Here is a 56,931-nt window from a genome sequence, read left to right as displayed (position 1 = left end):
TTCCATCATAACTTTGGTGTTAGCAAGAATCCACTAAATTTCATTATGGCTTACCCACTGCAGATCTTAGTTGTTGGTCCGTTCTGCCGCTTCATATTCCGTCATCTGTTCGCCTCCACCAACCAAGGAAATGAATCTAAAGTCGAATACGAAATGGAACAGCAGGGATTTGCAGAATAATCTATTGATAATACCGTATACTATAGTGCCTCCTGTGAGTTATCTATTTGCACACAGGAGGTCTTATCATTTATTTTTCCATATTTCTATTTTCAAATGTAACTATCTTTTTCACACATCAGTCTTTCATAGATTATTTCCATACGCTCTATCTCACATTTCATATTAAATTTTTGAATTCTACAAACTGGAATTTGGAGTGTGCTTTATAAATTTTTTCCGATTCCCTCAAGTTCGTTCATGGAATTCTTATTTTTTTCAAGTTCATCTCTGGCTGTTGCATAATATGATTTATTGAAAAGCATGTCCCATGAAAGATATTTTGCCATACAGTCAAACTGCTTATCAATCAGCTCATACTGGATACTGTCTACGGGAGAACCACCTACAACAATCGTGCCCACTTTTTTATTTTTTAACTGCAATCCACGGCAGTAGCACTTATCAATGACTAATTTCAATTGTGCTGACATTCCCCACCAATAAACTGGCGTAGCAAAAAGAATCATATCTGCGGCAGCAATTTTATCAATTGTAGGATTTGTATCATCCTTATCGACGCATCCCTTAGAGCATTGACAGACACCACATCCCCTGCATGGTGCAATGTTGAGTTTGTCGGGTTCAATGATTTCAATTTCATTCTTTTCTGACGCTCCTTTTATAAATGCATTGATTGCTGTCAGCGTGTTTCCTTTTCTGGCACTTCCATTAATGATTACAATTTTCATGCGTGTATCCTCCAACTTTTTCAATTCAAATAACTTTAGGTTGCCTGTCATAAAATATTCGAGAAGAACTCTTCTAGTAAACTATTGATCATCTCCGGTTTATCTGTATTAGAATTATGACCGGCCCCTTCAATCCACTTTAAAGGAATTTTCGTTTTTCGATGCCATTCTCTGTTATACCTTATGCATGAACCGGCATGATCCTTTGTACCACATATCAACAGGGAAGGACATTTGATTTCATAAGGCAGATCCTTTTCCATTGCCTCTGCCAGAATACGAAATCCATGCCCGGCAATTTGTGCATAACGATGCTGATCACCATCATAGACCAGCATCATTTCCTTCATCAGGTTTCTGCCATAATTAGAAGTTGCAACTCCCTTTGTTCCGGATTTCAAAAGCAACTTCCATGGGTAATGTGCATATACTGGTTCCATTCTTTTCAGAAGCCAGATCTCCACTGCTGTCACATAGTTTCTCTGGAGCGGTGCTGAATCAATGGAAATAAAACCTGCCAGCCGGTCAGGATACAATTGTGCATAAGCCTGGCCTACATATCCTCCCATTGATTGACCGATTATAATTGGTTTTATGATTTCTTCTTTTTCAAGAATCCCATTCAGCCATTTTGCCTTATCAAACAAGTCAAAATCAAACCGGAACGGCCAGGAAAAGGCATGAGCCGGTGCATCCCATACAATAATATTATATTTTCCATCGAAGTACGCAACCTGTTTATCAAACAGTCTATGGTCAGCAGTCAGCCCCGGAAGAAATACAAGCGTCGTTGTATCCAAACTCAGAATACTTGACCAATAGTGAATTGTTCCGCAAGGAGTTTGATATGTACTTTCCTTCAACAAATCCACCTCCGCAATTTTCATTTTTCTCAGTTACACAAACTGAAAAACTTTAACTATTTTCATATTGGTTTTTTTTATCAAATACATTCTGCTACATCTCATCCGGTTTTTGACCGTCGTGGGCTTTCCATTGACACTCCGTCAATTTCATATCTGTAAATACCGCTTTAAACGATGAATCTTCCGGACTGCATGCATAAATTCCAAATTTGATTTTTCCTGCACCAGCCCACATATGACAAATCCTCATTTGCTTAAACCGTATGCCATCCTCAGAACATTCAATGCAATAATCATCTTCACGTCTACTGAGACGATACCACATAGATTTAATCTCTGCATCAATTTCCGTAGTTGCCCAATCTGAATATCCATTGTTTGTCACAACACTTCCCAGATGCTGAAAATTGTCATTCTCATATTCTATAGAACCTTTCAACCAATTCTCACTGTCAAGATACATAACCACACCGCACTGATCAAAGCGATGATGGCTTTCCTTAAAATCTGTTTTCACCATAAATGAAAAAAACTTTTCCTCTGTTTCTATCTGCAAAACCGGAGCATTATCATTGCGGAAATGATAGTAAGTTCTTTGCCACAAATCAGTTCCAGGCTGTGTAATAATCTCAATTTTGTCATCTGTCAGCGTGTAATCATCAGGTTCTCTCGTCCACTTAAAATCTTTTATATTCATTTCATTATCCCTCCAACTTCCGATTTCTATTTTCGTTTCCATAGCATAGTGTACTCTTTTTCACCAGTATCTTCATCCAAATCTTCACATTGAATAATGAACCCTTCTCTTTGGTAAAAAGAAATTGCCCTGGCATTCTTCTGGTATACATTTAATCGTAAGCTAACTTTTTTATCCTTAACATAATCTAATAAAAGCTTACCTATGCCACATGACTGCATTTCATCGGAGACAAAAATACCTTCGATATATTCAGCATTTAGTCCTACAAATCCTTGAATCATTTTATCATCTTCATACACATAGACTTCGGATTGTGACATCATTTCTTTCACTAATTCATAATTACTTTTCCAGTATTGATTGGAAATAAAATAATGTGCTTTCAGATTTGTCTTTAACCATATGTCAGCAACTCTATCGATATCTCCGTTCAGCAACTTTCTAATCATAACAAATATTCTCCACAACTACATCCTTTATGCTTTTCTCTTTTATCCATTATATCACAAGCTCACCATTAATCATCAATTTTTTGATATTTTTCTTTTCCCCTACTGCAAAACAGCATCTGAGCGTTTCGTTATATAGAGTGGTACAAATACAGAGCAAAACTAAAATGTTAGCTGGAAATTGATCCTTTTGAATGGAATTTTGTGTCACGAACGTGTTTAGAAAATAACAAAAGCGTTCGTTGTCAGCTAATCCAGCTAACATTTTCGAACGCTTTGAAGCCCGTCGCCAAGAGGATTTGAACCTCCGACCCCTCGCTTAGGAGCTCGAGATACCACTGTAAATACATACAATGATTAGTCAACCTAAGTCAAGGAAATCCTTGGTTTTCCTAACTATTCTGTTACTCCCTGTCAAAATAAGAAAACCTGTTTTCATCTCTGTAAAGCACCTTTCGGTGCTCGTCCGGTGCTCGGAGCACCCGGAGGATATAACCATTCCGTTCCATCGAGTTCACTCAGTTGGCCACCATTACGATTCAGCTTCGTAACAATGATCACTTGGTTTTCTTATTAGATTAACTATATTATAACGTGCTGTAGGTCGGATGTCGATGATTTTTTGACTTTATTTTACTCGGATTTACTTACTGCTACTTCTAGATAAAAAGATGGAAGCAGTTGCTCCGTACTTCCCCATTTTACTGATTCAGCCATACATCATTTTTGCTCATACTATTTTCTCCATATTATTTTCAAACTCTGGTTTCCAGTTTGCAAACTGTACAAGCTGTTCATCCGTGCGGTGATAATATCTTTCATTCTTGTCCAGCTTTGCAATCTGTTCCATTTCTTCATCTGTTTATGCAAAATCAAAGATATCCATATTGTCCTTAATGTGTTCTGCATTTTTACTTCCAGGAATTACAACAAATCCCATCTGAGTATGCCAACGGAGAATAACCTGTGCAGGTGTTTTTCCATATTTTTTGCCAAGTCCTGCAAATACCAACTCATTCATTAATGCTGTATCTCCATGTCCCAGCGGATACCAGCTCATAAGCTTAATTCCATATTTGTCTAAAGTTACACGAAGTTCTTTCTGTGTGAAATATGGATGTGCTTCCACCTGAATAAACTGAGGTACAATTTTCCACTTTGTTTCCAACTCTTCCATATATTTTCCTTCAAAATTCGAGATACCAATGGATTTTGCTTTGCCCTCTCTATACGCTTTTTTCAAGCATTCTGTATCCGGCAAGCCAGTTGCCTGCAGGCTGGTGTATATAAAGTAAATCCACATAATCAACACCAAGTCTTTCTAGAATTTCTTCTACAGTATTCTCATTTTCATATTTACTAGCCCATATTTTTGTTGATAGAAATATATTTTTTCTATCAATTCCACTATCCTTGATTGCTCTTCCAACTGCACGCTCATTTACATAAGTATTTGCTGTATCAATTAGGGAATATCCCATTTTTAATGCCTCTAATGTACTTGTGTAGGCATCCTCTGGTGATAACATAAAAGTTCCTAGTCCAAGCATTGGACATTCCAAATTGTTATTCAACTTCATATTTTCCATCTTTTTAGTCCTCCTGAAATTTTTCTTTATCAAGCATTTTTATTACTTTTGCCGGATTTCCAACTGCTACTGCATAATCCGGTACATCCTTTGTCACTACAGATCCAGCTCCCACAATTGCGTGTCTTCCGATACATACTCCCGGAAGTATCGTAGCTCCAGCTCCTACCCAGGCATATTCTTTTATCAGAACAGGCTTACAAGTCAGAGTACACAAATCATATGGATCATGATTATTGGAAATAAGCTGTACATTTGCAGCAATCATAGCATTGTCTTCAATCGTTATTCCACCTCTTGCCATTGCAAGAAGATTAGAATTGATAAATACATTCCTGCCAATCTTTACGCTTCCAACACATGCTCCATTAAGCGGTGGTGATATCATACTCCCATCTCCTAGGTTATTTCCAAACAATTCCTTTAATAAATGATTATATTCATCAGTAAAAGGCATTGTATGATTAATCTGAAATAATATTTTTGTCTGACGTTGCCCTTCTGTACTTTCTTTTATTGACGCAGTTCTTACATCAACACGTATTTCCTTGCATTCCATTTTTCTAACCTCTACCTTCGATTAGCATACTACTTGAAGTTAACTCCAAGTCAAGAGCTTTTGATTTTTTCTTCATAAACGCTGGTATGACGCAGACTGTGGAAGACCCAAGACTCGCTACTGGCGGTTGGTTAGACCTTACCAGACAGGCATTCCACCTGCTAGACTACTCGCCCTTATCTGGGCGCACAATCCCGATTTGACGGTAATTTCTGTTTCTCTACATCCTACAAGCCCAGATAAAACTAATATACACAGACTAAATAACAGTACTCTTTTCAAACTCATAATTTCTTTCCAAGTTCATATGCTTTTTTCATCACATCAGCATGGCTTGCAGCTATATTTGCAGCATCAATTCCACCGCCACCGACCATGCCTTTCAAGGAAGCCTTTTCGAAACAGTCTACCCAGCCTTGCAGACCATTGTAGGCTTTTTCAAATGCACTTTCATCATTCTCAGCGGCAGTTGCAATCATATAAATATCTCTGAATGAATAATCTGTCGAATATAAAGGATTCAATCTATCAAGAAGTGTTTTCATCTGGCCACACATCTCATAGTAATAAATTGGTGTTGCATAGACAATGACCTCCGCATCCTTTACTTTTGCCATAATATCTGCAACATCATCCTTCAGTACACACATCCCATTCCTCTGACAGGATAGACAACCGATACAATATTTTATATCTTTTCCTTTCAAAGAAAGAAGTTCCACATCATGCCCGGCTTCTTTTGCTCCCTTTGCACACTCATTTGCAAGTATATCAGAATTGCTGCCTCCTCGAAGACTTGTCGATATGATCAATACTTTTTTTGCCATGATTAAATTTCTCCTTTTTCAGTGTCTTTTTTAACCTTCCGTATAACTTTCGCAGGCACTCCTGCCGCAATCATATTGGCCGGAACATCTTTTGTTACAACTGCTCCGGCTGCAATGACCGAACCTTCACCAATCGTAACCCCCGGAAGAACCGTTACATTTGCTCCAAGCCACACTTTTTTTTCGATGTGAATCGGCTGAAATATCATACCTGCTCTTTTCTCGGGATCTTCCATATGATTGATCGTTGCCAATACTGCATTATGTCCAATCAGGACTCCATCCTCTATATAAATACCACCCTGATCCTGAAACTTACATCCTGCATTAATAAAAACATTTTTACCTATATGGATATTTCGTCCGCAGTCTGTATAAAACGGAGGAAACATTCCAAAACTTTCATCTATTTTTTGTCCGGTAAGTTCCGACATAAGCTGTATAATTTCTTCTTTTGTATGATATTTGTTATTCAGCTCCATCGTTATCTTTAATGCCCTTTGAGACAGCTCATGCATAACCAGATGTTCTTCACTTCCACCATCTACGATATATCCGGGCTTCATATTACTCAAATATTCTTCACACGTCATAATTAACCAACTCCGTTTTCTTTAAAAAATTTCTGAATTTTGTCAAATGGGATCACATCCGGATTATCGTATAGATCTGTATGAACAGCTCCCGGAATTGTCAGCAGTTCTTTATTGGATGTGTACTTGCTGTTCTTGATTATATTTTCATAAGCATCTTTTCCAAAATAATAGCTGTGTGCTTTTTCTCCATGAACGATAAGGACTGCACTTCTGATTTCATTACTATACTTTAATATTGGCTGATTCATAAATGACATACATCCAATACTGTTCCAGCCATCATTTGAATTCAGGCTCCTTTTATGATAACATCTGCCTTTATAATACTCACTGTAATCTTTTACGAAGAAAGGTGCATCTTCCGGAACCGGAAGGGGAACACAACCACCGCCTCTTGAATATTCGCCTTTACGGTATTCTTCTGTCCTGAGGGTATTCAGTGACTGTTTCTTTGCATAACGTGCTTCTTCACTGTCCTCAGAATCAAAGTATCCATTCGCATTTACTCTTGTCATATCATACATGGTAGAAGCAATGGTTGCTTTTATTCTTGTATCCAACGCAGCTGCGTTAAGAGCCATTCCACCCCAGCCGCAGATTCCAATGATTCCTATTTTATCCGGATCCACATCTTCCCGAACAGAAAGGAAATCAACAGCAGCCATAAAATCTTCTGTATTAATATCTGGAGAAGCCATAAATCTTGGATAGCCTCCACTTTCCCCCGTAAAAGAAGGGTCAAATGCAATTGTTAAATATCCTTTTTCAGCCATTGTCTGTGCATATAATCCGGAACACTGTTCTTTGACTGCCCCAAATGGTCCGCTTACGGCAATCGCAGGATATTTCCCAGATGCATTTTTCGGTTTATACAAATCTGCGGCAAGTGTGATTCCATAACGATTTACAAATGTCACTTTCTTATGGTCTACTTTTTCACTCTGTGGAAAAGTTTTATCCCATTCAGATACCAGCTTTAATTTTTCTGTTTTTAACGTATTTAACATCCTCCATATGCAAAATTTCTTGTAATTACACTAACAATAGTATATGATATAAATATCTTACAACCTAAAGTTAACTTTAGGTCAAGTATAAATTTGAAAGAAGGTTTTTTATGTATACAATCGGTCAGGTCTCTGCAATGTTTAATCTTCCTGTTTCTACATTAAGGTATTATGACAAGGAAGGCTTTTTCCCTAATCTGGAACGTAAGGGAAATATCCGTTATTTCAGCGATAATGAATTAGAAGCACTTCGTATCATTGAATGTCTGAAGAAATCCGGTCTTGAGATAAAAGATATAAAGCAATTTTTTATCTGGGTATCTGAAGGCAGCTCCAGCTATGAAAAAAGGAAAGAATTATTTGAAACCAGAAAATCAGCTGTTGAAACTGAAATTCAGGCACTTCAAAAAACTCTCTCCCTCTTAAAATTCAAGTGCTGGTATTACGAAACAGCAATGAAAGATGGTAACGAAGATGCTATAAATGCCATGTTGCCTGACAAACTTCCAAAAAATATACAGAAACTATATGATAAAGGGCATGACTGATTTTTGCTTTCTCCATCAAACTGGAAATTGTTACACTTAAAAAAGCGGAATTTCACCATCATAGTTTTCTGCTTTTTCCAATAGCGGTCCTTTAGCTCCCATCGTAAACGCGATGTCGCTACTGCGGATAGAGAGCAGCTCCATTCCGGGTCTCACCTTCAAAAAATCCATCATTTTCTTCGTAAGAAGAATTTGCCCCTCCTGTGAAATTTCTACCCAGCAGTAGGAACGCCCCTTGTATTTGATAAATTCGCCAGAACCTGCTGAGTAGTCAAGCAACGGTGGAGTATCGTCCAAAATGTGACCAAGTTTTGACGGATATGCTACCAGCATTTGGTTTCCGATTGTTATGTTGAATTCTGAGGATAACTCAGTATCAACCATGTCGAAAAGAAATGTGAGAGCCAAATAATAATCCCCCAGCTCTGCCCATTCTGTGTCCGATTTTAACGCCTTTATTGCCTCCGTAATCATTTCTTTAAAATCCTGAAGAAAGGCTTGTTTCTTCTCACTCACTTCAGCAGTTCTCTGAGTCTCCTGATATTCCTGTATGACCCCTTTCATATCAATCCGATTGGACTGCAGCTTATTCTGCAAAGCTAACATTTTCTGTATATCGTTGATCTGTGACCACCAAAGAAATATAGACCACACGAGATTGGCTACAGCTTCCGGTGCTTCTGTTTCATCTACTGCATCCTGAATTCTTCTATTTAGTTTTTCATTCTTTTATTGACAAAACTCTCGCATTTCCGATATTTTTGTTAATTTTTTCAAACAGAAGTCCTACTTCTTCTAAGTTCTACATTTTCTAATGAGTAAAAAATTTACCGAAATTAAACATCTAATTAAAAAAATAATTATCTATACAGGGAGGACAAAATCTTGACAAATTCATTTCCATTTTACAAAAGCCCCTTAGATTCCAACAGTGATCCATCAGATATCATGACTGTCGCTGAAGTTGCCGCCTTTCTCGGTGTTGGTAAAAATCGTATTTATGAACTACTTAATGAAGGAACTATCAAAGGATTCCGTATGGGAAGGACTTGGAAAATCAGCAAACTGGCATTAGAAAAATATATTAGAGAAGCTTCAGGATTGTAATATGAAAGTGTAAAATGGTAGTGTAAAATAGTTTGTGTTTTGGGTAAAAAATAACTCCTTTTTGGTAAGAATTCAGATATGACAATTCTCTGATCCTGAAGCAATCGAGTAATTAAACTTCCAAGTCGAGCTTCTCCCTGAACCTGTCCAATCACCTCTCGCCTGTCCGATTGTCTCTCCTTCTGCACGTCCAATCGCTTTTCCCTCAGCTTTAAGTCTTTCAGATTCCAGTTCCAGAACTTTTCCTCCCATAATTTCACCTATTCCCTTCCGAACATCTTCTTTTCGTAAGATATAGAGTACATTATATATTACCAATATTTCTTCACATAATTAACAGCATCTTCTTCAGATAAAGAAAACTCTTCCATTACATTTTTAACAACAGCTTCCTTATCAAGTTTAAATTTCTTACAGGTTCTAATTGCACCAGCAATCATGCCTTCCTGAATTCCCTCAGCTTTAAGTCTTTCAGATTCCAGTTCCAGAACTTTTCCTCCCATAATATCACCTATTCCTTTCCGGACATCTTCTTCCTTACGGAAGATATAATCCGCAATCTTTACAATTAGCTTTGTCAAATCTGTATACAGTTCCGATTTACCTGTTTCTGTCAGTTCTTTCTCCAGATTTACCCTGATTTCTTCATATTCGTTTAAAAGCATCTGGAATAATTCCGGATTGTTATTAAAATCATGTCCCTTTTTCTCGTATCTCATAATATAAAATGGCAACAGCATTAACAGGTTTTTCTCAAAGATGCTGTCTTTTGTATAATCAGCCATTTTTATAGCAGGTATGGAATATAAATATGTATTTCCATCCGGAAAAACTACATCTGCCTCCAGATAATCCGGCGTGTTTCCAGAACTTCGCAGAAACAGTACGCAGGACTTTGGAAATTCTATCCGGTATCTGCGTCCCTGCTTTTCTGCATGTTCTATGCCAATTGTAAAATTATATTCGATCATTCTTATTACCATCGTCATGTCGTCTGTGCTCTGACACTCGATATGGTACATTTTCTTTCCGATCAGAAGACAGGAATCTGTAATAATCTCTCCATCCTCCTGCTGATGTTCATTGCGAAGCTGTGTGATCTTCACATCTTCCGGATATGATGTATGGAATACTTCATTGATCAGTGGCACTGCCAGATATGGCATCTTCTCGATCATTGTACGAAATACATCATCAAAAATCGTATTATTCATATAACACTCCTTTTTGTACTTACATTATAACATTTTGACGGGTTTTATTGAATACTTAATCTCTTTGAAATTATGTATTTTTATCTTTGGAATCAGTGGCAGATATTGCCTGAAAAATCGCTTATTAGAAAATTTAGATTACTGCTTACATCTTATACTATATAGCATTTACATTCATATGGCAAGTCCAATTTGGGCAGTTATTTGATTAATCTTCTTTATCCCCATTATTCTCTATGGTATAAGCGTTTTTCCCATGAACTTTAATACATAATTCATCAAACTGAATGTTCCTGCAATACCGAATTAGTGAACATTCCGGTACCACTCAGTATAAACTCTATTTAACGTAAACGACATAATTGCCAGGACATTTGCCCGGATCGTATCATCCGGCCAGGTGGCATAGATTTCGCTGCTGGCTACGTTTTTGATATAATCTCTGTAACGCACATAATAATTCTCTGCCAAAGAATCACTTACCGGGCCATCATGTACTACGATATATTCCGGAATAACAACCTTGCTCAGCACGATCTCTCCCGTCTCATTCATCGGCTTAATCTCAGATTCTTCTATTTTAGGCGGATATTCATAAAACAACGTGTGTGGCGGAATCACCACCCGCTGGTAGCTTTCTCCCGGTTCCATAGCATTTAAAGTTGCCGGCTGTCTGGACAAAACATCCGGCAAAACCTCACTGCCCGCTACTTCTTTGGGTTCAAAACCTTCCGCATCGATCTGCACCGTATATTCTGCATAAGGCTGTTCTTCTACCGGCTCCATACTATATTCCAGCGGCGGCGTTTTTAATTCAAGAACCGGTGTCCGGCCAGAGGAATCCGTCACCACTTCTTCAATAACACTGTCCGGCGTACCTGTATAAGAGATTCTGACTCTTGCATTCTCTACCGGACGGTTATTCAGCCGGTCCAGCACCACCACCTGATACCGCCCCGTATCCACATTCTCCTGCTGCATATGCATTTCTTTATCAAAAAAAGCCATACAAACATCCTCAACGCATTGCTTCCTTAATAGAATATTCACCGCAGCTATATATGTTACAATTTTTCCTGATGTTTCTTTACTTTCTCATCAAGCTCGTCAAGCTTTCTCATAAGTGGCATCATATGTTCTTTTTTCTCCGGCCTTTAATTTCAGGACATCCTCCAGCTCCGGTATACGCATCATATCTTCGCAGTTCAAAAATTTTTCTACAGTTTTCTGCTATTTGCTAATCGTTGACACATAACAGCTTAATCTTCCATTTCCCTGCGTTTCCAGTTTTCCCTCATCGCAAAGTTCTCTCAGCAGTCGAAAAGCTTTCGTTGTCCCGGCTCCAATCAGCTTTTCTGTTTCTTTCCTTGTTATCTTTCCGTTCCGGATAGCATATTCCAGGATTCTTCTCTTTTGAAGCTCAAGTATCTCACGCCGTTTAACATTCTCCAAATTCTGAGTTTCTTTCCTTATACGGTCAATATATACGATAGAATCCATTCCTGCTTTCTTTCTCTCTCCCGCATCCATACCTGTTTCTGTTTCATTTCTGTCAGGTAGAGTAACACGAAAGACTCCCTGTGCCGTTTCAAAGGCCGGCTTCTCATTATTATTTCTGTATGCCCGCCGAATTTTCGCAATTCCTGTTCCATAACTTTCAATCAATGACATCCGATAGAAGACAGATGCCAGGTTTGGATTTCGCGACTGAGATACCCCAAGAAAAATTGATCTCAATTCCAGGCCCGAAACCAGACCTCCAAGAGAAACAAATTCTATTCTGTCCTCATATATATTGATCAGATTGCTTCCGCTGAAAGAATAATCCCTGTGAACCATACTGTTTAACAAAGCCTCTCTCACCGCTTCTTCCGGATAATCCCGCACATCAATCCTGTCCAGACCGAAAAAAGTCGACTTTATCCTGTTATTAAGATCTATAAAACGATAAACATCTTCAAGCTGTTTCAAAAGAGAACCCGAAAATTCTTTCCTGTCTCTGAATACTTCCTTATCTCTTCCCTGAAATACAGCAACCTTTGTCGTCACCTCACACTGATCAGACAAAAGAAGCGCCAGATTCGTATACAAACCATCCTCGCCAATAAAATGCAGTGTTCTCATCTGAGAAGTTCCAAATTCAATCGAGCGCTTTTTCATTTCTTCTGAAAAAGTCACAAATGTCAAATTCTGATTCAGGCTGCGTCCATTTTCAAAAGATTTTCCGCTATTCTGAATAATCATTTCACGAATCCCCTCATCCGTCACAGGCTGTGCAAAACTCCTTTTTCTCACATAAACACCTGTTGGTTTCAGACCTTTTTCCCTTATATAATAGGGGCGGTTTGTTCCCACTGAAACATTGATCTCGACTACATACTTCCCATCTGTTTCTCTGGAAACCACATTCACAAATGGCATAACATCAGGCGCGATTGAATCCTTTAATGAATTAACAGTCTGTAACATCACCTCATCCGGATTCTCCACACCAACCACTTCCCCATCTTTACGAACGCCAATTATTACTGCTCCACCCTCTGAATTGGCAAAGGCAACGACTTCCTTGCGGATATCTTTTACGTATTCCTGTTTAAATTCAGTATTCTCACTCTCAAAGACCTGCATAGCGCGCTCCTTTCTTTCTTTTTTATTATAAGTAAGAAAGAAAGGAGCATCAAGTAGAAAGAAGAACCACTGCATCACTGTAAATTTCAGTAACTATGGTTCTTCCTTGCTGTTCGTTGAAGTGCTTATTCTATTTCATTCACTTTATTTGAATGTTTTCTCAAATTCCATAATTTCCTTACGACACATTTTTACCGCCTCATTACACATTTCCACATCATCACGGTCAATCTCTATACTGTCATCACCTGGATATCTGGTTGAGAAATAGAATCCATCTATCATTCTCATGTATGTTTGTGTACTCTTTGAAAATTCCATCCTCATATTTTCCTTCAAAAACTTCATCAATCTATTAAGACTATGTGTACGCAAAATATTTTCAAAATCTTTCTGCTGAATAGAATTATCTGGTTTGTAATATTCTGAAACCAAATGTTTCATATACTTTTCGCATATCCCCTGCGCCATGGCTCCCATCATATTCGCAACAATACCGGCCTCATAAGACGCTTTAAAATATTGAAAATCATTTTCCGCAAAGTCAAAGTAGCTGCTTAAGGCCATACCTGAATTCCCTCCTTTCGTACATTCGCATAATATAACATTTTATTCTTCTTCCATTCATCTCCTACCACAACTTTCAAATCAGTTTCTGCATCATCCAATTCTGCAGATGAAACTTCTGATTTCAAAAGATAGATATATTTCTTTAATTCCGGCCGGGAGCGAAATGACTCCGACAATTCCAGAAACAAATCAACGTCACTGCTGTATTTTTCTTCTCCACGCGCACAACTGCCATATAAATAAATTGACTGGATATATGGTTTTATACATGATGACTGAATAACCTTAAGCGCATACTCTGCTGCATTTCTCTGTCGTTGTGATTTGATACATGTCAGCATTCCCGTTTCCTCCATCTTTTCAATTTTATCAAATCATTTTTTAGTTGCATTTGAATTTCTATTACAATTTATCCATTGTCCTTCTACAAACAACGCCAGTACTCTTTGTGCTTCCATCATAACATGGTCGTATTTGTTTTACAAGAAAGAAAAACCACAGCGACACTGTGAATTTCAGTGGCTGTGGTTCTTCCGTAATGTTTATTGATTACTTAATAGAAATATGATTGCGGGTAAAATCCATGGGTAATAGTTGTTTTATATCTGTCAGCAGTTGTACGTCCCAGCAGTTTTTGATAACAGTGTGTTTTCTCTGTCACTTTGATTCCACTTCCTGAAATTTTAAATATAAGGACATGATATCCCCCACTTGAGCACGAACAATATGCGGTTGCTTTCTTCCCACTGGAATCAATAGTTGCTGACAGATTATACCCGTTCATTTGAGGCATATGAATGGATACATTCATCTTTCTTCCCTTGACACTGTTTATCCTTAAATAAAATCCGCCATTAGAAAACGCCCATAATGTTTTCTTTTTAAACTTCACTTTTGCAGAAGCATTCTTCTTTTCATTACTGATTTGATAAGTCTGAGTACCTTCGTATGTAGCAATTGAAGTATTTTCCTGCTTTTGATCAATATCTGATGCTTTTACATCTTGTAATCCATTCTGAAAGCTAATAGCTGAAACAGCTATAATTACGAGCAATACCGTTATCTTTCTTATAAAATCTCTTTTCATACTTTTTCCTTCCTCTCTACCTAAGCACTGAATGCATATCTTCTATATCAACAGCGTTAATATATTATCTGGAATACCAGCCATTAAACTCAGAAACATATGGGAATGTTATTTTCGCCTTACTTGAACTAATATTAGATATCGTGAAAAATACATCTGAAGAGCCACTATAGTACGCTTTATATCCACCGGAATAAGAATATAAGCGAACCGTTGTATTCATTTTTCCACCACGTCCATAAGCTTTGGCATAATAATTATTTCCAGATTTATGCACAGTAATCGTTGTACTTCCTCTGTAGGTTCCTGCAACATTTACTTTCTGAGCTGTTCCTAATGTTTTATTTCCCTTAGGCACACAATTTTGACTACTAAAAACTTCATCATCAATTATTTTGTATGCACCTACCATATAATAATATTTTTTTCCATCTTTCAACGAAGTATTTGTGTAGCTTACTGTTTTTGAATTTTTTATAATTTTAATTTGTTTGTAATCGCCATATTTACTTGTTGAACGATATAAAATATAACCATCTACACCTGATACCTTTTTCCAGGATACTTTGAGTTTTTTCTTTCCGGCTGTTTTTACTGAAATAATTTTAACATCCTGAGGTACTATATCAAAGCTCTCTTCTATTGTACCTGTATAATTTCCAATACCTGTAACAACCATTAAAGCTGTACCTATTTCTGAATTATTCTCATAAGAAACTGTATAATCTTGATCTTTAACCAATTCTTCATTTCCAATTTCTATGGAAAAATCAGGTTTTACTGCTTTTCCGTTATATGAATAGGCACTGTCCAATATTATCTTCACATTTGAAATATCTATTTTTGCAGCTTCTACTGATACCTTTACGCTACCTTCAACTTCGCTTCCGTCAACGGATTTCGCAGTTATAATTGCTGTACCTGCACGTTTTGCACTAATTACCCCGGAAGAATTTACCGTTGCCACACTGCTGTCACTACTACTCCATGTAAGTTTAGGATTAGCTGCATCTGAAGGAAGGATCTGAGGAGTTAACGTGTACTTTTTGCCAGCATTTATAGTTAAACTATCAGGCAGAATAATTTGTTTTACATATTTGTATTCTTCCTGGCTAAAGCAGATAGAATAATCTGGTTCAAATTCCTTTGAGTATGGGCTTTTTACTGTTACATAATAGACACCAGCTGGATATTTTTTCTCTTCTGTTGTAGCATACGGATTTGTGGTATTGCTTACGTGAGCTAATTCCTTCATATCTTTATCGTATAATGTAGCTACAAGTGAGTTATCAGAGGATTGTCTAGGCACCTTAAATTCCACTTTTGCATTTCCTGCTTTTTTTAGTTCAAATTTATAAAAATCAATATCTTTTCCTGTATTCAAGTTTCCTGTATACCAGGTATTAATTTGTTTTTTATTTGCCAGACTTCTAACATTATTGTTTTCTTGCTCATATTCATCTGCGGATTCATAAGTAAGATCTACTCTAAGTGAATACTGCATCGTAGTAGTCATTTCTATATAATAAGCGCCCGCAGGTAACCTCAATCTCCTTTTATTTGTCGCACCTGTTATAAGATAAACATTTTCGTGCTCATCTTCCTCATATATTTTAGGAGATGTGGTAGAGTTATCTCCTCGTAAATTTTTTATATCTATTACAGCAAGACCTGGTTGCTCCATATAGAACTTATAAATGTCAACATCCTGTCTTGGCGTACAATTTCCCTCATATGTAGTGTTAGGCTGTATAACATTGGCAGTATCATAAGTATTATTTGGTTCTTTTTCTCCCTGATACATATCCTGTGATTCATATTTTATAATAATCTTTGCCTCTTTATTAACATTATCCTTATAATAATCACCATCAATCAATCTTCCTGAAATCTCTCCAGCATGCACCGTAATCCATCCTGAATCGTAAGTATCCATTCCTACATTCCACCACGTATAATACCAATTCTGATATCCAAGTGAATTTCCAAATATGAAATATTGTTTACTTAACGACATATTTTCACAACAATCTTCAAGCATAATTCTTATTCTTCCATCTTCAGGAATAGATGCAGAATAATGGTATCCGTAATCATTTCCACCCCTTGTATAACGAAGATCTACTATATTATAGTACTGGTTGAGCTCACATCTCTCGTTTGTACTTGAAGCCTGCATTACTTCCTGAGTATCTTCTGAGGGCAAAATTTCATCTTCCTCTATGTCATCTTATCTGTTACTCCATCATTAAATGTAGCAATTTCTTGGCTTTCTTCCTCCAGCACCTCATTTCCATCACTAAACTCTGCATTTGCAAGAACAGTCTTTCCATTTACCGTCAACATCAGTACACTTGCAAATAAAGCAAAAAATAAACCTACTTTTTTTCTCATTTTTATTCGCTCCTTCCTAATTGTTATTTTGAAATTTTTGTTTTCCTAATCACATCACCCCTTGTAATTATTGGGTATACTCCCAGATTACATCTGTCCTTTAGTATTCATCATCTTCTCCTTCTTCATAGTATTCATCTTCATCTTCAAAAAGGAATCCCCAATCTTCCCTTAAATCATTCATCATGTATTCCTCTTCTTCAGATAAAATTCTTTCTGTCAACTCATTCATACTTTCAATTTCCGGAGTCCATTGATTTTCCGGAAGCGGTTCTATATATTCTACACACATAATTCCAGAATTTACCATACTGCCATATACAGCAACCGGAGTATTTGCAAAACTTTGTGATGTCGTAACACCATTAATGGACATTTCTCCAATCGCACTGAAATTATATGACAAATTTAAATAATCAAATTTATTTCCTGATGATAAGTAGGTACTCTCATCCTGCGGGCTATTACAAAATCTCTCCAAAAAATCCTGGTCAGAAGTACTATTATCCCATGTCTGCCATCTGCTATCCATTCTAAAAATACCGATGCATTTTACAATTTCTCCTATGTTCTCCGGCCAGTTACCTTTAAAATAATCATAGTTCACTAATCTGGCGCTTGCCTTTCCTGCATCATTTCCGCCCATGAATATATGCTCCATGTCTATCTGTGGTGCATTTCCACCACTTGTCAGAGTTCCCCATACAGTTATCGATACAGGATTCTCTGATATTTCCTGATTACTTAACGTCCTATCGTACTTATCAGGATCATAATTTACGGTAATATAAGGCATTTGTGGTCCTCCGCCTTCTACAGAAAATGCGCTTACATTATTGGCTACTAACCTTCCAGTATAAATAACCTTTTTTCCTATATAACTCTCAAAATCTTCTATTGCAACTGCATCATTTAAATTTTCATACTCCGTATCATTAGAAATATTTTCAGAATAATTTTGTATACACTCATTCAAAATTGATATATTCTGTTTTTCTATATCATTCAACATATCATCACTAAAATCAGCTTCAGATATCGTTCCTACATACCAGCTTTTATTTGAAAAATATGCCTGTATATCTGCATCAGCAAACTTTACACCACGACGAGCATATATTTCTTTAATTGACATTTTTAACAAATTCCTATCGAATGATCCAACTTCATCAGCAGATATAACTCTTGTTGCACTATCCGCAATCAGATAAGAATCCGCATCTTGTGGCAATGAATCCGTTACTATTGTTCCTGTGTTTTCTGTCTCATTTTCAGAATTAAATTGAGACACATCAGAATCCACTGCCAAAACAGGCACTACCTCACCTTGTCCACTTATCAATATTGCAAATATCAGAAATCCAATTAATTTTTTCTTCATTTTAATCTTCCCCCTGTATTTTTTCTTTTACAAAAGATAATAATCTTTTCATAAATACAAAATTCATCCCTGTTTTTACTATATTTTCTGGTTTTATAATAGGTCAGTTTACCCCTAAAGTCAATAGGTCATTATGCCATAATCTTGTAAAAGGAGGCGTCTATGTCACGTTTAAAAGAACTGCGCCGCGAGCGGGGCTACACACAGATAAAGATGCAGCATCTCACAGGTATTGATCAAAGTGATTATTCCAAGATTGAAAATGGTAAACGCTACTATACTTTCGAGCAATGCCGCCGGATTGCTCTGGCTCTTAATACAAGTATGGATTATCTGGCCGGGCTTACGGATGTTAAGGATGCTTACCCGCGGAAACCTTCGAACTCTTCCGCGGGGGCTGCATCAGCAAATCAAAATTCATAAATCAATGCTCACAGTAAGCAAAGAACCTATGAATGTATTTATTATACATTCATAGGTTCTTTCATTTCGCCCACCCGCGGTGGACTTTTTATTTTCTACTGTCTTTTATACATCCCATCAAACCGCACATTCAACCCGCCGAATTCTCCTTTCAGCGTTTCTGCATATATTTTCCCATCAATTACCACCAGTTTCAACTCCGCATAAATTTCTCCATCTGCGTCATCCTCTGTATATAAATACTGCTGGGAGTTGATCTGTGTCAATGGACCATCTATCTCTCCTGTATTGACACTCCATGATGCGCCGCCCTTTACAGAGTATGTTCCGTCTTCTGACTTTTCGAATGTGAGATAAGCTGACGAGTCCTCTCTGGTATATGTTCCGGGAACAATTACATCTGATGTAGCATTCTTTTCCGGTTCTGTTATTTCAGAATCAGTATCTGTTACATCATCATCTGTATCAGCTCTGTTCAAATCATCCTTATGGAATTGAATCGTATAATCTTCATAGGAAAATATCCATTCTCTCATCTGCTTTGACGGAGTATCATATAAGTCTGCTGTGTTTGTATAATAATGACAGATGCCATCTTTAAGAAATGCACATTCAAGCTCCCCTGTTTCGCTTAAGGAAACTGCTGCTTCCATAATTGTGTACATTCCCGGCATACCGCCTTTCATAAAATACCTGCCGTCCAGATAACTGACATCATCACTGATAGAATACAGGCATTCCTTAACATAAGAATACTGTGTTCCCAGAAGTTCTTTCAGCATTTTATTGACTTTTTTATTTTCCAGCAGAAGCTGTGGTGATTCCTGGTTTTCATATGCCTGCTCTAATCCGGGCCACTTTTCCTGCTTTGCATTCCAGACAGCTGCACCGATGGCAAATACACAGACAATTCCACAAAGCACTCCTAGCTTTCTCTTGTTTCTGCTTAGCACTCCCCATGGTTTCTCATAGGTCGCCAGCATTTTTTCCAGTTCTTCTACTGAATGAAATCGTCTTTTGGAATCTACCTGAATACAGCGATTGATCACCGGCAAGAGGCGTCCTTTATATACTGTTTTATGATTCTCCAGTATTTTTCCCGTGAGCATTTCATGCATCATAACGCCGACGGAATAAATATCACTGGTAATTCCCGTCTGCCCGTATCCGTAATGTTCCGGAGATGCATACTCTTTCGTTCCAAGCAATACAGTGTCCTGGTTTTTTGTATCTTTGTAACTGCGCACTGTGTCAAAGTCAATCAGTTTCACGCTTCCATCGCTTCGAAGCATCACATTGCCCGGCTTTATGTCTCTGTGAATCAGTGGCGGATTCTGGCTGTGAAGTTTTTCCAGACCATCACACACCTCTTTTATAATAGAAAGCACTTCTTTTTCTGTAAAAATCCCTTCCATCTGTATATATTCGGCAAGCGTCTCACCATCTATAAGCTCTTCTACGACATAAGTATTCCCGTCACAGAAAATAGCATCATATACTGCTGCAAGATTTTTATGATGAATATCCTTCAGTCGTCGGTAAAGCTCTTCCAGGTTTCGGTTATAGTAAGTTTTTACCACGCATACTGTCTGCCTGGGAGTATAAAAGACTCTTTCTACTTTACTTTTCTCTGATTCCGCAATCACATCCAGGGATTGATACTGGGAAAAGAAAAACTGTTTTTCCAATGATTCCATATCACAGTCACATCATTTCACTTTTTTTCTTTATCAAGAAGACTCATTTTCAGGCCACGCTTTTTCAGAAGTTCCTCTGTCTGGTAAACGTCCAGATGATTTCTGATTGCAAACTCTATAATGGCATCTTCCTCCCGTCTGGGATAAAGTTCTTTGTTTCCGGACGCCTTCAATAAAAGGTTGGTTTCTTCCAGTGTAGCATTTAATACAAACGCTGCCTTAATCGCGGTTTCTTTCGATGGAAGCTTTGTCCCATTACGCATATAGTAGGCAAAGGACTTTCCGATTGCACTGTTCATATAAATGTCACTTATTTTAACGCCTTTTTCCTCACATAGTTCATTAAAATATTCTGCGAAATTAAGCTTCTGATCCTGATTTTGGTCTATCCAGTTTTCAAGCTGTGTACTGTCAGTTACGCTTTCCAGCTCATTTTTTAATTCTTCTGTTGTCTTTGTCTTTTTCTCTTCTATTTTCATCTTTTAACCATGCCGTTCTCGGGTTTACATTTGCCTGATTTAATCAAATCAGCTCTTTACTTTATTACAATTTATTGCAAAATTCGACTGACTGTTTATTACCCGTTACTGAAAACTTATAAAAAGTTATAAACTTCTATGTTCCATTCCTACTTCAGCGAGTATGCTTTTGATGATATAAATATCAATCTACTCACAAGTTCTTGTACTCTCCATAGGCGTAAATTCCGGACTAACGTATCCGTACATATTTGCATTAACATTTCAGTGTCAGCCTGCAAATTTTTCTCCATAAGTCTTGAGATTTATAGATGCCTGGAAATCCCTGTCAATCATATTCCCACACGCACATCTATAAACTCTGTCAGATAACTTCAGATCTTTTTTGATGTTTCCACAACAGCAGCAAAGCTTTGAGGATGGATAAAACCGATCGGCCACAATAAGCTGGATTCCTTTATCGCTACACCTATATTCAAGCTGTTTTCTAAACCAGAAAAATCCCTGTGCCTGAACTGCTTTCGATAAATGTCTGTTTTTCATCATTCCGCTGACATTCAGATCTTCAATACATATAAATCTTGGTTTTCGATTTACGATCTCCGATATGGTCTGATTTAAATAATTTTTACGGATGTTTGTTAATCTGTGATTTCGTTTTAATAAAAGTTTTTCCTTTTTGATTACATTATTTGTTTTACAGTAACTTTCCCCTTTCTTATTTTTCTCGTAAGAACGAGAGATACTACGCTGTAATCTGCGTTTCTGTTTTTCTGATTTCTTTACTTTCTGACTCTTATTGATGTTCTTATACTTAGTCCCATCAGAGCAGACAGCCAGATCTTTGATTCCCAGGTCTATGCCGATTCCGTCATCATTAAGTGTTTCCCTGCAGTCAGGAAATTCTACACATACGCTGATCCACCAGTTCAATCCGTCAAAGGATATTCTCGGGTTCATATATTTAGCATTTGTCGGAATACGTCCATGTTCTGCAAGTCTTACCCAATTCATTTTTTGTTTATTTGCTTTCCTGCTGGAAGAAAAGCCTTCAAATTTAACGTGTGTATTACTGAAGCGTATCTTAACGTTGTCCTGATAGAACTTCGGCATTGCTCTCTTTTTTGACTTGAATCTTGGGAACTTTTGCAAACCTCTGAAAAAGTTCTTATAAGCAGTACAGGCATCTTTAATTGCCTGTTTGGTTACATTATTTGAGATATTCAGTAACCATGCATATTCATCAGAATGTCTAAGCTTCGTAAATTCTTTTCTGAGTTCTGCATCTGAAATGAATCCGCCGCCTTTTTCATAGTTCTCTATTTCCCTGGCCAAAGCCCAGTTATAAGCAAATCTTGAAGCACCTGCGTACTGAAACATCTTAGTTTTCTGTACATTGTTTGGTATCAGCATTACTTTTATGGCTTTTACCATCTGTTTCCTCCTGTATCAGTTCACGGATAAGTTTCTTAGCTTTATTCGCTCGTTCTCCCTGTAATTTACAACTGAATACTGTGATTATCTGAACCAGATCTTCAACAAGTTCCTGCTGTTCGGATTTTTCAGTATTATCAATAATCTCAATCTCACAATTATAAAGTAAAGCGATATATTCTATCAGCTCAAAACCAAATCGCAATAATTACCTGGTTGAGTTGCTCATCAGAATAATATCTATAGCCACTTACTGTAGTATGATGCGGATGAAGTTTTCCATTGGCATCCCAATTTCGTAATGTCTGGGCAGATACGCCTATAATTTTTGAAAATTCTTGTATAGAATAATATTTACTCAAAGTATCAACTCCTTTCAATAATATTCTACTCTAATATCTTATAAAACTAAACATGTGCTTATATAATTTTATAATATATTTAACTGCTAACAACCTTCCAGTACATCCTCAATCGCTTCTGCTGCATCTTCCAAAGCATCCAGTGCCTCGATCAGAACATCCACATTTCTGCTGCCGCTTTCTTTCTCCTCGTATTCATCGATAAGCTCTGCAAATTGATTTTTCAGTTCTTCCATATTTTCATACAGTTCATTTAATTTTTCTTTTCTCTCAGTTGCTGAAGACAGATTTACAATTTTAGACATGTGAAATATCTCCGTTTTTTTCATTTTAATTTCCATTTTCTGCATTTGCAGATCAGATTTTATGCATTACCTACAGTGCAGACATAAACTTCTGATTTCGTTATCTAAAAAAAATTATAGCATCATTGTATTTCTATGTCTATGTTTCTCTTATACGTTTTGACTATATTTTGTCTTTCATAATTGCCGTTCTTGTTTTAAGTTTTCAAGCAACAGATCAAAAATTTTCTTTCCTTATCTTAACTTTACAATGTTTCCTGTAGCAGGTAATGCCATAACTTACAATATTCTTCATCCCGTCACTCTTTAACCTTGCCGCATACTGACGTTGTTCAATCTATTTCAGAGCCTCTGTACAAGCCGCCTCCAGTCTGTCTTCCTGAGCATATTTCATCTCGATCACCACTCCGACACGATTCTGTGGAACTTCCAGCAAAATATCACTATAACCTTCACCAGATTCTATATTCGACCAGACAGCCCAGTTCTCCATATGACTTAACAGTCCCAGCAGAATTTTCGCCTCCTGCATTATCAGATTTCGCGAGCAAAAGGTTTCTTAATATAAATAAATCTCTTAATTTTATTTTATATAATGATAACATGAAACCTTTTTAGCGTAAAACAGGAAAGTTACTGTTCACTCCGTGCCCAGTAACACTGCCAGTGAACAGCAGCACAGGAAACCTCCTAACTATTCCAAGCAGGAATTATTTACGTTAGAATACAATTATACAATATCGATATCTTACACAAAGGAGTGCCATCTATGGACATCCAACAAATTCAATACTTCCTCGAAGTCGTCCACAGCGGAAATTTCTCTGTGGCGGCGGAGAATTTATATACGACTCAGGCATCTGATTGAATCGTTCCGAACGAACTTTAAACTGATAATAAAATGAATCATCTTTGCTGTCCAACATACTGTAATCTTCCAATTCCAGAAAGGTATCAGGAAAATATCAGAAAATCATCAAGATACCAACGGAAGTACATAAGTCACCCAGAACCATGACATCGGCATGACCAGCACCATAGCCGGTATCATATCCGCAGTCGGGAAGTTTTTCAGTTTCACCATACGGAATCCTGTTGCAAGCATCAGAAATCCACCACAGGCTTTAAAGTCATTGATCATCCCCGGTGTTGTCAGCGGGAAAATCGCCGTTGCCGCAAAAAACAGAATCAGGAAAATAATCACCTGCGGAATCGCGATCATGCATACAACCATTCCCAGACTGCATGCAAAGATCGCCGCTGTAAATAAATCCAGAATAGATTTGGAAATCAATACAGAATGATCTCCACTCATACCGGATACGATAGAACCATAAATTCCGGTTCCGCTGGCACAGAACAATACGATAATTGTCACTAAAGTGTTCATAAATTCATCTTCAGACATTTCAGAATTTGAATTCTTGATAAATTTGCTGATCACTCTCTGCATTGCACCTGCACCGACATTGATTTTTTCCCCAAGATGAATCGCAAGACCGATTCCTGTTCCGATTACGATGGAAAAAATAACCGCCGGCATATTTTCCATCAGGCCGATAGTACTGATTCCCATTCCCATAGAACATACACTGAACACCAGGGTAATGTCTGCCTTGAATTTCGGACTTAACTTATGTCCCATAAGGGCACCCAGGATTCCTCCTATAACTACGGATAATTCGTTGATAATTACTCCAATAGGCATAGTTTTTTTCTCTCTCCTTTACCTGATTTCAGGCAAATGCCGTTTTTTTGACATCTGCCTGAAGCTTTTTCTTATTATTTAAAACATATCCGGCAGCCAGTGTTTCGGATTTATGTCCATAAACTGAGTTCTCTGGAAACGATCTTTCTAATTGAACGTTACAGTGCAGTCAAAGATTGCCTTGCATGCCACACCACGTTCGCGTATTCCCGGGTGATAAGCCGGATTGTTGGACGGATCCAACGGATGACATTGTACACCAGGAACCGTGATCAGGTCAACATAATAGCGGATTCTGTTTTGAAGCTATATTGATCTTTTAGTTTATTGGGCAGCAACTGTCTGATGCAGAAATCGTCTGCCTCCTTATTGCCTGCTGTCCCGAAAGCCCCGGCAAGGTAAGCAGTAAGGGTAGCGTTTGTTGTATCATCCGCAATCTTTCCTGCAATGATATCATACCTCGCCATTTCACGTTCAACTTCGATAAACATTTTTTCTTTCGATGAGCTGCAATGCAATGTAACCAGTCTACATCTGCATTTTCAAAAATATGCGTTTCAAGATTTCCTGAAAGTTTGAATTCAAAAGTCGAAATATATCCGAACTTCTGTCCCTCTTCAATTGTTCCTGTTACGATTGCTTTGGCTATAGAGGTTCTTAAAAACTTTCTGCCTGCTCCTTGGATGTGGTTAAATAAAATCCCTGCCCAAAATCTTTTCTCTTTGCACATTTGGCAAGTTCTGGCTCTTTTACTTCACAATAGCTTCCATGATAGAGAACAAATCCGTCTTTTAACTCAAGCACTAATCTCTATCCCCTTTCCTTGCAAAATTCAGTAATATCTTCAAGCACAGCTTCATCGCCTTCACAATGAAAAATCCCATAACATTTTTCTATATATCCAAGAACATCAGCTTCTTTAAACAAGTGGATAATCTGTTCAACAGGTAAATGCCACTCTTTTGAAGCACCCGAACTTTTCAACTCAAGAAGTTCCATAACTGCACTTCTTCCAAATATTCCATCAAGTCCAAACTTCTCAAAGAGTCTATGGATATAGGCAGTCGTTTTTACTGAAAAATCGCTTCCTTTTTCGGAAAGTATATTTTCAATGTCCACTTTTATATCTCGAATGTCCACTTTTGCATCTAACATTCCACTTATGTCAACTACCCATCACCTAAAGGTAATGGGCTTGTAACTGCCCAGTCGTAGTAACGGCTTACGCCTCCGACCTTTTATCCCCAATAGGCATTGCTGCCTAAAGTGGCGTTACATCATTGGGTGGTTGACAGCACCCTTTGTAGCAGAGTTTACTCTGTTACAACTGTATTAGGTACTTGGCTATCAGCAAGATAGTTTATTCCCATACGATACAGATTCATAGCTCCAATACGGTCATCATTAGACGTATAACCGCAGTTTTTGCAAGTAAACAAATGTATTTTCTTATTACGATTAGACTTTTCAGTATGTCCACAAGCAGGACAGCATTGACTGGTATAACGAGGACCCACCTTTATTACAGAAGATTGATTCTGCTTCGCTTTGTAAATCAGCTTCTGCTCAAGGTCATAAAAAGACCATGATACAGAAACATAGCGGTCTTTTGTTTTGACACGTTCTGTAACATTGCGAATACCAGTCAAATCTTCTACTACAAAGAGAGTATGCTTTGGATTACCGGTGGCGAGTGCCTTCGATACCTGATGGTTAATATCCTGCATCCAACGGTTTTCTCGCTGACCGATAGCTTTTAGTCTTCGCCTTGAGGATGGCGTATGTCGCATTTGAAGTTCTTTACGAAGCCTGGAATAATTAGCCCGTTTCTGTTTAATAGCTTTACCACTAACAAATCCAGACTTATGTTTGCTGTCATAAGTTGCAACAACAAAGTTAATACCTCTGTCAATACCTACAACATTACAAATATCAGAAATATTACTTTCTTCAACCTCATAGGTAACTGGTATATGCAGATAGTATTTACCATGTTTATTTACAAGTTTGGCAGTACCAAACTTGTAAATAGAATGGTTAACCAAATACCACAAACAACTACTACAAGGCTCTATTGCTGATGATGTGAAACAAAAGATTCTCGATATAGCTAATACTTGTGGCTACGAAATAATTGCTATGGAAACAGACAAAGACCATATACATTTTTGTTAAGTTATGATGCAACGGATAGAGTATGCGACATTGTTAAAATTGTAAAGCAGGAAACAACATACTACTTATGGCAAAAGTATAATTCGGTCTTATCAAAACAGTATTGGAAAAAAAATATTTTGGTCAGATGGTTATTTTGCTTGTAGCATTGGAGAAGTGTCATCAGCAACTATACAAAAATATATTGAGAGTCAGGGATAATAGATAACGATTTACAAAGCTCCTCCCACCGCCTAAAGGCAGTGGGTTTCCGCCCATGACAAACGAAAATTCCTTAAATGGGTCTTTTTCCATATCCACTACCTCTCTTCATAGTTTTAACTCAATCTTTTCTATTCCAATTGGAAGTTTTTTTATCCTGCCATCTTATATCCGCTTCCATTTGTAAAGCATACCTTCTTATTATCCGTCTTATTACTGTTTATAATAGCATGAATCCTATCTCAATTCCATAAAATAATGTAGTCTCTGTCATATCTACAAGGCAACAAAAAAGCTTTCATCTTCCAGCAGTATGCACTATTCCAACCGATAACACTGTTTACTGACAACCTGTTACTATCGCAAGTGACAGTGACAAACGAAGCAAAATATATAATAATATGATTGAAATACTTGCAGAAAATATTAACAGAAAGGGAAGGTGATGAAAATTATGAAGATATTGAAGAAAGCAGGAGGGATTCTCCTTTTAATAATCGGAATATTCTTTTTTGTATCTGCTTTGAAGATGATCTTTGTGGATAACCCCAAAACAAAAGCAGCTCTGAAAGACGCAGTTTACGTTGATGCAGCAGATACGATCGACCCGGAAAACGATGGAAAAACAGTCATTGTATGCGGCACATTTGAGCAGACTGAACCGGCACATGATGATGAACTTGGACTGGACTTCGACAGCATCCGCATTTCGAGTTCAAAACAGACAATGAAATTAACAAAATCTTCTTCCAAAAAGAAGGAGGCAATGACTGACGACGAAAAGAAATATGGCGTTCTGGAATGGAAGTCATCTTTCAGCAGCATGCCGGTATCCGGCCAGGGGAAAATTGGAAATTATGCACTTTCGCAGGATTTTATTGATGATATTGTGCTGACCAAAACCTGGGAAGATTACGATAAAGCAGCATTATCATCTGCCGGTTATACATACGTACCGGATAACACCTACACACAGAAGCATTTTATAGAACCATCGAACCAGACGACACGTTCACATAAAGAATATGATGTTCGTTATTATTATTCTGCTGCTGATTTCCAAACAGGGCAAACCGTAACCGCTATCGGCATACAGGACGGACAGACTCTCAAATCCGCACCTGGAATCACAGAGAATCTGATGAAAAATAAACTTGACCGTGATGAAGCAATCAAACAGGGCGGTACCCCAGGTGTAGGATCCCAGATCTTTTCCGTTGTTTCCTCATTGCTGTTAATATTGGGAGGATTCCTTCTTATTGTATTATAGAAATAAATGTAAAAAGAGGATATTGCTGAATCATCAAATCAGATGGTTGGGCGATATCCTCTGTGACATACTCCGTATCCAGCCTTTTACTTTTCAATTCTAAGCATACGATATCCAATGCCAATATGGGTCTGGATGTATTGCACCCCATTTTTCTCAGGCTCCAGTTTTTTTCGCAATGTTGCCATAAAAACTCTGAGAGAAGCAACGTCATTATCCGAACACCGTCCCCAAATCTGCTGGGTAATATAGGTATGTGTCAATACCTTTCCCACATTGCGGGACAAAAGACAGAGCAGCTTATATTCTATAGGTGTCAGATGCAATTCCTCTCCCTTCAGATATGTACAGCCTGCCGTATAGTCTATCTTTAATCCACCATTCTCAAAAACAGAGTTTTCTATCTGCTCTCCGCTCTGCATAACCGCAAGTCTCCTCTGGGTGACACGGATACGCGCAAGTAATTCCTCAACAGAGAACGGTTTCGTAATATAATCATCCGCTCCTGCATCCAGCGCCTCTATTTTATCTGTGTCCTCACTTCTGGCGCTGATCACAATAATCGGCATGTTCGACCAGGTACGGATTTTTTTTATCACTTCTACCCCTTCCATATCAGGAAGCCCCAGATCCAGAAGAACAATATCCGGATTGTGGGACGAAGCTTCCAGAATAGCTGAAGATCCGTTTTCTGCAGTCAGATATTTATAGTCATGTGTTTTTAATGTAGTAACGATCAGATTGCGTATGGGTCTGTCATCTTCAACCACCAGAATTAATGTTTTATTCATTTAATGTCACCTCGCTTAAGGGTAAAGTAAAAGTAAAATTGCATCCATGAGGATTATGATCTGTCAGAACCAGGGTTCCTTCATGTGCTTCTATAATAGAGCTGCAAAGTGCCAGTCCAAGTCCCAGACTTCGTTGACTATCCGCAACTGTTGTTTTCCCTGTATAAAACATCTCAAAAATATGTGACTTCATTTCTTCCGGAATTCCCGGGCCATTATCTTCCACACTTATCTGCGCTTTCCCATCTGTTTTCGTTCCCCGAATACAGATCACAGAACCCGGTGGTGTATATTTTATTGCATTGTCAACTAAATTTACCAGAACCTGCATAATAAGACGTACATCCATACGTGCAAGAACAAGTTCTTCGCAGTCTGTCACAATTTTATAATCATCATGTTTCCGGCTGATATGCCGCAGGGATTCTGCAATCACCTCATCCAGAAGCTGGTCTGTAAATTTAAATTTCAGTCTTCCGTCATTCAGTCTGGTAATGGAAAGCAGATTCTCCACAACTCCGATCAGCCATTCAGAATCATCATAGATATCGCTATAAATCTGATGTTTTGTAGCTTCGTCCAGACGGTCGCTATTGCCAAGCAACATATCTGCATTACCGGAAATGGAGCAAAGCGGCGTACGAAGATCATGCGAAATCGCCCGAAGAAGATCTGCCCGCAGCTGTTCATTTTTGGCCATAACTGCATTTTTTTCTTTTTCTAATGCATTTTTCGCATTTTCCATTGCAAGCGCACATTCATTTATTACAGACAACAGGATGCTGTATTCAAAAGAGTCCAGTGTTTCTTTTTGCAATGGTATCCCGATCACACCGTAAACATTATCCCCGCTCCGGATTGCCAGATATAAACATTTAGCCTGAGGAAAATGGTGTGTGGACGCACCGGCATGCTGCCTGTTTTCACAGACCCATCTGGCTATCTGCTGCTCTTCTGGTATCAAAAAATCTTCTGTGTCCTCTTTTTCCCCGGAAAAAAGCTTTCCTTCTGATAAAGTTCCGTTTTCTACTACATATGCTGTAATATTGCGGTTTAACAGGCGGAGAAGCTGTGTACAGGTAACATCAAGAATCTCTGTTTCTCCTTTTGCCTTTTGCAGCAGACGGTCTGTATCGAACAGAATCTGTGTACGAAAAGCAAGCTGTACAGACAGCTTTGCATGTGTTTTCAGCTTTGCTGCAAGTGCTCCCGTAAGTACGGATGAAATAAGCATTATAAAAAATGTCACCAGATAACCCACCGCATAGGTTTTAAAAGACATCCTTGGTTCTGTCAGAAAAAAACAAAATAAAAATACACTTAAGAAAGAGCCTGCCACACTGCAAAGATAACCATCTGTCACAATCGAAGTAAGCAAAACCCCCAGAATATATATGGTTACAATATTCGTATCCGTAAAATTCAGTTTCTGAAACAACAGACCAATTAAAGTGCATACCACAAATATAAATACCGTCAGAAAATAATCCTTTGCAGACGGTTTTTCCATAGACCATGTGAATGACCGTTTCTGATGATTCACATTTTTTAAACTCATCCTGTCCCCCACCTTTTTTACTGTTTTGAAAATTATATCATGGGGCTGTGTTGTGGTCAAAAGTCTTTTTTACTATATGCGGAAGCACTTCTGAAGAGCTCTGTATTCTCCCAGCACCAGTAATTTACTATTCTCTTCCAAATACGTATCCGGAGAAATTGCAATATTAAATTCTCCTTCATTTTTTACCGCCAGAATATTAATATTGTAACGCTTTCTGATATCCAGTCCGCCTACAGTTTTTCCAGTCCATTCCTCCGGCACTTCTACCTCAAAAATCGCATGGGAAGCATCCACCTCCATATAATCAAGGATATGATCATCTGTGTAACGGATAGATGCCCATTTTGCAACCTGCTTTTCCGGATAAACCACCTTATCTGCACCATTGCGTAAAAGAAATTTTTCCTGGACATCACGTTCAGCTCTGGATATTACCAGTTTTGCTCCCAGTTCTTTCAGAAGTGAAGTGGTCTCAAGAGAATTCTGAAAGCTTCCTCCAATAGTCACAAAACAGATATCGTAGTTTCCAATTCCAAGGGATTGTAAAAATTCAGCATTGGTACTGTCCCCGATCTGGGCGTTAGTCACAAACGGAAGCACTTTGTCCACCCTTTCTTCATTCCAGTCAACTGCCATAATTTCATGCCCAAGCTGATTCAGCTGCATGGCAATATGTCTTCCAAATCTTCCAAGTCCAATAATCAATACATTCTTCATGATATTACTTTTCTCCTTCTCATCCAACTGTGATTTTCTCCAGAGGAAGCTTTGCATTTCCCTTATTTCTTCCTGAGAATACTGCATAAATCAGGGTCAGGCCGCCTACACGTCCCAGATACATCAGTATGATCAGCACAACTTGTGAAAAAACATGAAGTCCCGGTGTGACTCCCAAGGTCAGACCTACCGTGCCCACAGCTGAAGCTGCTTCATACAGACAATCCAAAAGGGGAAGACCTTCGTATACGCTGATTGCAACACCTCCACAAAAGAATAATGTAAAATAGAGCATAGCTATTGTGGCTGCATTTTTTATCACATGATACTCCAGTCTTCGTCCAAAAGCCCCTGCATTTTCCTGACTGCGAAAGGTTGCAATTGCATTTAAAATCAGTACCGTAAAAGTGGTTGTTTTCATTCCTCCTGCTGTAGAACCCGGCGAACCACCGATCAACATTAACAGTATCATAACCGCTTTTGATGCCTCGCTCATCTCTGAAATGTCTATGGTATTAAAGCCGGCAGTTCTTGTAGTTACCGATTGAAACATGGCAGCTAACAGGCGTTCTCCCGCAGGCAGGTTTTTCAGATCACAGGCAAAGAAAAAAAATGCCGGAAAAACAATCAGGCATACAGTAGTCATGAGAATAATCTTGCTTTGCATGCGGTAACGTTTAAAATTCATTTTATTCCTATAAATATCATCCCAGGTAAGAAAACCAATTCCTCCTGTAATGATCAGCAGCATAATTACCACATTTATAAGGATATTTCTGGAATAGCCCGTCAGAGACGGAAAGGCATTATCTGCTGTTCCCAGAATGTCAAATCCTGCATTACAAAAAGCAGAAACAGAATGAAAGACTGCCATCCTGATTCCCTTTAAGCCATAATCTGATGCAAAAACCGGCAGCAATAACATAGCTCCTGCTGCTTCAATCAAAAGAGTCCCCTTTAAAATGAACCTTGTCAGTCTGACGATTCCTCCAACTTTAGGTGCTGAAATTGCATCCTGCATTGTACTTCTTTGCATGAGAGATATTTTTTTCCCTGAAAGAAGCGAAACCGCTGCCGCTACGGTTACTACTCCAAATCCACCTATTTGTATAAGCGCAAGAATAACCGTCTGTCCGAACACAGACCAGTAACTTCCGCTGTCCTTTAATACAAGTCCCGTAACGCATACTGCTGAAGTGGCTGTAAAAAGTGCCTCATGAAATGGCGTCGGCACTTTCTCTAAAGAAGAAACCGGAAGCATCAGCAAAATACTTCCCAAAAGGATCACACCTGCAAATCCCAGAATAATCAGCTGAAAAGACGTCAGGTGTTTTTTCTTACACATTTTTTCCGGCATAAATGATCATAACTCCTTACTAATGATTCTATAGCAATATCTTCATAATGCGTTTTATTATATACAATTGCTTTCAAAGATAGTATAAAAGTCTATGATTCCGTATTAAGATTGTATAAAGACAGTCAGCACTTTTACCCAAGGCCGGATCTTCGACACTTGTTCAATCATAGAATCCTTACAAACCGCAGAAATACGGCTTTTTTTATGTCAAATTTTGCATTTATTTTTGTTGTATGGTGTTGTATTTATGCAAAACAAGTGATACAATACTGCGCATGAAACCGTTATAAGATCGAAGACTGTTTTCGCGTGATAAAAACAAATTTCTCTGCACGTCCGGTCTTTCATCAGAAGCGTGAACGTATCATTGCCCATTTCATGATCTGTTACACTTCACTGCTCATTTATCGACTGATGGAGAAAAAGCTGGAAATGTATGGTACTCATTGCACAACAGACAATCTGATAGAAACTTTAAACAGTATAGATGTGGCAAATATCGAGGATATGTGCTATATGTCAACCTACACCAATTCTCAAATATGTACTGCCCTGAATGCGATAACCGGGCTTGATCTTGATAAAAAATACTATCTGCCAAAAGAACTGAATAAAAAAATCAAAAAAATTTCAAGGTAGTATTTCCATACAACATTTTTTTAACCATACAAAAGCGGCAGAACCCCAATAAAATCAATGGATTCTGCCATTTTATTCTTCATCAACTGTCGAAAACGGGACTATACAGTATCTGACTTCATATATCAAACTCATTTTTAGAAATACCTTTTTTCATTACCAATATTGTTGGCATCTGTTAATTATAACTTTCCAAAAATAAAGAAAAACGCGCACAAGCCAAATGCGCATTTTTTCTTTATTTCTTCTTTACTTCTCTTCACTTCAGCACAAAATCCCTCAACTCATCCCTCTTCCTCACATGCAGCTTATCAAAAATATCCGTCAGGTAATGTTTGACAGTATTTAGTGAGGTTCCGAGGTGGTCGGCGATTTCCTGGTTGCTCCAGTTGCTATAGTTCCGCCAGTGCAATATCACGAAAGTTTTTATCCTTGAAGCTCTCCGCTTTTTCTAATGCGTGTCCTGGCTCAAATGTTGAATTTATCAGCGGTAATACTGTGTTTTCGTCCATTTTCTTTCGTTTCTTCTATATCCTTTCCTAGAGTGTGTCTGAAAAATCATTCCCACACTCAGACATATTTTTATTTTTGCTTATCTTTTATCCTATCATTTCTATTATTATCCTGACATTATTTCTGTTCTTCTCTTGTCTCTTCCTGATAGACATTAAATCCGTCTCTTCCGCTCTGCTTGGTCTTGTACAGTGCGATGTCTGCCTTCTTATACAGGTCAAGATATCCCGTTCCATGTTCCGGGGCAAAGGAGATTCCGACACTGATGGTCACATTCTCTCCGTTCATTTCTGCGAAAGGAAGATTCTCCATTTTCTGCAGCAGATCCTCGATTCTCGCAACAGCACCTTCTTTATTCTCTGTTTTCCGCATAAATACTATGAACTCATCTCCGCCGATACGGCCTATGATGTCGCCCTCGCGGAAATGCGCCTGAAGAATCTGTCCAAACTGCTGGAGGACTTTGTCTCCTACGGCGTGCCCGTATCTGTCATTGACATATTTAAAACGATCCACATCCATGATCACAAAGGTTCCCGGTTCCTGTGGATGCTTCTGCAGCACATCATTGATTTTCTCTTCTGTGCTTCTTTTATTATAGGCATTTGTCAGCGCATCCGTCTCTGCTGCCTTAAGGAGCTGCATATTTCTGGATTTTGTTTTATGAAAAATATACAGAATCAGCAGACATACCATGATGACAAATCCTACGGTAAATATCAGTTCATACCATCGAATGAAATCGTAGGACTTCTGCGCTTTTGAAACCGGAATTACATAACAGATCATCCAGTCATTCAGTCCCATACCGGTATAGGCCAGGTAACGGTCTGAACTGCGGTCATTTCCGTTTCGCATTATCATCATACCATCTGTACCCGTTGTAAAATCCTTCTTTACCTTCCCAAGAGAGGACCCGCCAAGCATTGTCTGATCATCATAAAATCTGAAAAAATTATCTCCATATGTAATCTTGTGATAGGTCAAATCTCCGTCATAAGCAATAATCTCACCATTGCCGGTAGTTATCAGTGTATATCCGACATCTTCAAAGAAATCATTAAAGAGCATATGGCTTAATGAAGTTACATTGTAGGAACCGCAAAGGATTCCGATTACCTCTTCATCTTTCCATACCGGTACGCCCAGAACCACTCTGGTTTCCTGATCTACACTGCTCTCCAGAGGATCACTCAGCGTTTCTTTTCCCCTGATTGCCTCTTTGAAATATCTTCTGGCAGATACATTTTTCGTCACCCCGTTGTCATAGTGGGCAGTTCCATCCGGTTCTATCAGCGCCGTCCTCTCCAATGCCGTTTCTTCAGCAAGAGCATCCAGCATCTCCATATTTGCATCCGACAGCAGATTGTCAGACTTTCCTATCTCTTTTGCAATGCCATTCAGATATCCGTAATGAATGTCCAGAATAGATTTTACGTGTTCACTTTGTCTTGAAACATTTGTCACAATTGTTTTCTGTGACCTCTTCTCAATAGAACTCTGTACGCCCAGCAAAAATATGACCAGACTTACACCTACTGCACATATAAAGATGAGAACTGCCTTTACATATGCTGTTGTTTCATTTTTCTTTTTCTTCCTTGTTGCCATCTTTTTGCACCTCACATTTTTCCATTTTGTTACTTTCACACACACTATCCTGATCCTTATTCCAACTTAATATCTGGCAAAACTCCACAGAATAATTTTTTATCGGCGGAGCATTTGAATGAGGCAATGCGGCAGCATCGTCAACTGAATACAATACTATCCTGTAAAAAGCAGACAATCAGACGCCAGACAAACATGTTTACACACTTAAACATATTTGTCTGACAGATAAACATCAGAATATCTCTAATATAGCAAAAGCAGCGCAAAAAATCTATATATTCAGGCCTGTTTCTTTCACAAATTAACGTAAAAAAATGACAGAGTTCCATTTTTTTGAAAATCTGTCATTTTTAAGTCCTGTACAGCAGTATTCTATACCAAATAACAGCCCCGCAGTTTATCAGAAGGGGCTTGCACCCCTCCTGATACAAGCAAATCCCCACCCCCAGCTTATTGCTCTTCACAACCTCCGCAGGGGACTTACTTGATTCGGTTAAATAAGCTTCACAATGTCATTATACATGACAAATACCATCAATGCCATCAGAAGCATCAGCCCGGCGAAGTGTATGGAACCTTCCACTTTTCTGTTGATCGGTTTTCTGCGTATTGCTTCGATAATAAGAAATACCAGACGTCCTCCGTCCAATGCCGGAAGAGGCAGGAGGTTCATTACGCCAAGGTTTGCAGAGAGAAGAACTGCCATATTGAGCATATTCATCCACAGGATCATCGTTCCCTCGCTCTTGCTTTCCTCATAGGTCGTTCCAATCGCATCGACCACACCGACCGGACCGCTTAAGTCTTTCATCCCAAGTTTGCCTGTAACCAGTTCTTTCAGGCTGAGGATTGTTGTGCGGACCATGTATTTTACTTCTACTGCGCCGTATCTGATCACATCCAGACCTTTGGCTTTCTCGCAATATACGTTATACGTAAATCCTGATTCTGCCGTGCGGTACTCTTTTGGAGTAACCGTGATATCGTATGTCTTTCCATCTCGTTTATAAGCTAATTCTACCGGAGCTCCTGTCAGAGGATTCTCCTGTATATATTTCTGATAGTCTTCTGAATTGGAGATCTCTGTTCCATTGATCGAGGTGATCACATCTCCGGCCTGAACACCTGCTGCCTGTAATGGCATTCCGTCCATCACAGATTCCACTGTCATGGCAGAAGCATCGTCACCATTGAAGTTGCAGCCCAGAAGATATCTCACATTTGTATCCGATTTATAGGAAATATCCATCTTCTTTCCGTCACGCTTAACAGTCAGATTGATGGTGTCTCCCTCTTTCAGTTCATTCAGATAGGAATACACATAGAGATCTTTTCCCAGGTCAATGTGATATCCCTGATAGCTGGTGATTATGTCGCCTTCCTTCAGTCCGGCTTTCTCAGCGGCAGATCCTTCCGTTACGGAAAGCACTCTGGACGGCTCATATCCCACAGCTCCTACAATGATCACAGACAGTACAAATGCCATGATAAAGTTAAAGACCGGTCCGGCAGCAACCACTGAGATCCTGCCCCACACCGATGCACTGTTAAAAGTTCCCGGCTCATTCTCTATATCCGTATCCTCTCCCAGCATGGCACAGGAACCGCCGATAGGAAGAAGTTTCAGCGAATATCTGGTACCGTTTTTCTCCGTACTCAGCAGTCTCGGTCCCATCCCAAGAGAAAACTCTGTAACTACGATCTTATTCAGCTTTGCAAAGAGAAAATGTCCCAATTCATGGAAGAGAATGATTGCACTGAATATGAGGATTGCAATAATAATTTTCAATCTACCACCTGCTTTCGATCCATTGATAAGTTTCTTTCTCGATTTCCAGGATCTGGTCCAGATCCGGATCAACAACTGCCGTATGTCTGCTCATAGACTGCCCGATAATCTCATAAATATCCAGAAAGCTTATCTTTTTCTGGAGGAATTTACGTACCGCCAGCTCGTTTGCCGCATTAAAGACGGTCGGCATGCTGCCGCCTGTCTGCGCCGCTTCGATAGCCATCGGAAGTCCCTTAAATGTCTCTCTGTCGGGTTCTTCAAAGGTAATCTGTTTCAGCATATGGAAGTCAAGTCTGTCGCCTTTTAAGAATCTCCGGTCCGGATAGCATAATGCATACTGGATCGGGAGTCTCATATCAGGTGTTCCAAGCTGTGCGATCACTGCACCGTCCTCAAATTCCACCATAGAGTGAATGATGCTCTGTGGCTGAACCACTACCTGAATATGATCCAGATCTACATCAAAAAGCCATCTCGCTTCCATAACCTCCAGACCTTTATTTACCAATGTAGCAGAATCGACTGTAATCTTCTGTCCCATTACCCAGTTTGGATGCTTCAGGGTATCTTCCAGAGTTACTTTCTCAAGGTCAGCTGTTTTCTTTCCGCGGAAAGGACCGCCGGAGGCAGTGATCAGCAGTTTATGTATCTGCTCTCTCTTCTCTCCGTGAAGCGCCTGGAAAATTGCGCTGTGCTCGCTATCTACCGGCAGAATCTGTACACTAAACTGCTTTGCCAGCGGCATGATCAGATGACCTGCTGTCACCAGTGTTTCTTTATTTGCCAATGCAATGTCCTTGCCTGCAAGGATTGCTTCCATGGTAGGTCTGATTCCGATCATTCCCACGATAGCTGTGACCAGAATATCCGATTCCTGCATTCTCGCAAGTTCGATCAGACCGCCCATCTGGCTTACGATCTTTACATCCAGATCCCGTACTCTCACCGCCAGATCTCTGGCTGCTTCTTCTTTCCATACGGCAACCAGTTTCGGGTGAAATTCACGAATCTGTTTCTCCAGCATTTCCACATTGCTTCCTGCCGCAAGGCCGACTACTTCCAGGTCTGCGTTTGCACGTACCACATCCAGCGTCTGTGTTCCGATTGAGCCAGTAGAACCTAATATTGCTACTTTTTTCATATATACCTCTTTTTCTTACTGTCAGTTAACAATTATCCCAAATCCAATCATATCTCAATCATAACAATAGAAAGAAAATAGATTACCGGTGCGGTGAAGATCACGCTATCGAATCTGTCGAGGATTCCACCATGACCCGGGATTAGTTTTCCATAGTCCTTGATTCCCTGGTTTCTCTTGATTGCAGAAGCTGCCAGATCACCTACCATGGAGATGAGTGCTCCGACTGCACAGATCACTGCATATTCCAGCATCGGTCCCTGCGTTGCCGCTGCATAGATCACACCCAGAAGTGCAGCTCCAACTACACCGCCGACTGCACCTTCCACTGATTTCTTCGGGCTTAAGATTGGTGCCATCTTATGCTTGCCGATCAGCATTCCCACGCAGTAAGCACAGGTATCACAGCCCCAGGAACACAGGAAAATCAGCCATACATGGAACTTTCCGCCCGGAAGGCATCTGGTAAGGTAAATAAATGACAGCATCACTGCTACATAAACAATTCCAAACAGCGCCGGCATCACCTGAGCTGCCTGATAAGCCGGATATGTGAATACATAGACAAACATGATCAGTACCAGCCCAAAAATAATTGCCAGAACACCATATCTTTCAAAGTCAAGCAGTACAGCCAGATAATAAAGCACTGCACCTATATATCCTGCTGCCGCCAGCAGATTCAGCTTCTCATCCTGCACCTTCATTACCTTATATAACTCTCTCATTCCGATGAGAGAAACAGCAAGAAGTGTGAAAAACAGCACATAGCCGCCGCTTATGATGGTAGCAAGCGCAATGATCACGAGCAGGATTCCGCTTAAGAGTCTTGTCTTAAACATCCTTTATTCCTCCTTTACTCCCCCGTATCTTCTGTCTCTCTGATTATATTTCTCAATGGCTTTTACCAGTTCTGCTTTATTGAAATCCGGCCATGCCACATCTGTGAAGTAGAATTCCGTATAAGCCATCTGCCATAACAGGAAATTAGAAAGACGTAATTCTCCGCTCGTACGGATCATCAGATCAGGGTCCGGGATTCCTGCGGTATCCAGATAATTGTCAAATACATGCTCGTTGATCTCCTCTGGCTTTACTTTACCGTCCACTGCATCCTGTGCCAGTTTGCGGATACCCCGGACGATCTCATCGCGGCTTCCGTAATTTAATGCGATCTGGAAATAAATCTCATCATATTTCTGGGAATACTCCTCCAGATGCACGATGCTGTCCTGGATATTCTGGTCAAATGCGGAGATTTCTCCGATCACGCGGACTCTCATCTTATTCTTGTCAGCCAGTTTGATACATTTCTTCAGATAGCTGCGAAACAGCTTCATCAGACCATCCACTTCTTCTTTGGAACGCTTCCAGTTCTCTGTGGAAAACGCATATACTGTCACGTATTTGACTCCCAGTTCTTTCATGTAATCGCAGACTGTCTCCAGATTGGCACAGCCCTTCACATGACCATAGCTTCTCGGCATTCCCTTGGCTTTCGCCCAGCGTCCGTTGCCATCCAGAATAATGGCGATATGATTTGGTACATTCATACTTTTTGTTTCCTTTTCCTGTTCTGTTATATTTTATGATACCAGAGTCACACATTCTGCACTGACTTTAAGAAAGTGAGACTGCAAAAACAGCCTGGCTGCGGGACAATCTCTGATATCAAGTTGGCAAAAACAACAAGAGAGCCCGCATCATGGAGCTCTCTTTTTCGTTTCCCTTATACGGTCATGATCTCTTTGCTCTTTGCATCCACTGCCGCATCAACTTCTTTAATATATTTGTCTGTGCTCTTCTGGATCTTATTCTCAAGCTCTTTGATCTCATCCTCGGACACATCCTGTTTTGCAAGTTTCTTATATGCATCGTTTGCATCACGACGGATGTTACGGACTGCAACTTTGGCACCTTCACCTTTTTTCTTAACATCTTTTACAAGCTCTTTACGACGTTCCTCAGTAAGTTCCGGGAATACAAGGCGGATTACTTTACCGTCGTTGCTTGGGTTTAATCCAAGGTCAGAAGTAAGGATTGCTTTCTCGATTCCTTTGATCAGGCTGGATTCCCATGGCTGGATCTGAATCATACGGGCTTCCGGAACAGTGATGTTTGCCACCTGCTGTAATGGTGTCGGAGCTCCGTAATAATCCACTGTAAGTTTGTCAAGGATATGCGGGTTTGCACGTCCTGCACGGATCGTAGCCAGTTCACCCTCAAGGCTTACCAGTGTTTTTTTCATTTTCTCTTCATATTTCTGAATTCTTTCATCCATTAGGTTAGTCTCCCTCTTTTATAGATTTTATTATTATACAATAACTTTTGTTCCGACGAATTTGCCATGAACGGCATTGATAATGCTGTCTTTCTCATCCAGTGCAAATACCAGCATCGGCATCTTCTGTTCCATACACATGATAGATGCAGTCAGGTCCATCGCTACCAGTTTCTTCGCAACTACTTCTTCGATGGAAATCTCATCATATCTCACTGCATTCGGGTTTGTCTTCGGATCGCTGTCATAGATTCCGTCAACTGCTTTCGCAAGAAGAATCGCTTCTGCCTCGATCTCTACTGCACGAAGTACGGTTGCTGTGTCTGTGGAGAAGTACGGATGTCCTGTACCGCCTGCAAAGAATACGATCTTGCCCTGTGCGAAGCTCTTTTCCACTGCGTCTTTGGAATAAAGGCTTGTAAATGCGCCGCATACGAACGGTGTGAAAACCTCCGTCTTTAATCCGAGATATCTGCAGATATCAGATACGTAGATACAGTTCATAACTGTTGCAAGCATACCGATCTGGTCAGCTTTATTTCTGTCGATTGTCTCGCTGGTACGTCCTCTCCAGAAATTACCTCCGCCGATTACGATACCAATCTGCAGACCTTCCGCAGCGATCGTCTTGATCTGTTTCGCAACTTCAATAACAGTTGCCTCATCAAATCCGGTCTTCTTCTCACCGGCAAGGGCTTCACCGCTTAATTTTAATAATACACGCTTCATAATTAACTGTCTCCTGAAATTAATTTTATCGCAGATAACAAAATTTGCGATATGCTGCCTGTTTAACAAGCCAGATATCATGTTTCATCTTCTGCTATATTCGTATCTTTATTTTACCATATTCCGGCAACAATTTCATTACCATTTTCATCAACAGTAGTAGAAACTGTAAAATTGCTGTAATAGTGGAATCCGGTCTTGCCAGTCTCCGGGTCATCCTCATAGCTGCTGCCCTGTGGTGATCCACATGCACCCTCCAGCGCATCCAGTGACTGTCCGATGTACTGCTCCGCTGTAGAAATCATATCTCCGCCGTTTCCGTTATCTCCCGGATCATCATCGCCACCGCCGTTTCCGTTATCTCCCGGATCATCGTCTGAACCACCATTTCCGTTATCTCCGGAATTATCTGTACCGCCGTCGTTTCCGTTATCTCCATTATTATTCTGATCATCGCTGTTGTTATTGTTATCTGTTGACTCAGAATTATCTGTTGAATCTGTAGTATTGCTGCTATCTGTGGAATCAGAATCACTGTCATCTGTCATTCCCAGACGTTTCTTTACATCAGCAAGGGTAGATATCTCTTTCTTAGTTGTACCTGTCAGATATTTCGCATACGGAATCGAGTCATCACCTGTTCCATCCATGCATAATGTAATCTGTGAAATAGTTTTCAGCGGGATGTCGCGGAAGAAACATTCATTCTTCTCTTCATCTGTATAGGTGATGCGGATATCACAAGACGCTGTGCTCTTGTTTGCAGTTGTCTGTGTATCTGATGGCATATAATACAGGGCTTTATCCTTATCCTTCAGTGTAAACATACCATTGATAAGGTCTTCTCCCCATCCATCATCTTCTTCATCCTCATCGGAGCTGTCTTCGTCGCTTACATGTGTACGGATATAAAGTGCCTGAATGTCATCACCAGTATTATTTACAAATACCACCTTGGATGCTGTTGCAGTTTTCTCTCCCATCACATTCTTTATATCATCATCTGATGTCTGCTGCATATCTACCATGTCAACTGCCTTGGTAACCTCAGGAGTTGGCGTAGCAGTTGCCTGTACAGGCTCTGTCTCTGTCGTCTGTTTCTTACCACATCCGGTAGCGGCTACTGTCATTACCAACAGACCTGCCAGTATTAAATAACGTTTTTTCATATATATTCCCTCCTATATCCGGAATATCTTTTTTCTTTTAACATTTCCATTTTTTCAATTTCCTATTATTGCAGAGTATCGAAAACTTGTCAACCAAACGCATTCGGATTTCATACATTTTTTAGACTTTCGGATTTCGTGTTTCCTCTTTTTCATCTATTATGCCATAAAAAGAATCATTTCTTGTAATTAGCACATCTTTTTATAATCTGTTATTTATGCCAAATATAAAAGCAGCAGGAAATGCCATTATATTATTCTGGCGTTTCCTGCTATCTTTTAGTATATCGTTTCCTAAAACGATGTGCGGGATTATATGTTTACTTGTCAGTACAGATTCTTGACTTTAAAGTCTCTCTCTGCTTCTCTTCTCTGGTCTTTCTTCGCAATGTCCTGTCTCTTGTCGTAGAGCTTCTTACCTCGTGCCATACCGATTTCTACTTTTACCAGACTGTCTTTGAAGTAAACTTTCAGCGGTACAAGAGTCAGACCTTTTTCTTTCAGTTTTGCTTCTATCTTATTGATTTCAAATCTGTGAAGCAGGAGCTTACGGATTCTCAGCGGATCCTTATTAAAAATATTGCCTTTTTCATAAGGACTGATGTGCATTCCGTAAATGTAAACTTCTCCGTTCTCCACGCGGATAAAAGACTCTTTGACACTGCATTTGCCCATACGCAGAGATTTTACCTCTGTTCCTGCAAGGGCAATACCTGCTTCATAAGTATCTTCTATAAAATAATCATGAAATGCCTTTTTATTATTGGCAATCAGCTTCATTCCTTTTTTCTTTGCCATAATATCCTCCAAGCCATTTTTATTCAGTTATAACATATTTATACAAAAACTTCCAGACAGGAACTTTACTGTGATTTCATTTTGTCTGGCTCGGTTACTGTTCACAGGTAGCATCCCGCGAGGCGTTTTTTGTGAGCGAAGGTCACAGAAAACCCGGGACATACCGCGCGAATTTATGCGTTTAGCATAAATTCTGTGCATCGCGTAGCGTGTTACTGGACACGGAGAGAACAGTAACCTGGCTCGCGCTGCATCTTTTACATTGAGTAGTGTATAAATATCAAATAGCCTCTTTATTCCTCAATTTCATCATCTGTATCCCATATGTCAGAAACCAGCTCAAAATCCACTGTTTTCAGCATTTTGTCTGCATCTGCCACGCGAACACATACTTTATCTCCAAGCTTGTAAACCTTCTTTGTCATTTCGCCACGAAGTTCATAACTTTCCTGATCAAACACATAATAATCATCACGCAGTGTATTGACATGTACCAGACCCTCTACCGTATTCGGAAGTTCCACGTAAAGTCCCCATCCTGTAACGCCGGAGATGATTCCTTCGAATTCTTCCCCAAGATGATAAGACATATACTCTGCTTTCTTCAGCTTGTCTGATTCACGCTCTGCCTCATCTGCACGTCTTTCGCATACACTGGACTGTCTTGCAACCTCATCCAGAATCTCTTTGTAATGTTCGGTTCTGCCTTCACGCATCAGGCGGCCTCTTAAGTTATCTTTGATGATTCTGTGGATTTGTAAATCCGGATAACGTCTGATTGGTGATGTAAAGTGACAATAATATTTCGCTGCCAGTCCGAAATGTCCGCTGCATTCTGTTGTATATTTCGCCTGTTTCATAGAGCGAAGCACCAGGCGGCTGATCATTGCTTCATTTGGAAGTCCCTCGATACTCTCAATGATCTGCTGGATTTCCTTTGGTGTGATCTCTTCCTTTGCTTTCTGAATCTTCACTCCCTGATTATGAAGAAGTGTCAGAAGACTCTCTACTTTCTCCGGATCCGGATTATCATGAGTTCTGTATACAAATGGAATCTCCTCTGTGCAGTATTCCTGTGCCACTGTCTCATTTGCCATCAGCATGAAATCCTCAATAATCTTCGTTGCCACATTTGCCTCGTATGGTTTTACATCAATGGCTTTTCCTGCAGCATTGAGAATGATCTTGCTTTCCGGAAAATCAAAATCAATGGAGCCTCTGTGGTGTCGGCTGCTTCGGATGATCTCAGACAATTCTTTCATCATAAAGAACATCGGAATCAGTGCTTCATATCTCTTCTTCGCATCCTCGTCCGTATCTTCAAGAATGTTCTTTACATCTGTATAGCACATTCTCTCATCTACGTTAATCACTGTCTCTGCAATCTGATGAGAAACTACCTTACCTTTTTCATTAATGTCCATCAAACAGCTTAATGCCAGTCTGTCCTGTCCCTGGTTCAGGGAACAGATTCCATTAGAAAGGCGTTCCGGCAGCATTGGCACAACGCGATCTGCCAGATAAACACTGGTTCCCCGTTTCAGTGCTTCTCTGTCCAATGCACTGCTGTACTGAACATAGTTACTTACGTCTGCAATATGAACGCCAAGATGATAAATATCTCCCTCTTTTGACAGAGAGATGGCATCATCCAGATCCTTGGCATCTTCACCGTCAATAGTAACAGTCTGCAGATGTCTCAGGTCCAGTCTTCCATCTCTGTCAGCATCCAGTACGTGATCCGGAACTCTCTGTGCCTGCTTCTGTACTTTATCCGGAAATTCGCTTGGAATTCCGAAGCTCTTGACGATTGCCAGAATATCTGTACCCGGTGTACGGATATTTCCCAGATTCTCTTTGATCTTGCCTTCCGGGTTCTTATTTTTTGAACCATAATCTGTGATCGTTGCGATTACTTTATCCCCATTTTTAACTCCCGCAGCTTCTTTTCGCGGAATAAAAATGTCCTTGGAAAATTTCGGATTGTCACTGATCACAAACCCGAAGTCACGGTTCAGCTGATAAGTTCCCACAATCTCCGGCATGCCTCGTTCCAGCACTTTCACAACAACACCTTCCTGACGTTTGCCTTCTTTCTGTCCGTCAAGGATGATGATCCTTACCTTATCCTGATGCATAGCGGTTCCTGTGTAGGCTTCCGGGATAAAAATATCTTCGTCCTGTCCCTCAATTTCTACAAATCCAAATCCTTTCGGATGTCCGATAAAAGTTCCTTCTGCAGGAGTTCCTTCCAGATCTTCTTCACGATATCCGTCTCTTTCATCCCGAAAATCCCGTCCCCGATTCTTCCGGCGATCCTTCTCCCGATTCCACTCTTTATCTCTGTCTTTTTTCTTATTTTTACTGTCTTTATCGTTTTTATCTTTATTCTTCTTATCTTTCTTCTTTTTTCCGAAATCTGCTTCATACTCATCTTTTCGGTCATCATAGTGGCGGTCATCTTTTTTCTTCTTCCACTTTCCTTTGACCTTCTCGTATCTGCCTTTGTGGTCTACAGACACCTTACCTTCGTCACAAAGCTTATCCAGAACATCGTACAGATCTTTTTTCTCCTCTTTTGAAAGTCTCAGAAGAGAAGAAATCTCACGAAATCTCATTGGCTGATAAATGGGATCTCCCATCAGTTCAAGGACAAACTTCTTTCTGCGTTCTATATCTTTTCTACTCATCTTTCTCCTTTTATTTCATTATAAACAAATATTACCAGTGTACTGACCAATACTCAATTAACACCCCAGGAAGTATAACACTCATGCAATTCAAATGACACAAAAAACACCCTTGTACGTGACAAGAGTGTTTCCAGTTTCTTACTCAATTAACCAAGCATATTTAATGCTACAGATATTACAAAAAATAAAATTCCCATAATAGTGGTTGCCTTTACAAGTCCGCCCTCCATGGAACGTCCCTTGTTCTTACCCCAGTAAGTCTCTGCTGCTCCGGCAATAGAACCAAGTCCCTGCTGCTTGCCTTCCTGCATAAGAACTACTACTGTAAGAGCGATGCAATCTATTATGAAAATGATACTCAGAATGATCTTAACAATATGCATTTCGTTACACCTCCTAATCAACTGAGTTTCATTGTAACATAGCCGCAGAGGGATTTCAACCACATTTCCGAGTTTTTAACAGCTTTTTTCGCTCTTTTTAAAGGGATTTTCGTACACTGCAAGTTCTCCCAGCGTCTCATGGATTCGCAGAAGCTGGTTGTATTTTGCATTTCTGTCCGAACGGCAGGGAGCTCCTGTCTTGATTTGTCCGGCTCCTGTGGCAACTGCCAGATCTGCGATAAAAGCATCTTCTGATTCTCCGGAACGGTGCGAAATTACTGCTTTGTATCCTGCTTTTTGAGCCATTTCCACTGCATCCAAAGCTTCTGAAAGAGTTCCTATCTGGTTTACTTTTACCAGAATCGCATTGGCAGCTTCTAATTTGATTCCACAGGAAAGGCGCTTAATATTAGTCACAAACAGGTCGTCTCCGACAAGCTGGATTCTATTTCCCAACCTCTCTGTCATCTGTTTCCATCCTTCCCAGTCGTCTTCCTCCAGACCATCTTCAATAGAAACGATTGGAAATTTCTCGATCAGTTTCTCATAATATTCTATCATCTCCCCGGAATCTCTGAGAACTTCTTCTCCTTTCATCTGGCTCTCACCCGGAAAAACATATATGCCTCTTTCTTCATCATACAATTCACTGGCCGCCGCATCAATCGCAATGCAGATATCTTTTTCCGGTTCATAGCCTGCTTTTTTTACCGCTTCTATGATCAGTTCCAGTACGCTTTCTGAATCCGGAAGGTCCGGTGCAAAACCGCCCTCGTCTCCGACTGCCGTCGACAGGTTCTTCTGTTTCAGAATGATTTTGAGAAACTGATATACTTCTGCGCACATACGAATGGCTTCTTCCATATCTTTCGCACCGACCGGCATGATCATAAATTCCTGCAGATCTACGGTGTTATCCGCATGGCATCCCCCGTTTAAGATATTCATCATCGGTACCGGCATCTGCCTGGTGTGGCATCCTCCCAGATATTGATACAGTGGAATACGAAGCGCCGCCGCTGCTGCCCTTGCCACTGCCATAGAGACTCCAAGTGCTGCATTCGCCCCGACGTTGCTTTTATTATCTGTACCGTCTGTCTCTATGATTTTCTTATCAATATAAGCCTGATTCAGAGCATTTTCCCCAAGAATGGCTTCTGCCAGTTTTATATTTACATTCTCTACTGCCTTACGAACGCTAAGTCCCGTATAGTATCCTTTCTCTCCGTCACGAAGTTCTACTGCCTCAAACTTCCCGGTAGATGCTCCGGAAGGAACGATTGCCCTTCCTGTATATCCATTGATTCCAATCACACCTTCTCCTACTGTAACTTCGACTTCTACCGTAGGATTTCCTCTCGAATCCAGTACTTGTCTTGCGTGAACCCTTCTTACAGGCAGATAACGTAACATATTAGAACCTCCTGCTTCTGATATTTAACCGGATCAGGTAAATCCACTGCCCTGACTGCAAATAGAAATAATCAGCAAATATGGACTTGCCTGTATCCGTTTGACTTGCTTCATAAACATATTTTTACCCAATGTTCTTCTTAGTATGCGCTGTTTAAACATATTCAATCGGATATTCGCAATTGAAGCAGGGGACTTACTTGATTCGGTTAAAAAACACTGGTTATTTTTTGAATTCATTATTATTTTCAGAATATTTTATTAGTATAAATCATTTTAATTATATCTTTTAAATATTTTTGTAAATTTTCTATTTTTATACTTGACATTTCAATCTTTATCTGTTATATTAAGTTCATAAAACAAAAGGGATTACGAAAATAAAAAAAGAAAAGGAGTGAGACCACCGAAAACATAACTTCTTCTTTATAATTTAAGAAAGTGAGGTACAGACCACCAGAATAGCTAAGTTTCAAATTCATGATTCATAATTTATGAAAGGCAGGTACGGACCACCAAGAACTTAAAGTTTTAAATCCAATTAAGTTTTATAAGTTCCTATCAAACACAAGGAAGGTACAGTCCAATGAAAACCTAACGATTTACCTTATTTTAACTCATTAACTATTCCATATGAAGAAGGTACAGTCCAATGGAAATTTAATTTTTTAAATAATAACCAATCAATACAGGGAAGGTACAGTCCGATGAAACGTTAACGATTTATCCTATTTAAAATGTAACAGTTAACAGCATATAGAAGGTATAGTCCAATGAAAACTTAACGATTTACCCTATTTTACATCTGATATATCGAATCAGACATACTAACAAGGAAGGTACAGACCAATGGGACAGTAAGTTTTAACATTTAATATTTCAGTTTTGTATATAATTTCATAGAAAGCGAGGTATCATCCCTTGGATACAGAATCTTAACAGGAGCCACGATAAGTAATAGATCGATGGCTCTTTTCTTTTGCATAATTTTCTTAAGATATCTACATTCAAATTATTCACCTGTTCTCATTGCTTACTGCCTTTCTCAACCAAAACAGACAATGATACAATGGATTGCTGCTTAATTCAGCACTGAAGCTTCTATCTTTCTTTTTTATCTCATATATTAAAGCAATACCACATATTTTGAGGTTCTCATCTCTATGCGTCGCAAATACATATCACAAGTCAAATTTTTCTCAGCCAGATCTATAAGGATTTTTCTTTTATTCTTTATGTCTGCACTCATTGGATCGGTTGCCGGAAAGATTGTCTCTCACCATACCGCAAAACAATCCGCTCTCCCATCTTCCTCCCAAAGTTCCAACTGGGGGCTTAGCTTTCAGGAAGAAGGAAAACGTCCTGTGGGAAATGCCACAATTGAAGAGCTATCCCGGTATAATGCCTTTTATGCTGAAAACACTGAGGAGAAGAAAATCTATCTTACTTTTGATGCCGGCTATGAAAACGGAAATACACCCGCCATTCTGGATGCATTAAAAAAACATGAAGCCCCGGCTACATTTTTCGTTGTGGGAAATTTTATTTCTGAAAATCAGGATCTGATAAAAAGGATGGAAGCCGAAGGACATATTGTTGGAAACCATACGATGACACATCCTGATATGTCAAAGATTTCCACGCAGGAATCTTTTCAAAAAGAACTGTCTGGTGTAGAAGATATTTATAAAGAAATTACCGGTAAGGAAATGACCAAATTCTACCGGCCGCCGCAGGGAATTTACAGTACCCTGAATCTGTCTATGGCCAAAGAGATGGGATATCATACCTTCTTCTGGAGTCTTGCTTATGTGGACTGGTATCAGGATAATCAGCCAGATCCGCAGGAGGCTATCGAAAAGCTGACCAGACGAATTCATCCCGGTGCTATTGTTCTGCTGCATAGCACATCTTCTACTAACGCGCAGATTCTGGATGAACTCTTGAACAAGTGGGAAGATATGGGATATTCGTTCCATTCCTTAAATGAGCTGATTGAACATTCCTGATCCCGTTCCCCGCATGCAAGATTTTCATAATTGAAACAAAAGTTAACTCTACCCCAAAAGGAGAGGCACTCATCAGGATCTTTAACCTCTCCTTTTGTTTATAAATCAATACTTATGAGAATATCAATTTATGCTACGTTACGTGATTTTGTAACCGTCCTGCATTTTTACAGTTACGGTTCGTTTTTACAGATAATTATTCAGCGTCTTCTGCTGCTTCAGTTTCTTCTGGCTCTTCTGTTGTTTCTGCGTCTTTTGTATCATCAGATGCTTCATCTGTGTCTGCTGCATCTTCTTTGTCAGCATCTTCTTTGTCAGCATCTTCTGTTGTTTCTTCGCTGTCTACAACTCCACCTTCAACTACCAGATCTTCCGGATCAATGTTGTCACCATAAACAGGTTTCAGAGTTTCTTCAAAGTCTTTGTGGAAGAACTGTTCGTCTGCAAGAGATTTGATTTCGTCATTGATTGCATTGAGAAGATCTGTATTACCTTTCTGTACTGCCGGTGCGATTGTATCAATATCACCAAGGGATTCGATTCCTACAGAGAAACCTTCGTTCTGCTGAGCCCATGCAAGAACCTCTGTGTTATCTGTGGAGAATGCATCTCCTCTTCCATCCAGAAGTGCATCATATGCTTCCTGATATTCATCGAATTTTACAAGTTCAATGTCCGGATAGTTTTCTGTGAAATATGTTTCTGCTGTAGTTCCTTTTACAACGATCAGTTTCTTACCTTCCAGATCTTTTACATCTGTGATCAGCGCATCATCAGGAGAAACAACACCAAGAGCTACTTTCATGTATGGAAGTGCGAAGTCTACTTTCTCTGCTCTTTCATCTGTTACTGTGAAGTTTGCAAGGATCACATCAATTTTTGCAGACTGCAAGTATTCTACACGGCTTGCTGCTTCTACATAAGTAAATTCTACATCACCTTCACTTCCGAGGAGGTCTTTTGCAAGTCTTTTTCCAAAGTAAATATCGTATCCCTGAACATCACCGTTTTCATCTACATATCCAAATGGATTCTTGTCACTGAATACACCGATCTTAATCTTGCCGTCTTCTTTGATCTCATCCAGAGTACGGGCCTGTGCAGTGTTTCCTCCGTCATCTGCCGCACTTACAAGAATACTTCCGCCAAGAAGTGTTGTTGCTGCCACACCTGTTGCTAATAAAACTGCTAATATTTTTTTTTTCATGTTCTTTTCCTCCATGTTTTAAAAAATTTTGATTTTATTATAATCTTTATAACCAGCTCTCGTGATATCCTGCTATTTCATGGTTATTATCACCCATTTCAGGATTTATACAATATTCTGTTTTCCTCTATCTATTTTTTCACTGTTTCATAATGGAAACTGTTCAGGAACTGTTTTGCCCTGTCAGTCTTCGGATCATCAAAGAACTGTTCCGGAGTGTTCTCTTCTACAATATTTCCCTTATCCATAAAAATCACTCTGTCTGCTACGGAACGGGCAAATTCCATCTCATGAGTGACGATCAGCATGGTCATTCCTGTCTTTGCAAGTTCCAGTACTACCTGAAGTACTTCTCTTACCATCTCAGGATCAAGTGCTGCTGTAATCTCATCCAGAAGCATGATCTCCGGATGCATCAGCATGGCACGTACAATGGCAACTCGCTGTTTCTGACCACCGGAGAGCTGTCTTGGATAATTGTCTTTCTTATCCAGAAGACCAACCCTGTCAAGAAGCTGCTCCGCTTCCTTTTTCACTTCTTCTTTGTTTCTCTTCTGCACTTTCATCGGTGCCAGAAGAAGGTTATTTAAAATTGTCATATTCGGAAAAAGATCATAGCTCTGGAAAACCATTCCAATCTTCTCTCTGACTTTGCTTATATTCTTTTTCTCTTTCTCATAGCTTACACCGTTAAGCTTCAGTACACCGCTGTCAATCTCTTCCAGTCGGTTGACACATCGCAGGAAAGTACTTTTTCCACATCCGGAAGGTCCTACGATCACCACCACTTCTCCCTTTTGCAGAGAGAAGGAAACATCATCCAGAATAGGAACATTGTTTACATATGATTTCTTTAAATGTTCTACTTCTAAAATCGGCTGTCCCATTCATTTATCCTCATTTCTCTATTAATCAGCAAACTTCTTTTCCAACACTCTGGAGAGTCTGGAAAATGGAAAACATATGATAAAATACATAAAGAATACTGCACCGTATACCCAGAGAGCCGCTGTCGGATTTGTATAACGTGATGCATCTATGATCTGTTTTCCAACTTTCAATACCTCTACAACCCCAATAAGCGCTACTAGCGATGTGGTCTTGATCATTCGGGTAAGAAGATTCACCGCAGATGGAAGAAGTCTTCTTATAGTCTGTGGAAGGATAATATAAAGATAGACCTGCCATTTGTTTAATCCAAGACCATATCCGCTGTCATACTGGTGTTTAGGAATGGATATCAGCGCACTTCGCACCAGATCGCCCATTTCAGCAGTTCCCCAGAATGTAAATACGATAACCGCCGCTGTCTCACCGGAAAGGTTCATCCCCAGATGCTTGGCCGCTCCGAAATATACCAGGAACAAAAGCACCAGCTGCGGCATGATTCTTACGATTTCAAGGTAAATGCGGCAGATAAACTTAATGATTTTATTTGGGATATTCATTACCATCCCAAGAAGAAATCCAAGGATTATGGAAAATACCATGGAAATCAGTGCAATTCTTATTGTTACCCACAAGCCCTGCCAGAGTCTTAATGAGTTGATTCCCTTAAAAAGAACCTCAATCCCCATATTCTGCATAGCGGACTCTCCTTTCTACAAATGAACAGATAAGTGAGATTGGTAAAAGTATGATCAGATATGCGATTACCAACATAAACAGGGCTTCATCTGTTTTATAATAAATTCCGATCAGGTCTTTTGTCACAAACATCAGGTCTGCAAGTGCTACTGCGCTGAATACGGAGGTTTCCTTAATAAGAAAGATCGCATTTGCACAGAATGCCGGAATAGAATTGGATACCGCCTGGGGCAGGATAATGTTTGTAAATACCTGACTCTTACTCATTCCAAGGCTTAATGCGGATTCTATCTGAATCGGTGGAACATTGTCCAGGCCGCTTCGGAAGGCTTCTGCCATATAACTGCCTCCAAGAAAGGTCAGTCCTGTGATCGCACACTGTTCTGAACTGAGGACAATCCCTATTTTCGGCAGACCGAAATACAGAAAAAACAACTGGATCAACAATGGTGTATTTCTGGACAGTTCAATGTAACATTCCACGATCTGACGAAGTACAGGAATCCTGAAATACTTAATCATGCTACAGACAAGCCCAACCACAATGGCAAGCAGCACACCAATCACTGCCATGTGAAGTGTAAGCTTCGCTGCCTCAATATAAAGAGGTGTCTGCTCGCGGATAAACTCAAAATCCATGGTTACTTTATTCTCCTTCTATTATTATGATTTACCGTTATAATGAACGGTTGGGGCGCTGGTGCCGCTTATTGCTTGACTTGGGTAAAGCGTTACATCTGCGCATCTGTGAATTATCATAACATTTCAGGCGTCATCCTGCAAGCTTTTCATAAATTGCATCTGCAAGTCTGCTATGTCCCAACTCATCCAGATGCTCCTGATCTGCTTCACCAGACCGGGCAAATTCCGAAGCCGGAAGGTAAGAAATATTTCTTCTTCTGGCAATTTTCTCATACACCCGGGGCAGATTTCGTGACACTTCAACAGAATTCTTATCGAATTCCGGATCAAAATCCTCTTCCCAGATTCTCTCCCCAAGGTAGATGGGAGATACCAGCAATATTTTGGCATCCGGGTTTACAGTGTTGATCTGATCAAGGAGCTGTTCAATCCCCTGTCCAATCACTTCCGGGGTTGCGCTGTATACGCTTTTACAGTCGTTGGTGCCAAGCATAAGAACGATAGTATCTACCGGTCTGTGGCTCTCAAGGATTGCCGGAAGCATTTCCGTTCCTCTTCTTTCTGTGCGGAATGGATCGTCGAATACAGTGGTTCTTCCGCAGAGTCCTTCTTCGATTACTCTGTAGCCTTTTGTTCTTACTTTGTCATCCAGGATGCTAGTCCAGCGGGTACCCCATCCGTATCTCTGATTAGTAGTTCCCGGGATTAAACCGTATGTATTGGAATCGCCGAAACATAGGATTTGTTTCATGTCTTGTCACCTTCTTATCTGATATTTTTTATGGGAATTTTTTGCTTCCCCTGTTTTCATATTGATTTTATAGGAATACTATACAATCTTTATTTTTGTTTGTCAATCCCTTTTTTGTATTTTTTTGAAAATGTTTATTGTACTTCATAAGTCATAAAGGGACGCTCAGAAATATTTTTATATCAAATAATGTAACTTAACATAAAAGAGCAGCTACTACACCGGACACATTTGTGTAATATCTGCTCTTCTTCGTGCGATATTTTGTTATAGATTATAGTGCGGGTTTATGTCATTTCACAGGGAATTTCTTTCTTGCCAGATCAGTTCTGCTTTTTCCTTATACTTCTCAGAAAATAGCAGATCGACCACGCAATACTCATTCCTGCTGCAATTCCAAAAGCAAAAAGAAAGGTATCCCTCCCATATTCCAATGCCTGAACTGTATTTCCTTCCACAATACTACTCATACAATAATAAAGAGTGCTTCCGGGAATCAGAGGAATTACGGAAGTAACAAAAAAGGATGTCGATGTTTCTTTACAGATTCTTGCAAGAATTTCCGCATACACATCTGTAACTAAGCCAGCCAGCAGAGTCGGAAGAAACACATTACCCCAGAATTCTTTTCCCAGAAGAAACACCAGCCAACTAAGAAAGCCGCCAACTGCTGCCAGAGGCAGATATTTCTTTTTCATGTGAAAAAGAATTCCAAATCCTACAGAGCCAATGGCTCCGGTAATTAATTGTATCATGATTGCTGCAGTCAAAGTCCAAACCTCCCAAATAAAATAATTGCTCCCATAAATCCAAGTGCCAGTGCCGCAGCAAGAAGCAAAGCGGCGATCAGGCGGATGATTCCGGAGAGTGTATCGCCAATAAGTACATCCCGGATTGCATTTGTCGACATCAATCCCGGGATCAAAAGCATAATATCACCGATCATAATCTTATCCATGCGAAGGAATGGGTACAGCAAGGTTAATCCACAGATTGCACAGCCTGTAAGAAAAGACGCCACAAACTGAAAAGTCACTTCATTCATGCATACCGGACGAAGATATTGCTGCAATCCCCAGATCAGAACAGCCCCAAGTCCTGCTGCAACAGCATCCGGAATACTTCCACCATAAAAAAAGGCAAAACTGCATGCAGCCAGAAGGCTTCCAAGAAGTTTCCATAGCGGTTTTGTTTTATTTTTATTGATTTTATCAAATTCCTTCCGAAGCTCAGCTGACGAAACAGGATGATTACAGAAACGACGGCTCAGGTCATTCAACTGCTCCAGTTTGGTAAAATCATTTCCACCACTTTCCCTGATCCGTCGGGTCTGTGTCCGCGCTCCTTCTCCCGGAAATTCCATGGTAATAACGATACTGGATGTGATCACAAAAACATTCATCTGTGCAGCACCACAGGCATAACCCATTCGGTTCAGCGTATCCTCCACCCGAAAAATCTCTGCACCGCTGTTTAACAGTGCGTCACCCATATCAAGAAAAATGTGTAAAAAATCTTTGGACGTCTGCATAGGAATACTCCTTTAATTTTATAGAAAAGAGTACGGCATAATATACGCCAGCATCTCATTTCTGCACTTTTGTATTCTGATGATAGCTTAAGTATAAAGCTTAACTGCCGCTAATACAACTTCTATTTTTATAGTGCTTTCATAAAATATTAGTCCTGAACTTTATATTTTTTATATTTCGCAGGTGTGGTCCCTGTATATTTTCTGAAGATTTTTATAAAATAGCTCTGTGTGGAAAAGCAAAGATATTCACTGATCTGTGCTGCTGTATAATCTGAATAGGTCAGCATATTACAGGCTGCTTCTATCCGTTCCTTCTGAATATAATCTACAATAGACATTCCTGTCTCTTTTTTAAATAATCTTGAAAGATAACTGGCACTGATCCCTGCTGTCTCTGCAGTTTCTTCCAGTGTGATAGAAGCATGCAGATGAAGATGAATATATTTTACTGCCGCTTCAATTTCTCTGCTGTAATGTATCATTCCGGACTTTTGCACTTCCTGGGCAAATCTCAGGGCTGCTTTTTGTAATAACTTTTCTATAGAAGATTTACTGGTGCACTCTTCTACTGTCTGAATATAACCGTCGCTTAATGCATAAGCAGTTTCTTCAGGTACGCCACCTTCAATGGCAGCTCTGGTAAACAGCGTAATTCCTGCGATAAACATATTTTTACTGTTTCGCAGTTCATTTCTGGACAAGATTCCAGGGGTTCCATCCGGTGTGATCTGAAAAACGGACTGTATTCTGTCTGTCTGGCCATTCCTGATAGCATCATACTGCCGACGCTCACTTGCATAAGATTCATGTTTCTGTAAATTCTCACGTCTCTCAAATAGAGTATTCCTGCTCCGGTTCTCTGCGATCTGTTGTTCTCTTTCGTTATATTTCTTATTTTTCTCCTGCATCTTTATTCCTCTCGCTTATACAGCAATATTTTGTTATTTATAGCAACATTTTACTATATTTTATCATTTACAGGTGATATAGTCCAGATAAAGGCAACACAAACAATCTGTTTCACATATATCTTAACTTCCTATAAAATTAACTCTCGTCATGTCCAAACAACGCATTATTCATAGTCAAAATCTTCTTCATCCCAGTCTGGATACTGTTG

The 56,931-nt window shown here is 39.5% G+C and carries 62 protein-coding genes and 4 pseudogenes (1 of these 66 only partly in view); 8 read left to right on the top strand and 58 right to left on the bottom strand.

Annotated elements, in window-relative coordinates:
- The 11 genes from ACTNC0_RS15630 to ACTNC0_RS15580 all read right to left on the bottom strand — a co-directional run.
- Positions 1-9, bottom strand: partial view of a hypothetical protein gene (locus tag ACTNC0_RS15630; RefSeq protein WP_441088100.1) — the start only. Its footprint begins 225 nt before the window's first position; the window shows 9 of its 234 coding nt (coding positions 1-9); the start codon lies at positions 7-9; its stop codon lies beyond the left edge, outside the window.
- 377 nt (positions 10-386) lie between these two features.
- Positions 387-911 (bottom strand): flavodoxin family protein, encoded by a 525-nt coding sequence (locus tag ACTNC0_RS15625; RefSeq protein WP_062807680.1) that lies wholly within the window; start codon positions 909-911, stop codon positions 387-389.
- 47 nt (positions 912-958) lie between these two features.
- On the bottom strand, positions 959-1,774 hold the full coding sequence (locus tag ACTNC0_RS15620; RefSeq protein WP_441088099.1) for an alpha/beta fold hydrolase: 816 nt from the start codon (positions 1,772-1,774) through the stop codon (positions 959-961).
- Positions 1,775-1,868: 94 nt separating this feature from the next.
- The gene (locus ACTNC0_RS15615) at positions 1,869-2,474 is read right to left on the bottom strand and encodes a DUF1349 domain-containing protein (RefSeq protein WP_021650112.1); all 606 of its coding nucleotides are present in this window, start codon (positions 2,472-2,474) and stop codon (positions 1,869-1,871) included.
- A 26-nt stretch (positions 2,475-2,500) separates the two neighbouring features.
- Complete coding sequence (locus ACTNC0_RS15610; RefSeq protein WP_118331672.1) at positions 2,501-2,926, bottom strand: GNAT family N-acetyltransferase; 426 nt, start codon at positions 2,924-2,926, stop codon at positions 2,501-2,503.
- Positions 2,927-3,788: 862 nt separating this feature from the next.
- Complete coding sequence (locus ACTNC0_RS15605; protein ID WP_441088098.1) at positions 3,789-4,229, bottom strand: aldo/keto reductase; 441 nt, start codon at positions 4,227-4,229, stop codon at positions 3,789-3,791.
- Positions 4,153-4,515, bottom strand: a complete 363-nt coding sequence (locus ACTNC0_RS15600) for an aldo/keto reductase (RefSeq protein WP_441088097.1) — start codon at positions 4,513-4,515, stop codon at positions 4,153-4,155. The genes ACTNC0_RS15605 and ACTNC0_RS15600 overlap by 77 nt, the downstream gene beginning before the upstream one ends.
- Positions 4,516-4,519: 4 nt before the next feature.
- Positions 4,520-4,903, bottom strand: coding sequence for an acyltransferase (locus ACTNC0_RS15595; protein WP_441088096.1), 384 nt, complete (start codon positions 4,901-4,903; stop codon positions 4,520-4,522).
- Between the two features lie 455 nt (positions 4,904-5,358).
- Positions 5,359-5,901: a flavodoxin family protein gene (locus tag ACTNC0_RS15590; protein WP_118198810.1), complete on the bottom strand. Its 543-nt coding sequence runs from the start codon at positions 5,899-5,901 to the stop codon at positions 5,359-5,361.
- Between the two features lie 2 nt (positions 5,902-5,903).
- The gene (locus ACTNC0_RS15585; protein WP_118512141.1) at positions 5,904-6,494 is read right to left on the bottom strand and encodes a sugar O-acetyltransferase; all 591 of its coding nucleotides are present in this window, start codon (positions 6,492-6,494) and stop codon (positions 5,904-5,906) included.
- Between the two features lie 2 nt (positions 6,495-6,496).
- Entirely contained in the window at positions 6,497-7,504 is a 1,008-nt protein-coding gene (locus ACTNC0_RS15580) for an alpha/beta hydrolase (protein ID WP_441088095.1), read from the bottom strand.
- A gap of 110 nt (positions 7,505-7,614) precedes the next feature.
- On the opposite strand from ACTNC0_RS15580, the gene ACTNC0_RS15575 reads away from it, so the two are divergent.
- The gene (locus ACTNC0_RS15575) at positions 7,615-8,052 is read left to right on the top strand and encodes a MerR family transcriptional regulator (RefSeq protein ID WP_441088094.1); all 438 of its coding nucleotides are present in this window, start codon (positions 7,615-7,617) and stop codon (positions 8,050-8,052) included.
- Positions 8,053-8,088: 36 nt separating this feature from the next.
- Here the strand turns inward: ACTNC0_RS15575 and ACTNC0_RS15570 are convergent, their stop codons facing one another.
- Positions 8,089-8,568 carry a hypothetical protein gene (locus tag ACTNC0_RS15570; protein WP_441088093.1) on the bottom strand — a complete coding sequence of 160 codons (480 nt, stop codon included), beginning with the start codon at positions 8,566-8,568 and terminating at the stop codon, positions 8,089-8,091.
- Between the two features lie 369 nt (positions 8,569-8,937).
- On the opposite strand from ACTNC0_RS15570, the gene ACTNC0_RS15565 reads away from it, so the two are divergent.
- Complete coding sequence (locus ACTNC0_RS15565; RefSeq protein ID WP_441088092.1) at positions 8,938-9,159, top strand: helix-turn-helix domain-containing protein; 222 nt, start codon at positions 8,938-8,940, stop codon at positions 9,157-9,159.
- Positions 9,160-9,231: 72 nt separating this feature from the next.
- Here ACTNC0_RS15565 and ACTNC0_RS15560 read toward each other — a convergent pair whose 3' ends face one another.
- From ACTNC0_RS15560 to ACTNC0_RS15515, 10 genes are all read right to left on the bottom strand, one after another.
- Positions 9,232-9,411, bottom strand: a complete 180-nt coding sequence (locus ACTNC0_RS15560; RefSeq protein WP_441088091.1) for a hypothetical protein — start codon at positions 9,409-9,411, stop codon at positions 9,232-9,234.
- 59 nt (positions 9,412-9,470) lie between these two features.
- Positions 9,471-10,373, bottom strand: a complete 903-nt coding sequence (locus ACTNC0_RS15555) for a hypothetical protein (protein WP_441088090.1) — start codon at positions 10,371-10,373, stop codon at positions 9,471-9,473.
- 306 nt (positions 10,374-10,679) lie between these two features.
- Positions 10,680-11,381: a carboxypeptidase-like regulatory domain-containing protein gene (locus ACTNC0_RS15550; protein WP_441088089.1), complete on the bottom strand. Its 702-nt coding sequence runs from the start codon at positions 11,379-11,381 to the stop codon at positions 10,680-10,682.
- Positions 11,382-11,603: 222 nt separating this feature from the next.
- On the bottom strand, positions 11,604-13,001 hold the full coding sequence (locus ACTNC0_RS15545) for an RNA-binding domain-containing protein (RefSeq protein ID WP_441088088.1): 1,398 nt from the start codon (positions 12,999-13,001) through the stop codon (positions 11,604-11,606).
- A gap of 144 nt (positions 13,002-13,145) precedes the next feature.
- Complete coding sequence (locus tag ACTNC0_RS15540; RefSeq protein WP_441088087.1) at positions 13,146-13,568, bottom strand: HEPN domain-containing protein; 423 nt, start codon at positions 13,566-13,568, stop codon at positions 13,146-13,148.
- Complete coding sequence (locus tag ACTNC0_RS15535; protein ID WP_441088086.1) at positions 13,559-13,912, bottom strand: nucleotidyltransferase domain-containing protein; 354 nt, start codon at positions 13,910-13,912, stop codon at positions 13,559-13,561. The genes ACTNC0_RS15540 and ACTNC0_RS15535 overlap by 10 nt, the downstream gene beginning before the upstream one ends.
- Positions 13,913-14,124: 212 nt before the next feature.
- Positions 14,125-14,658: a hypothetical protein gene (locus tag ACTNC0_RS15530; RefSeq protein WP_196049594.1), complete on the bottom strand. Its 534-nt coding sequence runs from the start codon at positions 14,656-14,658 to the stop codon at positions 14,125-14,127.
- Between the two features lie 64 nt (positions 14,659-14,722).
- Positions 14,723-16,864: an Ig-like domain-containing protein gene (locus tag ACTNC0_RS15525; protein ID WP_441088085.1), complete on the bottom strand. Its 2,142-nt coding sequence runs from the start codon at positions 16,862-16,864 to the stop codon at positions 14,723-14,725.
- A 14-nt stretch (positions 16,865-16,878) separates the two neighbouring features.
- A complete protein-coding gene (locus tag ACTNC0_RS15520) occupies positions 16,879-17,052 on the bottom strand; it encodes a hypothetical protein (RefSeq protein WP_441088084.1) in 174 nt (57 codons plus the stop codon).
- A gap of 100 nt (positions 17,053-17,152) precedes the next feature.
- Positions 17,153-18,433 carry a YARHG domain-containing protein gene (locus tag ACTNC0_RS15515; protein WP_441088083.1) on the bottom strand — a complete coding sequence of 427 codons (1,281 nt, stop codon included), beginning with the start codon at positions 18,431-18,433 and terminating at the stop codon, positions 17,153-17,155.
- A gap of 162 nt (positions 18,434-18,595) precedes the next feature.
- On the opposite strand from ACTNC0_RS15515, the gene ACTNC0_RS15510 reads away from it, so the two are divergent.
- Positions 18,596-18,856 carry a helix-turn-helix domain-containing protein gene (locus ACTNC0_RS15510; protein ID WP_216459801.1) on the top strand — a complete coding sequence of 87 codons (261 nt, stop codon included), beginning with the start codon at positions 18,596-18,598 and terminating at the stop codon, positions 18,854-18,856.
- A 95-nt stretch (positions 18,857-18,951) separates the two neighbouring features.
- On the opposite strand, the gene ACTNC0_RS15505 is transcribed toward ACTNC0_RS15510, so the two are convergent.
- The 6 genes and pseudogenes from ACTNC0_RS15505 to ACTNC0_RS15480 all read right to left on the bottom strand — a co-directional run bounded on the left by ACTNC0_RS15505 (position 18,952) and on the right by ACTNC0_RS15480 (position 23,665).
- Positions 18,952-20,553 (bottom strand): serine/threonine protein kinase, encoded by a 1,602-nt coding sequence (locus ACTNC0_RS15505; protein WP_441088082.1) that lies wholly within the window; start codon positions 20,551-20,553, stop codon positions 18,952-18,954.
- Between the two features lie 17 nt (positions 20,554-20,570).
- Positions 20,571-21,032, bottom strand: a complete 462-nt coding sequence (locus ACTNC0_RS15500; protein ID WP_441088081.1) for a hypothetical protein — start codon at positions 21,030-21,032, stop codon at positions 20,571-20,573.
- Positions 21,033-21,302: 270 nt separating this feature from the next.
- The gene (locus ACTNC0_RS15495; protein ID WP_441088080.1) at positions 21,303-22,466 is read right to left on the bottom strand and encodes an RNA-guided endonuclease InsQ/TnpB family protein; all 1,164 of its coding nucleotides are present in this window, start codon (positions 22,464-22,466) and stop codon (positions 21,303-21,305) included.
- Positions 22,414-22,828: pseudogene (locus ACTNC0_RS15490) on the bottom strand (IS607 family transposase). The gene ACTNC0_RS15495 and the pseudogene ACTNC0_RS15490 overlap by 53 nt, the downstream one beginning before the upstream one ends.
- An 86-nt stretch (positions 22,829-22,914) precedes the next feature.
- Positions 22,915-23,133, bottom strand: a complete 219-nt coding sequence (locus ACTNC0_RS15485) for a hypothetical protein (RefSeq protein WP_441088079.1) — start codon at positions 23,131-23,133, stop codon at positions 22,915-22,917.
- A 337-nt stretch (positions 23,134-23,470) separates the two neighbouring features.
- The gene (locus tag ACTNC0_RS15480; protein WP_441088078.1) at positions 23,471-23,665 is read right to left on the bottom strand and encodes a hypothetical protein; all 195 of its coding nucleotides are present in this window, start codon (positions 23,663-23,665) and stop codon (positions 23,471-23,473) included.
- Between the two features lie 237 nt (positions 23,666-23,902).
- Between ACTNC0_RS15480 and ACTNC0_RS15475 the strand changes: the two genes are divergently transcribed.
- Positions 23,903-24,001, top strand: coding sequence for a LysR family transcriptional regulator (locus ACTNC0_RS15475; RefSeq protein ID WP_441088077.1), 99 nt, complete (start codon positions 23,903-23,905; stop codon positions 23,999-24,001).
- 108 nt (positions 24,002-24,109) lie between these two features.
- On the opposite strand, the gene ACTNC0_RS15470 is transcribed toward ACTNC0_RS15475, so the two are convergent.
- The 5 genes and pseudogenes from ACTNC0_RS15470 to ACTNC0_RS15450 all read right to left on the bottom strand — a co-directional run.
- Positions 24,110-24,841, bottom strand: a complete 732-nt coding sequence (locus tag ACTNC0_RS15470; protein ID WP_441088076.1) for a DUF554 domain-containing protein — start codon at positions 24,839-24,841, stop codon at positions 24,110-24,112.
- A 272-nt stretch (positions 24,842-25,113) separates the two neighbouring features.
- Complete coding sequence (locus tag ACTNC0_RS15465) at positions 25,114-25,332, bottom strand: DUF3990 domain-containing protein (RefSeq protein ID WP_441088075.1); 219 nt, start codon at positions 25,330-25,332, stop codon at positions 25,114-25,116.
- 166 nt (positions 25,333-25,498) lie between these two features.
- Positions 25,499-25,645, bottom strand: coding sequence for a DUF3990 domain-containing protein (locus ACTNC0_RS15460; RefSeq protein WP_441088074.1), 147 nt, complete (start codon positions 25,643-25,645; stop codon positions 25,499-25,501).
- Between the two features lie 6 nt (positions 25,646-25,651).
- Positions 25,652-25,996 (bottom strand): DUF3791 domain-containing protein, encoded by a 345-nt coding sequence (locus ACTNC0_RS15455; protein WP_441088073.1) that lies wholly within the window; start codon positions 25,994-25,996, stop codon positions 25,652-25,654.
- 158 nt (positions 25,997-26,154) lie between these two features.
- Positions 26,155-26,880: pseudogene (locus ACTNC0_RS15450) on the bottom strand (RNA-guided endonuclease TnpB family protein); the annotation flags it as partial.
- Positions 26,881-26,926: 46 nt separating this feature from the next.
- Between ACTNC0_RS15450 and ACTNC0_RS15445 the strand changes: the two are divergent.
- A pseudogene (locus tag ACTNC0_RS15445) lies at positions 26,927-27,217 on the top strand (transposase).
- A gap of 454 nt (positions 27,218-27,671) precedes the next feature.
- On the top strand, positions 27,672-28,487 hold the full coding sequence (locus tag ACTNC0_RS15440) for a hypothetical protein (RefSeq protein ID WP_441088072.1): 816 nt from the start codon (positions 27,672-27,674) through the stop codon (positions 28,485-28,487).
- Positions 28,488-28,573: 86 nt separating this feature from the next.
- Here the strand turns inward: ACTNC0_RS15440 and ACTNC0_RS15435 are convergent, their stop codons facing one another.
- From ACTNC0_RS15435 to ACTNC0_RS15420, 4 genes are all read right to left on the bottom strand, one after another.
- Positions 28,574-29,278, bottom strand: coding sequence for a response regulator (locus ACTNC0_RS15435; protein WP_441088071.1), 705 nt, complete (start codon positions 29,276-29,278; stop codon positions 28,574-28,576).
- On the bottom strand, positions 29,271-30,836 hold the full coding sequence (locus ACTNC0_RS15430) for a sensor histidine kinase (RefSeq protein WP_441088070.1): 1,566 nt from the start codon (positions 30,834-30,836) through the stop codon (positions 29,271-29,273). The genes ACTNC0_RS15435 and ACTNC0_RS15430 overlap by 8 nt, the downstream gene beginning before the upstream one ends.
- A gap of 72 nt (positions 30,837-30,908) precedes the next feature.
- A complete protein-coding gene (locus tag ACTNC0_RS15425) occupies positions 30,909-31,556 on the bottom strand; it encodes a potassium channel family protein (RefSeq protein WP_055053464.1) in 648 nt (215 codons plus the stop codon).
- Positions 31,557-31,575: 19 nt separating this feature from the next.
- Positions 31,576-32,913: a TrkH family potassium uptake protein gene (locus ACTNC0_RS15420; RefSeq protein WP_441088069.1), complete on the bottom strand. Its 1,338-nt coding sequence runs from the start codon at positions 32,911-32,913 to the stop codon at positions 31,576-31,578.
- A gap of 282 nt (positions 32,914-33,195) precedes the next feature.
- On the opposite strand from ACTNC0_RS15420, the pseudogene ACTNC0_RS15415 reads away from it, so the two are divergent.
- Positions 33,196-33,555, top strand: a pseudogene (locus tag ACTNC0_RS15415) (IS1634 family transposase); the annotation flags it as partial.
- Positions 33,556-33,814: 259 nt separating this feature from the next.
- On the opposite strand, the gene ACTNC0_RS15410 reads toward ACTNC0_RS15415, so the two are convergent.
- The 13 genes from ACTNC0_RS15410 to eno form a co-directional block, all read right to left on the bottom strand.
- Complete coding sequence (locus ACTNC0_RS15410) at positions 33,815-33,973, bottom strand: helix-turn-helix domain-containing protein (RefSeq protein ID WP_441088068.1); 159 nt, start codon at positions 33,971-33,973, stop codon at positions 33,815-33,817.
- Between the two features lie 212 nt (positions 33,974-34,185).
- Positions 34,186-35,679: a sensor domain-containing diguanylate cyclase gene (locus tag ACTNC0_RS15405; RefSeq protein ID WP_441088067.1), complete on the bottom strand. Its 1,494-nt coding sequence runs from the start codon at positions 35,677-35,679 to the stop codon at positions 34,186-34,188.
- A 496-nt stretch (positions 35,680-36,175) separates the two neighbouring features.
- Positions 36,176-37,471, bottom strand: coding sequence for an RIP metalloprotease RseP (gene rseP / locus ACTNC0_RS15400; RefSeq protein ID WP_441088066.1), 1,296 nt, complete (start codon positions 37,469-37,471; stop codon positions 36,176-36,178).
- Position 37,472: 1 nt separating this feature from the next.
- Positions 37,473-38,615, bottom strand: a complete 1,143-nt coding sequence (gene dxr, locus ACTNC0_RS15395) for a 1-deoxy-D-xylulose-5-phosphate reductoisomerase (RefSeq protein ID WP_441088065.1) — start codon at positions 38,613-38,615, stop codon at positions 37,473-37,475.
- Between the two features lie 47 nt (positions 38,616-38,662).
- Positions 38,663-39,457 carry a phosphatidate cytidylyltransferase gene (locus tag ACTNC0_RS15390; RefSeq protein WP_441088064.1) on the bottom strand — a complete coding sequence of 265 codons (795 nt, stop codon included), beginning with the start codon at positions 39,455-39,457 and terminating at the stop codon, positions 38,663-38,665.
- A 3-nt stretch (positions 39,458-39,460) separates the two neighbouring features.
- Positions 39,461-40,198 carry an isoprenyl transferase gene (locus tag ACTNC0_RS15385; RefSeq protein WP_441088102.1) on the bottom strand — a complete coding sequence of 246 codons (738 nt, stop codon included), beginning with the start codon at positions 40,196-40,198 and terminating at the stop codon, positions 39,461-39,463.
- A 146-nt stretch (positions 40,199-40,344) separates the two neighbouring features.
- The gene (frr, locus tag ACTNC0_RS15380) at positions 40,345-40,896 is read right to left on the bottom strand and encodes a ribosome recycling factor (protein ID WP_441088063.1); all 552 of its coding nucleotides are present in this window, start codon (positions 40,894-40,896) and stop codon (positions 40,345-40,347) included.
- A gap of 33 nt (positions 40,897-40,929) precedes the next feature.
- On the bottom strand, positions 40,930-41,625 hold the full coding sequence (pyrH, locus tag ACTNC0_RS15375) for a UMP kinase (protein ID WP_441088062.1): 696 nt from the start codon (positions 41,623-41,625) through the stop codon (positions 40,930-40,932).
- Positions 41,626-41,738: 113 nt separating this feature from the next.
- On the bottom strand, positions 41,739-42,794 hold the full coding sequence (locus tag ACTNC0_RS15370) for a hypothetical protein (protein ID WP_441088061.1): 1,056 nt from the start codon (positions 42,792-42,794) through the stop codon (positions 41,739-41,741).
- Positions 42,795-43,121: 327 nt separating this feature from the next.
- Positions 43,122-43,592 carry an SsrA-binding protein SmpB gene (gene smpB / locus ACTNC0_RS15365; protein ID WP_441088060.1) on the bottom strand — a complete coding sequence of 157 codons (471 nt, stop codon included), beginning with the start codon at positions 43,590-43,592 and terminating at the stop codon, positions 43,122-43,124.
- Positions 43,593-43,885: 293 nt separating this feature from the next.
- The gene (gene rnr / locus ACTNC0_RS15360) at positions 43,886-46,282 is read right to left on the bottom strand and encodes a ribonuclease R (protein WP_441088059.1); all 2,397 of its coding nucleotides are present in this window, start codon (positions 46,280-46,282) and stop codon (positions 43,886-43,888) included.
- Between the two features lie 149 nt (positions 46,283-46,431).
- On the bottom strand, positions 46,432-46,668 hold the full coding sequence (gene secG / locus ACTNC0_RS15355) for a preprotein translocase subunit SecG (RefSeq protein ID WP_441088058.1): 237 nt from the start codon (positions 46,666-46,668) through the stop codon (positions 46,432-46,434).
- A gap of 75 nt (positions 46,669-46,743) precedes the next feature.
- Complete coding sequence (gene eno / locus ACTNC0_RS15350; RefSeq protein ID WP_441088057.1) at positions 46,744-48,081, bottom strand: phosphopyruvate hydratase; 1,338 nt, start codon at positions 48,079-48,081, stop codon at positions 46,744-46,746.
- A 1,163-nt stretch (positions 48,082-49,244) separates the two neighbouring features.
- Between eno and ACTNC0_RS15345 the strand changes: the two genes are divergently transcribed.
- Positions 49,245-50,090, top strand: coding sequence for a delta-lactam-biosynthetic de-N-acetylase (locus ACTNC0_RS15345; protein WP_441088056.1), 846 nt, complete (start codon positions 49,245-49,247; stop codon positions 50,088-50,090).
- A 196-nt stretch (positions 50,091-50,286) separates the two neighbouring features.
- Here the strand turns inward: ACTNC0_RS15345 and ACTNC0_RS15340 are convergent, their stop codons facing one another.
- The 8 genes from ACTNC0_RS15340 to ACTNC0_RS15305 all read right to left on the bottom strand — a co-directional run bounded on the left by ACTNC0_RS15340 (position 50,287) and on the right by ACTNC0_RS15305 (position 56,719).
- Complete coding sequence (locus ACTNC0_RS15340; RefSeq protein WP_441088055.1) at positions 50,287-51,297, bottom strand: cysteine ABC transporter substrate-binding protein; 1,011 nt, start codon at positions 51,295-51,297, stop codon at positions 50,287-50,289.
- 131 nt (positions 51,298-51,428) lie between these two features.
- Positions 51,429-52,184: an amino acid ABC transporter ATP-binding protein gene (locus ACTNC0_RS15335; RefSeq protein WP_118585852.1), complete on the bottom strand. Its 756-nt coding sequence runs from the start codon at positions 52,182-52,184 to the stop codon at positions 51,429-51,431.
- Positions 52,185-52,205: 21 nt separating this feature from the next.
- A complete protein-coding gene (locus ACTNC0_RS15330) occupies positions 52,206-52,883 on the bottom strand; it encodes an amino acid ABC transporter permease (protein ID WP_008708209.1) in 678 nt (225 codons plus the stop codon).
- On the bottom strand, positions 52,864-53,523 hold the full coding sequence (locus tag ACTNC0_RS15325) for an amino acid ABC transporter permease (protein ID WP_118585855.1): 660 nt from the start codon (positions 53,521-53,523) through the stop codon (positions 52,864-52,866). Before ACTNC0_RS15325 ends, ACTNC0_RS15330 begins: the two co-directional genes overlap by 20 nt.
- A gap of 133 nt (positions 53,524-53,656) precedes the next feature.
- A complete protein-coding gene (locus ACTNC0_RS15320) occupies positions 53,657-54,277 on the bottom strand; it encodes a GDSL-type esterase/lipase family protein (RefSeq protein ID WP_441088054.1) in 621 nt (206 codons plus the stop codon).
- Positions 54,278-54,600: 323 nt separating this feature from the next.
- Positions 54,601-55,047 (bottom strand): threonine/serine exporter family protein, encoded by a 447-nt coding sequence (locus ACTNC0_RS15315; RefSeq protein ID WP_441088053.1) that lies wholly within the window; start codon positions 55,045-55,047, stop codon positions 54,601-54,603.
- Positions 55,044-55,808, bottom strand: coding sequence for a threonine/serine exporter family protein (locus ACTNC0_RS15310; RefSeq protein ID WP_441088052.1), 765 nt, complete (start codon positions 55,806-55,808; stop codon positions 55,044-55,046). Before ACTNC0_RS15310 ends, ACTNC0_RS15315 begins: the two co-directional genes overlap by 4 nt.
- 149 nt (positions 55,809-55,957) lie before the next feature.
- On the bottom strand, positions 55,958-56,719 hold the full coding sequence (locus ACTNC0_RS15305) for a helix-turn-helix domain-containing protein (RefSeq protein WP_441088051.1): 762 nt from the start codon (positions 56,717-56,719) through the stop codon (positions 55,958-55,960).
- Positions 56,720-56,931 lie beyond the last annotated feature (212 nt).

The organism is Blautia sp. HCP3S3_B11, assembly GCF_052064435.1.
GTDB lineage: Bacteria > Bacillota > Clostridia > Lachnospirales > Lachnospiraceae > Blautia_A.
This window is presented reverse-complemented; position numbering and strand designations above follow the sequence as displayed.

Excerpts from the sequence above, each read along its gene's own strand:
- ACTNC0_RS15625 (WP_062807680.1), bottom strand. The coding sequence starts at position 911 with ATGAAAATTGTAATCATTAATGGAAGTGCCAGAAAAGGAAACACGCTG.
- ACTNC0_RS15615 (WP_021650112.1), bottom strand. The coding sequence starts at position 2,474 with ATGAATATAAAAGATTTTAAGTGGACGAGAGAACCTGATGATTACACG.
- ACTNC0_RS15610 (WP_118331672.1), bottom strand. The coding sequence starts at position 2,926 with ATGATTAGAAAGTTGCTGAACGGAGATATCGATAGAGTTGCTGACATA.
- ACTNC0_RS15605 (WP_441088098.1), bottom strand. The coding sequence starts at position 4,229 with ATGTGGATTTACTTTATATACACCAGCCTGCAGGCAACTGGCTTGCCG.
- ACTNC0_RS15600 (WP_441088097.1), bottom strand. The coding sequence starts at position 4,515 with ATGGAAAATATGAAGTTGAATAACAATTTGGAATGTCCAATGCTTGGA.
- ACTNC0_RS15595 (WP_441088096.1), bottom strand. The coding sequence starts at position 4,903 with ATGATATCACCACCGCTTAATGGAGCATGTGTTGGAAGCGTAAAGATT.
- ACTNC0_RS15590 (WP_118198810.1), bottom strand. The coding sequence starts at position 5,901 with ATGGCAAAAAAAGTATTGATCATATCGACAAGTCTTCGAGGAGGCAGC.
- ACTNC0_RS15585 (WP_118512141.1), bottom strand. The coding sequence starts at position 6,494 with ATGACGTGTGAAGAATATTTGAGTAATATGAAGCCCGGATATATCGTA.
- ACTNC0_RS15580 (WP_441088095.1), bottom strand. The coding sequence starts at position 7,504 with ATGTTAAATACGTTAAAAACAGAAAAATTAAAGCTGGTATCTGAATGG.
- ACTNC0_RS15575 (WP_441088094.1), top strand. The coding sequence starts at position 7,615 with ATGTATACAATCGGTCAGGTCTCTGCAATGTTTAATCTTCCTGTTTCT.
- ACTNC0_RS15560 (WP_441088091.1), bottom strand. The coding sequence starts at position 9,411 with ATGGGAGGAAAAGTTCTGGAACTGGAATCTGAAAGACTTAAAGCTGAG.
- ACTNC0_RS15555 (WP_441088090.1), bottom strand. The coding sequence starts at position 10,373 with ATGAATAATACGATTTTTGATGATGTATTTCGTACAATGATCGAGAAG.
- ACTNC0_RS15550 (WP_441088089.1), bottom strand. The coding sequence starts at position 11,381 with ATGGCTTTTTTTGATAAAGAAATGCATATGCAGCAGGAGAATGTGGAT.
- ACTNC0_RS15545 (WP_441088088.1), bottom strand. The coding sequence starts at position 13,001 with ATGCAGGTCTTTGAGAGTGAGAATACTGAATTTAAACAGGAATACGTA.
- ACTNC0_RS15540 (WP_441088087.1), bottom strand. The coding sequence starts at position 13,568 with ATGGCCTTAAGCAGCTACTTTGACTTTGCGGAAAATGATTTTCAATAT.
- ACTNC0_RS15535 (WP_441088086.1), bottom strand. The coding sequence starts at position 13,912 with ATGCTGACATGTATCAAATCACAACGACAGAGAAATGCAGCAGAGTAT.
- ACTNC0_RS15530 (WP_196049594.1), bottom strand. The coding sequence starts at position 14,658 with ATGAAAAGAGATTTTATAAGAAAGATAACGGTATTGCTCGTAATTATA.
- ACTNC0_RS15520 (WP_441088084.1), bottom strand. The coding sequence starts at position 17,052 with ATGAGAAAAAAAGTAGGTTTATTTTTTGCTTTATTTGCAAGTGTACTG.
- ACTNC0_RS15515 (WP_441088083.1), bottom strand. The coding sequence starts at position 18,433 with ATGAAGAAAAAATTAATTGGATTTCTGATATTTGCAATATTGATAAGT.
- ACTNC0_RS15510 (WP_216459801.1), top strand. The coding sequence starts at position 18,596 with ATGTCACGTTTAAAAGAACTGCGCCGCGAGCGGGGCTACACACAGATA.
- ACTNC0_RS15505 (WP_441088082.1), bottom strand. The coding sequence starts at position 20,553 with ATGGAATCATTGGAAAAACAGTTTTTCTTTTCCCAGTATCAATCCCTG.
- ACTNC0_RS15500 (WP_441088081.1), bottom strand. The coding sequence starts at position 21,032 with ATGAAAATAGAAGAGAAAAAGACAAAGACAACAGAAGAATTAAAAAAT.
- ACTNC0_RS15495 (WP_441088080.1), bottom strand. The coding sequence starts at position 22,466 with ATGGTAAAAGCCATAAAAGTAATGCTGATACCAAACAATGTACAGAAA.
- ACTNC0_RS15485 (WP_441088079.1), bottom strand. The coding sequence starts at position 23,133 with ATGTCTAAAATTGTAAATCTGTCTTCAGCAACTGAGAGAAAAGAAAAA.
- ACTNC0_RS15480 (WP_441088078.1), bottom strand. The coding sequence starts at position 23,665 with ATGCAGGAGGCGAAAATTCTGCTGGGACTGTTAAGTCATATGGAGAAC.
- ACTNC0_RS15475 (WP_441088077.1), top strand. The coding sequence starts at position 23,903 with ATGGACATCCAACAAATTCAATACTTCCTCGAAGTCGTCCACAGCGGA.
- ACTNC0_RS15470 (WP_441088076.1), bottom strand. The coding sequence starts at position 24,841 with ATGCCTATTGGAGTAATTATCAACGAATTATCCGTAGTTATAGGAGGA.
- ACTNC0_RS15465 (WP_441088075.1), bottom strand. The coding sequence starts at position 25,332 with ATGTTTATCGAAGTTGAACGTGAAATGGCGAGGTATGATATCATTGCA.
- ACTNC0_RS15455 (WP_441088073.1), bottom strand. The coding sequence starts at position 25,996 with ATGTTAGATGCAAAAGTGGACATTCGAGATATAAAAGTGGACATTGAA.
- ACTNC0_RS15440 (WP_441088072.1), top strand. The coding sequence starts at position 27,672 with ATGAAGATATTGAAGAAAGCAGGAGGGATTCTCCTTTTAATAATCGGA.
- ACTNC0_RS15435 (WP_441088071.1), bottom strand. The coding sequence starts at position 29,278 with ATGAATAAAACATTAATTCTGGTGGTTGAAGATGACAGACCCATACGC.
- ACTNC0_RS15430 (WP_441088070.1), bottom strand. The coding sequence starts at position 30,836 with ATGAGTTTAAAAAATGTGAATCATCAGAAACGGTCATTCACATGGTCT.
- ACTNC0_RS15425 (WP_055053464.1), bottom strand. The coding sequence starts at position 31,556 with ATGAAGAATGTATTGATTATTGGACTTGGAAGATTTGGAAGACATATT.
- ACTNC0_RS15420 (WP_441088069.1), bottom strand. The coding sequence starts at position 32,913 with ATGCCGGAAAAAATGTGTAAGAAAAAACACCTGACGTCTTTTCAGCTG.
- ACTNC0_RS15405 (WP_441088067.1), bottom strand. The coding sequence starts at position 35,679 with ATGGCAACAAGGAAGAAAAAGAAAAATGAAACAACAGCATATGTAAAG.
- dxr (WP_441088065.1), bottom strand. The coding sequence starts at position 38,615 with ATGAAAAAAGTAGCAATATTAGGTTCTACTGGCTCAATCGGAACACAG.
- ACTNC0_RS15390 (WP_441088064.1), bottom strand. The coding sequence starts at position 39,457 with ATGTTTAAGACAAGACTCTTAAGCGGAATCCTGCTCGTGATCATTGCG.
- frr (WP_441088063.1), bottom strand. The coding sequence starts at position 40,896 with ATGGATGAAAGAATTCAGAAATATGAAGAGAAAATGAAAAAAACACTG.
- pyrH (WP_441088062.1), bottom strand. The coding sequence starts at position 41,625 with ATGAAGCGTGTATTATTAAAATTAAGCGGTGAAGCCCTTGCCGGTGAG.
- ACTNC0_RS15370 (WP_441088061.1), bottom strand. The coding sequence starts at position 42,794 with ATGAAAAAACGTTATTTAATACTGGCAGGTCTGTTGGTAATGACAGTA.
- smpB (WP_441088060.1), bottom strand. The coding sequence starts at position 43,592 with ATGGCAAAGAAAAAAGGAATGAAGCTGATTGCCAATAATAAAAAGGCA.
- rnr (WP_441088059.1), bottom strand. The coding sequence starts at position 46,282 with ATGAGTAGAAAAGATATAGAACGCAGAAAGAAGTTTGTCCTTGAACTG.
- secG (WP_441088058.1), bottom strand. The coding sequence starts at position 46,668 with ATGCATATTGTTAAGATCATTCTGAGTATCATTTTCATAATAGATTGC.
- eno (WP_441088057.1), bottom strand. The coding sequence starts at position 48,081 with ATGTTACGTTATCTGCCTGTAAGAAGGGTTCACGCAAGACAAGTACTG.
- ACTNC0_RS15345 (WP_441088056.1), top strand. The coding sequence starts at position 49,245 with ATGCGTCGCAAATACATATCACAAGTCAAATTTTTCTCAGCCAGATCT.
- ACTNC0_RS15340 (WP_441088055.1), bottom strand. The coding sequence starts at position 51,297 with ATGAAAAAAAAAATATTAGCAGTTTTATTAGCAACAGGTGTGGCAGCA.
- ACTNC0_RS15335 (WP_118585852.1), bottom strand. The coding sequence starts at position 52,184 with ATGGGACAGCCGATTTTAGAAGTAGAACATTTAAAGAAATCATATGTA.
- ACTNC0_RS15330 (WP_008708209.1), bottom strand. The coding sequence starts at position 52,883 with ATGCAGAATATGGGGATTGAGGTTCTTTTTAAGGGAATCAACTCATTA.
- ACTNC0_RS15325 (WP_118585855.1), bottom strand. The coding sequence starts at position 53,523 with ATGGATTTTGAGTTTATCCGCGAGCAGACACCTCTTTATATTGAGGCA.
- ACTNC0_RS15320 (WP_441088054.1), bottom strand. The coding sequence starts at position 54,277 with ATGAAACAAATCCTATGTTTCGGCGATTCCAATACATACGGTTTAATC.
- ACTNC0_RS15310 (WP_441088052.1), bottom strand. The coding sequence starts at position 55,808 with ATGCAGACGTCCAAAGATTTTTTACACATTTTTCTTGATATGGGTGAC.
- ACTNC0_RS15305 (WP_441088051.1), bottom strand. The coding sequence starts at position 56,719 with ATGCAGGAGAAAAATAAGAAATATAACGAAAGAGAACAACAGATCGCA.